Annotated in this window: 52 protein-coding genes and 1 CRISPR repeat array (1 of these 53 running past the window's edge); of the genes, 12 read left to right on the forward strand and 40 right to left on the reverse strand. The window is 53.6% G+C overall.

Features of this window, described 5'->3' with window-relative positions; all coding sequences use genetic code 11:
* The first annotated feature begins 35 nt into the window (after positions 1–35).
* Positions 36–337: direct repeats of the CRISPR family, unit length 33 nt; unit sequence ATTTCAATCCACGCACTCCACACGGAGTGCGAC.
* 239 nt (positions 338–576) lie between these two features.
* Positions 577–990, reverse strand: coding sequence for a hypothetical protein (locus GC101_RS11700; protein ID WP_171717413.1), 414 nt, complete (start codon positions 988–990; stop codon positions 577–579).
* 79 nt (positions 991–1,069) lie between these two features.
* Complete coding sequence (locus GC101_RS11705; RefSeq protein WP_171717414.1) at positions 1,070–3,049, reverse strand: GTP-binding protein; 1,980 nt, start codon at positions 3,047–3,049, stop codon at positions 1,070–1,072.
* Positions 3,050–3,341: 292 nt separating this feature from the next.
* Between GC101_RS11705 and GC101_RS11710 the strand changes: the two genes are divergently transcribed.
* A complete protein-coding gene (locus GC101_RS11710; RefSeq protein ID WP_171717415.1) occupies positions 3,342–4,316 on the forward strand; it encodes an S-layer homology domain-containing protein in 975 nt (324 codons plus the stop codon).
* A gap of 159 nt (positions 4,317–4,475) precedes the next feature.
* Here the strand turns inward: GC101_RS11710 and GC101_RS11715 are convergent, their stop codons facing one another.
* The 15 genes from GC101_RS11715 to GC101_RS11780 all read right to left on the reverse strand — a co-directional run bounded on the left by GC101_RS11715 (position 4,476) and on the right by GC101_RS11780 (position 19,291).
* Positions 4,476–5,240, reverse strand: a complete 765-nt coding sequence (locus GC101_RS11715) for a hypothetical protein (protein WP_171717416.1) — start codon at positions 5,238–5,240, stop codon at positions 4,476–4,478.
* 105 nt (positions 5,241–5,345) lie between these two features.
* On the reverse strand, positions 5,346–5,558 hold the full coding sequence (locus GC101_RS11720) for a GNAT family N-acetyltransferase (RefSeq protein WP_336101715.1): 213 nt from the start codon (positions 5,556–5,558) through the stop codon (positions 5,346–5,348).
* A gap of 22 nt (positions 5,559–5,580) precedes the next feature.
* Positions 5,581–5,724 (reverse strand): hypothetical protein, encoded by a 144-nt coding sequence (locus tag GC101_RS36100; protein ID WP_246354301.1) that lies wholly within the window; start codon positions 5,722–5,724, stop codon positions 5,581–5,583.
* Between the two features lie 66 nt (positions 5,725–5,790).
* The gene (locus GC101_RS11725; protein ID WP_246354302.1) at positions 5,791–6,705 is read right to left on the reverse strand and encodes a GNAT family N-acetyltransferase; all 915 of its coding nucleotides are present in this window, start codon (positions 6,703–6,705) and stop codon (positions 5,791–5,793) included.
* 597 nt (positions 6,706–7,302) lie between these two features.
* Positions 7,303–7,560, reverse strand: a complete 258-nt coding sequence (locus tag GC101_RS11730; RefSeq protein ID WP_171717417.1) for a hypothetical protein — start codon at positions 7,558–7,560, stop codon at positions 7,303–7,305.
* 41 nt (positions 7,561–7,601) lie between these two features.
* The gene (locus GC101_RS11735; protein WP_216626578.1) at positions 7,602–9,764 is read right to left on the reverse strand and encodes a Tex family protein; all 2,163 of its coding nucleotides are present in this window, start codon (positions 9,762–9,764) and stop codon (positions 7,602–7,604) included.
* A gap of 694 nt (positions 9,765–10,458) precedes the next feature.
* Positions 10,459–11,670 carry an MFS transporter gene (locus GC101_RS11740; RefSeq protein WP_171717419.1) on the reverse strand — a complete coding sequence of 404 codons (1,212 nt, stop codon included), beginning with the start codon at positions 11,668–11,670 and terminating at the stop codon, positions 10,459–10,461.
* Positions 11,671–11,992: 322 nt separating this feature from the next.
* Complete coding sequence (locus GC101_RS11745; protein WP_343049672.1) at positions 11,993–12,634, reverse strand: TetR/AcrR family transcriptional regulator; 642 nt, start codon at positions 12,632–12,634, stop codon at positions 11,993–11,995.
* A 206-nt stretch (positions 12,635–12,840) separates the two neighbouring features.
* The gene (locus GC101_RS11750; RefSeq protein ID WP_019913013.1) at positions 12,841–13,191 is read right to left on the reverse strand and encodes a type II toxin-antitoxin system PemK/MazF family toxin; all 351 of its coding nucleotides are present in this window, start codon (positions 13,189–13,191) and stop codon (positions 12,841–12,843) included.
* Between the two features lie 3 nt (positions 13,192–13,194).
* On the reverse strand, positions 13,195–13,476 hold the full coding sequence (locus GC101_RS11755; RefSeq protein ID WP_039307597.1) for a CopG family ribbon-helix-helix protein: 282 nt from the start codon (positions 13,474–13,476) through the stop codon (positions 13,195–13,197).
* A gap of 212 nt (positions 13,477–13,688) precedes the next feature.
* Positions 13,689–14,870: an alanine racemase gene (gene alr / locus GC101_RS11760; protein WP_171717421.1), complete on the reverse strand. Its 1,182-nt coding sequence runs from the start codon at positions 14,868–14,870 to the stop codon at positions 13,689–13,691.
* 182 nt (positions 14,871–15,052) lie between these two features.
* Complete coding sequence (locus GC101_RS11765; protein WP_171717422.1) at positions 15,053–16,135, reverse strand: LolA family protein; 1,083 nt, start codon at positions 16,133–16,135, stop codon at positions 15,053–15,055.
* 299 nt (positions 16,136–16,434) lie between these two features.
* The gene (locus GC101_RS11770; protein ID WP_171717423.1) at positions 16,435–17,334 is read right to left on the reverse strand and encodes a DUF4367 domain-containing protein; all 900 of its coding nucleotides are present in this window, start codon (positions 17,332–17,334) and stop codon (positions 16,435–16,437) included.
* A complete protein-coding gene (locus tag GC101_RS11775; RefSeq protein WP_171717424.1) occupies positions 17,331–17,894 on the reverse strand; it encodes a sigma-70 family RNA polymerase sigma factor in 564 nt (187 codons plus the stop codon). The genes GC101_RS11770 and GC101_RS11775 overlap by 4 nt, the downstream gene beginning before the upstream one ends.
* A 194-nt stretch (positions 17,895–18,088) precedes the next feature.
* A complete protein-coding gene (locus GC101_RS11780) occupies positions 18,089–19,291 on the reverse strand; it encodes an MFS transporter (protein WP_216626574.1) in 1,203 nt (400 codons plus the stop codon).
* Between the two features lie 183 nt (positions 19,292–19,474).
* Between GC101_RS11780 and GC101_RS11785 the strand changes: the two genes are divergently transcribed.
* Positions 19,475–20,050: a TetR/AcrR family transcriptional regulator gene (locus GC101_RS11785; protein WP_171717425.1), complete on the forward strand. Its 576-nt coding sequence runs from the start codon at positions 19,475–19,477 to the stop codon at positions 20,048–20,050.
* A gap of 7 nt (positions 20,051–20,057) precedes the next feature.
* Here the strand turns inward: GC101_RS11785 and GC101_RS11790 are convergent, their stop codons facing one another.
* Together GC101_RS11790 and GC101_RS11795 are read right to left on the reverse strand one after the other, a co-directional pair.
* The gene (locus GC101_RS11790; RefSeq protein WP_039307562.1) at positions 20,058–20,240 is read right to left on the reverse strand and encodes an aspartyl-phosphate phosphatase Spo0E family protein; all 183 of its coding nucleotides are present in this window, start codon (positions 20,238–20,240) and stop codon (positions 20,058–20,060) included.
* A 264-nt stretch (positions 20,241–20,504) separates the two neighbouring features.
* Positions 20,505–21,410 carry an EamA family transporter gene (locus GC101_RS11795; RefSeq protein ID WP_171717426.1) on the reverse strand — a complete coding sequence of 302 codons (906 nt, stop codon included), beginning with the start codon at positions 21,408–21,410 and terminating at the stop codon, positions 20,505–20,507.
* Between the two features lie 203 nt (positions 21,411–21,613).
* Here GC101_RS11795 and GC101_RS11800 point away from each other — a divergent pair, with 203 nt between their 5' ends.
* The gene (locus GC101_RS11800) at positions 21,614–22,738 is read left to right on the forward strand and encodes a stalk domain-containing protein (protein WP_171717427.1); all 1,125 of its coding nucleotides are present in this window, start codon (positions 21,614–21,616) and stop codon (positions 22,736–22,738) included.
* Between the two features lie 25 nt (positions 22,739–22,763).
* On the forward strand, positions 22,764–23,543 hold the full coding sequence (locus GC101_RS11805) for a TatD family hydrolase (RefSeq protein WP_171717428.1): 780 nt from the start codon (positions 22,764–22,766) through the stop codon (positions 23,541–23,543).
* 345 nt (positions 23,544–23,888) lie between these two features.
* Here GC101_RS11805 and GC101_RS11810 read toward each other — a convergent pair whose 3' ends face one another.
* The 4 genes from GC101_RS11810 to GC101_RS11825 form a co-directional block, all read right to left on the reverse strand.
* Positions 23,889–24,461 (reverse strand): histidine phosphatase family protein, encoded by a 573-nt coding sequence (locus tag GC101_RS11810; RefSeq protein WP_171717429.1) that lies wholly within the window; start codon positions 24,459–24,461, stop codon positions 23,889–23,891.
* An 81-nt stretch (positions 24,462–24,542) separates the two neighbouring features.
* Positions 24,543–25,832 carry an MFS transporter gene (locus tag GC101_RS11815; RefSeq protein WP_171717430.1) on the reverse strand — a complete coding sequence of 430 codons (1,290 nt, stop codon included), beginning with the start codon at positions 25,830–25,832 and terminating at the stop codon, positions 24,543–24,545.
* Between the two features lie 86 nt (positions 25,833–25,918).
* Complete coding sequence (locus GC101_RS36530; protein ID WP_171717431.1) at positions 25,919–27,073, reverse strand: winged helix-turn-helix domain-containing protein; 1,155 nt, start codon at positions 27,071–27,073, stop codon at positions 25,919–25,921.
* A 241-nt stretch (positions 27,074–27,314) separates the two neighbouring features.
* Positions 27,315–28,055: a YjgB family protein gene (locus GC101_RS11825; RefSeq protein WP_171717432.1), complete on the reverse strand. Its 741-nt coding sequence runs from the start codon at positions 28,053–28,055 to the stop codon at positions 27,315–27,317.
* 265 nt (positions 28,056–28,320) lie between these two features.
* On the opposite strand from GC101_RS11825, the gene GC101_RS11830 reads away from it, so the two are divergent.
* The 3 genes from GC101_RS11830 to GC101_RS11840 are packed head-to-tail and all read left to right on the forward strand — an operon-like array spanning position 28,321 to position 31,671.
* A complete protein-coding gene (locus tag GC101_RS11830; RefSeq protein WP_246354303.1) occupies positions 28,321–28,995 on the forward strand; it encodes an RNA polymerase sigma factor in 675 nt (224 codons plus the stop codon).
* Positions 28,992–29,336: a hypothetical protein gene (locus GC101_RS11835; protein WP_171717433.1), complete on the forward strand. Its 345-nt coding sequence runs from the start codon at positions 28,992–28,994 to the stop codon at positions 29,334–29,336. Before GC101_RS11830 ends, GC101_RS11835 begins: the two co-directional genes overlap by 4 nt.
* Entirely contained in the window at positions 29,326–31,671 is a 2,346-nt protein-coding gene (locus GC101_RS11840) for a carboxypeptidase-like regulatory domain-containing protein (RefSeq protein ID WP_171717434.1), read from the forward strand. Before GC101_RS11835 ends, GC101_RS11840 begins: the two co-directional genes overlap by 11 nt.
* A gap of 93 nt (positions 31,672–31,764) precedes the next feature.
* Here GC101_RS11840 and GC101_RS11845 read toward each other — a convergent pair whose 3' ends face one another.
* Both GC101_RS11845 and GC101_RS11850 read right to left on the reverse strand, forming a co-directional pair.
* On the reverse strand, positions 31,765–32,316 hold the full coding sequence (locus GC101_RS11845; RefSeq protein ID WP_171717435.1) for an RDD family protein: 552 nt from the start codon (positions 32,314–32,316) through the stop codon (positions 31,765–31,767).
* A 25-nt stretch (positions 32,317–32,341) separates the two neighbouring features.
* Complete coding sequence (locus GC101_RS11850) at positions 32,342–32,809, reverse strand: hypothetical protein (protein ID WP_171717436.1); 468 nt, start codon at positions 32,807–32,809, stop codon at positions 32,342–32,344.
* A gap of 138 nt (positions 32,810–32,947) precedes the next feature.
* Here GC101_RS11850 and GC101_RS11855 point away from each other — a divergent pair, with 138 nt between their 5' ends.
* Positions 32,948–33,859, forward strand: coding sequence for a copper amine oxidase N-terminal domain-containing protein (locus tag GC101_RS11855; RefSeq protein WP_171717437.1), 912 nt, complete (start codon positions 32,948–32,950; stop codon positions 33,857–33,859).
* Here GC101_RS11855 and GC101_RS11860 read toward each other — a convergent pair whose 3' ends face one another.
* The gene (locus tag GC101_RS11860) at positions 33,860–34,168 is read right to left on the reverse strand and encodes a hypothetical protein (RefSeq protein ID WP_171717438.1); all 309 of its coding nucleotides are present in this window, start codon (positions 34,166–34,168) and stop codon (positions 33,860–33,862) included.
* Positions 34,161–34,523: a hypothetical protein gene (locus GC101_RS35750; RefSeq protein WP_216626575.1), complete on the reverse strand. Its 363-nt coding sequence runs from the start codon at positions 34,521–34,523 to the stop codon at positions 34,161–34,163. The genes GC101_RS11860 and GC101_RS35750 overlap by 8 nt, the downstream gene beginning before the upstream one ends.
* Positions 34,524–34,972: 449 nt before the next feature.
* Between GC101_RS35750 and GC101_RS11870 the strand changes: the two genes are divergently transcribed.
* On the forward strand, positions 34,973–35,953 hold the full coding sequence (locus GC101_RS11870) for a BadF/BadG/BcrA/BcrD ATPase family protein (RefSeq protein WP_171717439.1): 981 nt from the start codon (positions 34,973–34,975) through the stop codon (positions 35,951–35,953).
* A gap of 64 nt (positions 35,954–36,017) precedes the next feature.
* Here the strand turns inward: GC101_RS11870 and GC101_RS11875 are convergent, their stop codons facing one another.
* On the reverse strand, positions 36,018–36,926 hold the full coding sequence (locus tag GC101_RS11875) for a L,D-transpeptidase family protein (RefSeq protein WP_171717440.1): 909 nt from the start codon (positions 36,924–36,926) through the stop codon (positions 36,018–36,020).
* Positions 36,927–37,182: 256 nt separating this feature from the next.
* Here GC101_RS11875 and GC101_RS36740 point away from each other — a divergent pair, with 256 nt between their 5' ends.
* Positions 37,183–37,734, forward strand: coding sequence for a hypothetical protein (locus GC101_RS36740; protein WP_216626576.1), 552 nt, complete (start codon positions 37,183–37,185; stop codon positions 37,732–37,734).
* Positions 37,735–37,852: 118 nt separating this feature from the next.
* Here GC101_RS36740 and GC101_RS11885 read toward each other — a convergent pair whose 3' ends face one another.
* The 3 genes from GC101_RS11885 to GC101_RS11895 form a co-directional block, all read right to left on the reverse strand.
* The gene (locus tag GC101_RS11885) at positions 37,853–38,860 is read right to left on the reverse strand and encodes a diacylglycerol kinase catalytic domain-containing protein (RefSeq protein ID WP_171717441.1); all 1,008 of its coding nucleotides are present in this window, start codon (positions 38,858–38,860) and stop codon (positions 37,853–37,855) included.
* Complete coding sequence (locus GC101_RS11890) at positions 38,857–39,912, reverse strand: SPFH domain-containing protein (protein ID WP_171717442.1); 1,056 nt, start codon at positions 39,910–39,912, stop codon at positions 38,857–38,859. The genes GC101_RS11885 and GC101_RS11890 overlap by 4 nt, the downstream gene beginning before the upstream one ends.
* 173 nt (positions 39,913–40,085) lie before the next feature.
* The gene (locus GC101_RS11895) at positions 40,086–43,445 is read right to left on the reverse strand and encodes an Ig-like domain-containing protein (protein ID WP_171717443.1); all 3,360 of its coding nucleotides are present in this window, start codon (positions 43,443–43,445) and stop codon (positions 40,086–40,088) included.
* A 442-nt stretch (positions 43,446–43,887) separates the two neighbouring features.
* Here GC101_RS11895 and GC101_RS11900 point away from each other — a divergent pair, with 442 nt between their 5' ends.
* Complete coding sequence (locus GC101_RS11900) at positions 43,888–44,895, forward strand: ABC transporter substrate-binding protein (protein ID WP_171717444.1); 1,008 nt, start codon at positions 43,888–43,890, stop codon at positions 44,893–44,895.
* Positions 44,896–45,041: 146 nt separating this feature from the next.
* Positions 45,042–46,754, forward strand: a complete 1,713-nt coding sequence (locus GC101_RS11905) for an ABC transporter substrate-binding protein (RefSeq protein ID WP_246354304.1) — start codon at positions 45,042–45,044, stop codon at positions 46,752–46,754.
* 743 nt (positions 46,755–47,497) lie between these two features.
* Here the strand turns inward: GC101_RS11905 and GC101_RS11910 are convergent.
* The 9 genes from GC101_RS11910 to GC101_RS11950 form a co-directional block, all read right to left on the reverse strand.
* On the reverse strand, positions 47,498–49,003 hold the full coding sequence (locus GC101_RS11910) for an alpha-L-fucosidase (protein ID WP_171717445.1): 1,506 nt from the start codon (positions 49,001–49,003) through the stop codon (positions 47,498–47,500).
* Between the two features lie 14 nt (positions 49,004–49,017).
* Positions 49,018–49,710, reverse strand: a complete 693-nt coding sequence (locus tag GC101_RS11915) for a copper homeostasis protein CutC (RefSeq protein ID WP_171717446.1) — start codon at positions 49,708–49,710, stop codon at positions 49,018–49,020.
* Between the two features lie 8 nt (positions 49,711–49,718).
* Positions 49,719–50,618 (reverse strand): ROK family protein, encoded by a 900-nt coding sequence (locus GC101_RS11920; protein ID WP_171717447.1) that lies wholly within the window; start codon positions 50,616–50,618, stop codon positions 49,719–49,721.
* A complete protein-coding gene (locus GC101_RS11925) occupies positions 50,615–51,331 on the reverse strand; it encodes an N-acetylmannosamine-6-phosphate 2-epimerase (RefSeq protein WP_171717448.1) in 717 nt (238 codons plus the stop codon). The genes GC101_RS11920 and GC101_RS11925 overlap by 4 nt, the downstream gene beginning before the upstream one ends.
* A gap of 101 nt (positions 51,332–51,432) precedes the next feature.
* A complete protein-coding gene (locus GC101_RS11930; protein ID WP_039309671.1) occupies positions 51,433–52,251 on the reverse strand; it encodes a carbohydrate ABC transporter permease in 819 nt (272 codons plus the stop codon).
* Positions 52,248–53,129: a carbohydrate ABC transporter permease gene (locus GC101_RS11935; RefSeq protein ID WP_171717449.1), complete on the reverse strand. Its 882-nt coding sequence runs from the start codon at positions 53,127–53,129 to the stop codon at positions 52,248–52,250. Before GC101_RS11935 ends, GC101_RS11930 begins: the two co-directional genes overlap by 4 nt.
* A gap of 353 nt (positions 53,130–53,482) precedes the next feature.
* Positions 53,483–54,778, reverse strand: coding sequence for an ABC transporter substrate-binding protein (locus tag GC101_RS11940; protein WP_171717450.1), 1,296 nt, complete (start codon positions 54,776–54,778; stop codon positions 53,483–53,485).
* Between the two features lie 182 nt (positions 54,779–54,960).
* Positions 54,961–56,157 carry a response regulator gene (locus tag GC101_RS11945; RefSeq protein WP_171717451.1) on the reverse strand — a complete coding sequence of 399 codons (1,197 nt, stop codon included), beginning with the start codon at positions 56,155–56,157 and terminating at the stop codon, positions 54,961–54,963.
* A gap of 3 nt (positions 56,158–56,160) precedes the next feature.
* On the reverse strand, positions 56,161–57,671 hold the 3' portion of the coding sequence (locus GC101_RS11950) for a cache domain-containing sensor histidine kinase (RefSeq protein ID WP_246354305.1). 340 nt of this gene lie beyond the right edge of the window; only the last 1,511 of its 1,851 coding nucleotides appear in the window; the start codon falls outside the window, past its right edge — the gene reads right to left on this strand; its stop codon occupies positions 56,161–56,163.

Genomic DNA, 57,671 nt, shown 5'->3' on the forward strand with positions numbered 1-57,671 from the left:
CAGTTCTGCTACTGCGGCCTGAACATCCTTTACCTATTTCAATCCACGCACTCCACACGGAGTGCGACCATCCGCACAGCCTAGTGCACAACCTACAACAGATCCATTTCAATCCACGCACTCCACACGGAGTGCGACAAGCCCGCCACGACAGCCGTGACGGATGTAGAGATTTCAATCCACGCACTCCACACGGAGTGCGACCAAAATGGGACCGGGAGGAAAAAATATTATGTTATTTCAATCCACGCACTCCACACGGAGTGCGACAAGCCGTAACTCGCGTAGGCGGTAAAGCTGTATTATTTCAATCCACGCACTCCACACGGAGTGCGACAGCGGAAACCAGCACATTCCATGCTGTTCCTGCATCAATTCACTGCACTTTCCCCGAAACGATACTACAATAAGTATCGATCAGCCGTTGACTTTTCTTAAACAATCGCTAACTTAGAAGGTTTCGTCAAATTCTGAGGTGCGAAGGACCCGGGGATTTCATGGGAGCTTGCCATTCGCACTGATCATCTTCTACCTGTTGATCCAGGATTATATTCTGCAAAAGTAATTAATTCCCTCCTAAGTATGAAAAACCGTCATCAGAAGAATCAGCAAACCGCTTATCAGCCCGAACAGTTCGAGTGCAAACATTCGGGAACGTTTTTTCCGGAAAAATATAATAGAGGGATGGGCCAGACCAGCCGCCATATACAGGAGAGACAGCAGCAGGCCAAAGCTGAGCAGTGAAAATATAGGGTTATCCGCCTGGGGCACACCGAGGAAAATGACCAGCAGAATGAGCGCAGTCAGCAAGTAGAGGAACCAGCGGGTAAACTGGATAGCTAGTCCGGATTGTACCGGGAGAGTGTTATCTGGGGCTTGCTGTTCACGGGCATGCTTCTCCAGTGCCCGCCGAAACTCCTCGGGATTTTCGTTGCGCATTCGCTGCAGTTGGTTTGCATTGTCGATTCGCTGCTTCAGGCTTCTGAACATGCGGTTCTCTCCTCTCCATTGCTGCCTCTCGTTATACTATGCTACTGATTCTCACGCTCTGCCTATTTCTTTCCCCATCCTACCCCTGCAGCGCCTTCCGCACGCTCAGAATATACTTCGCCTGATCCAGCGGGTTCACGCCCCGGCGGGTACGCTCGGCAGTGACGTCCGGCGGACACGGTTCATAGCCGGCAAAAAAGGAAGTAAACGTGCTCCGCCCCTTCGTGTAGGAGCTTAAGGTCACAGGATAATCGAGCGAGGTTGCCAGCGGCAGCCTGCCTTCGATGATCATCCGCTCGCCCTGCAGCACGGGCGGCTCGAAGGTGCCGCGCATCTGCACGAGGTCGTTCATCACGCGGCCGCCGTTCTCCTCCGGCACGACGATGCGCACCTGCAGGATCGGCTCCAGCAGGCTGGTGCCGGTATGGGCCAGCCCATCCATGATGGCCATAGGCGTAGCCACGGCAAAATCCAGCGGATGGGTATGCCACACATGGTGGTTCCCCTCCACCAGTGTGATCTTGAGGTCGGTGACCTCCCACCCGCGCAGACCCTGCTGCAGCGCCTCCGGCACGCGGCGGGCCGTCTCGTTCTGGTATTGCGGCAGCAGATCGGAGCTGCGCACCAATGATTCATAGACGAGGCCGCTGCCCGGCGGGCCCGGCTCAATCTGGAACCTCAGAATCGCCCAGCACGGCTTCGGCATCAGGTACGCAACGTAGCCTTCACCTGCGCGGCTTGGCGTTTCCCGGTAGATCACCGACGGCTGGCCGAAGGTAACCTTCAGCCCGAATCGCTCCTGCAATACACTATCCAGAATCTCCAGCTGGATCGGCCCCATCACCTTGATATGCAGCTCCCGCTCCTCCTGCAGCCACTGGGTATCCAGCAGCGGGTCCTCGTCGGCCAGCTCCTGAAATGCGGCAATCACCTTATGGTCGTCGGCATCCGCTCCCCAGAAGACACGAACGGTCAGCAGCGGGACGGCAAGCTTCGCCTCCTGCGGAATGGCCTCCGGCCGGCCCAGCACATCGCCGATCCGCACGCCGGACAGCCCATAGACTACGGCGATGTCCCCCGCTTCCAGCGCCCCCACATCCTCGGTGCGTCCGCCTTCGACCTTGCGGATCTGCGTCACCTTGACCTGAACCTCCTGCGTATAATTCATCACCGTATCCCGGTTACGGATAGTTCCTTGATAGAGGCGCACGAAGGCCATGCGGCCCATGCTTTTGTCACGCTGGATGTTGTACACGATACCGGACACCGGCTGCTCCGCATCTCCGCCCGCGCGGGGGAAATACTCGGTCATGGCATCGAGCAGCGCCGTGACACCGAGACCTTTGGCCGCTACGCCATACACCAGCGGATACATTCTTCCTGCGGCCGTCCGAACGGCCAGCTCTCTTTTCCACTGCGCCAGATCTGCCGTACCGCCCGCCATATACAGCTCCAGCAGCTCCTCGTCCCGCTCCGCGAGCGCTTCCAGCAGTTCTGTCCGCGCCGCCGCGTCTGCGCCTTCACTCCATAAATCCGCCGCCCCTATGTATTCCCGTTCCCTATATAAGGGCTGCTGCACAGGCACAATATCCCCGGACAGATAGGTCCGAGCCTGAGTTAGCACAGCGGCTGGATCCGCGCCGATCCGGTCCATTTTATTCACTAAGATGAGCGTCGGAATTCCCAGCTTGCGCAGCGCATTCCAGATCATCTCACTCTGTGCCTGCACGCCCTCCACTGCTGACAGGATCAATACCGCACAATCCATCACCCGCAAGCTGCGCTCCACCTCGGACAGGAAATCCACATGCCCCGGGGTATCGACCAGGTTCATCTGCACTCCCCGCCACGAGAATGATGCCAGAGCCGCCCGCACAGAAATCCCCCGCTGCCGCTCCACCTCCATGGAATCCGTCAACGCTGTTCCGCTGTCCACACTGCCAAGTGCGCGAATCCGTCCGCTCTCATACAAAATATGCTCCGTCGTAGTCGTCTTCCCCGCATCTACATGGGCAAAAATCCCCACGTTGATCCGTTCAACCCTCTGCCGCTGAATCATCTATGTTCTCCTGTCATAAGCCGAATGTATGGATGCCTGATAGTGTTTGAATCCGTTTACTGATTCTACTTCAAGTGTACAGCCAAATGCCGTTAATGTTCAATCGGTAAGCACTTTCCCGGATGACGGCCCCGCGGTCTGCTGATACTAACAACAACGCGCCTTCTGCAATTAGGTTACTTGGTGACAGACGCACTTCACTCAGCTCAACAACAATTTTTTCAGCTTATACAGATCTGCCTGCAACATTTCAGCCCCTTTAGCCATCTAAGAGTATAAGAGGTGAGGCACAATGAAGAATAAATCATCATTCCAGAAGCGCGCTACAAAAATCACTCTAGCGTGCAGCATTCTGGCGGCAACAGTATCGTTCGGAGCATCGGCTTCTGCCTTTTCGGATCTGAAGGGCAATGCGGCCGAATCCAAAATCAATGCACTCCATCAAAATGGCATCATTAACGGAATTACCAGTGATATGTTCGCACCGAAATCCAAGCTGACTTACGCCCAAGGCCTGCAGTTCATCGTCAGCGGACTCAAGCTGTCTCCGCAGAATACAACCGGCAGCAAAGCCAGCGATTACTTCGACAAGGTAAAAGATAACGCATGGTATGCCTCCGCATTCGTGGCTGCCAAGCAGAGCGGATTGTCTCTGGACAAGTCCATCGACCCCAATGCGGCAATGACGCGGATCCAGTTCGCTCATTTGCTGACCCAGGCGCTGCAGAGTAAAGGGAACTTCCCGGTTACGCTGATGTATGCGAATATCACGGATGGCGGCAAGCTGTCTACAGCGGAGATGAACAGTCTGCAGATTCTGGTCAATACCCGCCTGATCACGCTGGAGAAGAACAATACCTTCCGTCCGAATGAACCGGTTACCCGTGCGGAAGCCGCTGTCCTGATCTATGACGCAGCCAAATTCGCCAAAGAGGTAATCACTCCGGATGACAGCGCCACTGCTCCGGTTAATGACTATGAAGCAGCGGTTACGCTGGAAAAAGCGGCAACTGGCGTAAACAAAGCCACTGTCACTGTTGAGAATCTGCCTACCTCGGGTTACAACCTGTCGATTGAGCGGATCGAATTCGGCGCTAACCAAACAGCAGTGGTCTATTTCAAAGTGACTGCTCCACCTGCGGGCTCCATGAATCTGCAGGTCATCTCTACCGCCTCCGCCGTGACTTACCTGCCTGAAGGGTATACAGCGGTAGCCAAATCCGTGACTGGTTCGGCTTCTGCTGCCGCTTCTTCCGCAGGGATGTAAGTCAGAAATACAGCGGGTACTGCTTGATACCATGACACATGACACATGGCAGTAACCTATAAACGCATATACCTCAAAAGAAGCCGCATCACCGTTGGATAACCAAGGGGATGCGGCTTTTGGCGATTATACTAATAATTGGCGCTTTCAGTCCTTACGTTAAGGTGTCCACTGATCATGAATGATCCCTACAAGGATATGATCCTGACCATTCTTCTCGAACACCAGCCGCAGGCTGCGCCAATCCATGCCCTCTGCGGAAGGATCGATCCCCTTGATATAATAATCAACGTAATCATGAGTTTCCTTAGGATACACCTCGTTGATATTATTCACGGTTGTACCTTGCCCCTGGCTTTGATTCACAGTAACTTCAGCCTTCCCTGCAAAATCCTCATCGTACACATACTGCTTATAATAATCCGCAAAGGTTAACTCCATCGACTCGCCTGAACCTGCGGACTCTCCCCAATTACGCTTCAGCGGGTCCTTCATCGCGCCGGTCAGCTCATCCTGGCTTAACACAATATCTCTTTCCGTTTGAACATAGGCGTAAGGGGAGAAGCGTACCCCTCGGTCCCGGTGTACCCACGCGGCGAGCGTCTCCATATTCCCGCTCTTCAGCGCTCGCATTACTGTAGTTGCCGCTTCCAGCGCTGTAGGCGGTGTGCCTTCCTCCGGCGGTCCGGGGTCTTCCGCTACCGGAGGTGGTTCCGTAGCTTCAGGACTTGGTGCTGCCGTTGCCGCCGGTGCCGGAGAAGCAGATGGTGATGATACTGCCGCAGTAGTCGCCGGGGCAGATGTCTGAGTCTGCTCCGGTGTGGATGTGGTCCCCGGCGCCGCTTCCGGCGCTGAACTGCAGGCTGCAAGCATTAACATTCCGGCCGTCAACGCGGCGAATCCAATTGATCTTGCCTTATACATGATATCCCTCCTCATGCTGCCATTCTTACCCTTGTAGACGCTGCCCGGCAAGATATAGTTGCAAGGCGCCTGTCACTTGGGGAGGTAAGCGGTGGGAGGGGCTAGTTAACAGATTTGCAGCAGACGAACGATTTCACCGTCGATTACTTCTTCACTGGCTTTTAGAAACCCTAAAGCTTCATACATTCTTCCCGCAATTAGATTGTCTGGCCGGTGCCCAATCATGATTCTTGTACAACTGGAATTACTCATGAACTGAATCAATGTTTCCATTGCAGCCTTGCCATACCCTTTGCCTTGATGCTTGTGATCAATCATTAGGGCAGGAATCCAATAGTTATCATCCTTGTCCATCAACATATTTAGATTCGGCAATCCAATACACCACAAGTGCAGGAAAAATATTAAACTGTTCCGGCTTAACCGTAAGCTGGGTGCATTCATACCAATTATTAATACACACTGGCTTTAATTCAACTGCCATACGAACTTCCTCCCAACTTTCACTGCGCGGATATCACTGTGTAGAGGAATTCATCCTAAGTGATTATTAATCCAGCTCTGTATACAATCTGATCTCCTGCCGTCCCGTTTGGAAACCCACGGATGCGTACAGGGACAGTGCCGATTCATTGGTGGTCATGGCGATAAGCTGCGCCTGCTCCAGCCCGTGCTCCTTCAGATACGCCAGGGCGCGGACCAGCAGGGCCTTGGCGATCCCGCGTCTTCTCCATGGCTCACGGACAAACACGTCCTCGATAATGCCGTTCTTATCCTCCTGCCAGACCATCAGACTGCCGGCCACCTTGCCTTCATCCAGTACAACAGCCGATGTCCAAAGCGGATGCTCCTGATACTCCAGCAGACGCTCCAGCCCCAGCGGGACATCCGGCCAGATCTCCGCCTCCAGTTCCAGATAAGCTTCTCTCTGCTCCGGTGAATCCAACTGAACCCACGCTGATTCAAGACCTGCCGCAAGCTCAACCGCAGGTATAGGTTCGTTCAAGTCACGGTGGAGCGTATATAACCGGCTATGCGGCAGGTAACCCAGATGCTGTGCGAAATAAGTGTTGCAGTTCTCTTCTGCGGCATAATTCCCCGTACACAGAACCGTTCCGTATTCCCGGGACAGTGTCCCCTTCAGTTCATGCGCCCGTTCCAGCAGAAGGGAGTAGACACTGTCCAGCAGTCCGGTATCCTGTTCACGCCCGGGCAGTGTTTTCAGATTCACAAAAATCTTATGTTTGCTTCCAGGCAGACGTCCCGGAGGAACCACATTGAAGATCTGCAGCTGGCCTTTGGCCACCATTTTGTCCCCTTCAAAGGCACAGATTACATTCTCCCAATTGCTCTCCTCCCCTACCCACCAAAAAAGCACATCCTCCTGTGCAGACACCCGCGCATACATTTCCCCAAGCGCCGCCATATCGTTCTGTCCGAAATTCCTGATCACTCTATTGCTCAATACCGGTCCGCCACCTTCTGTTTTTGTTCATCATAACACTGTGTGGAAGAGGGATTAAGATCATTAACAATTATAACTATTCTCTACCGCAGCTTGGCCCGGAACGTTACATCTGATATTTGGGATTGCCAAAAAACGGCTGCGCCGTCCTGGTCAAGGAAGCGCAGCCGTCCGGCTGGTCATATGGGTTGTTCTTGGGTTGGTTCTGATTTGGGTCTTATTTCTGTCTTGATTGGTTATTAGCCCTGGTGTTTCGTATTCGTTTCTTCTGCTGCGGTATTCGCTGGCTGATCATTATTAACAGGTTAGTTTGCTGGAGCTCCATAGTGACTATCCAAGATCCAGTTGCCCGGGTGCTCAACTCCACTGTACATGTTGGCCTTCTTCCTTGCGGACTCCAGAGACGTTATTTTGCGAAAATAGCCTGTTTTGCCTCCTTTGCGGACTCAGAAGGCGTTATTTGATCTTTCGGGCATGTCAGCAGGCCTCGAGCCATGAAATAGAGGCCTTTGAGTCCGCAACTACGATCAAAACGCTGATTTCAGCAAAATAGGGTCATCTGAGTCCGCAACAGTTCGTGCAATAGAGCTCAGACAGTCAGTTTCCGCGTGTTCGGGAAGCCCGGCCCAATGGGCCCGGCTTCCCTTGTGCCGCGAGTCTGTGCCGGCCCCGGCATCTGCCGCTTGGCCCTATTTCACGCTGCAGGCCACCTATTTCGCTGATCTGACTTCTCGCATAGCCAGCCTCGTATACCGCCTGCCCTTGCTTCAACCTGCCAGCGATACCGCCGCCCTGCTTCACGCTGCCGCCCAGCTTGCAGCGCCGGTCTGACTTCTCGCATGGCCAGCCTCGCATACCGCCTGCCCTTGCTTCAACTTGCCAGCGATACCGCCGCCCTACTTCACGCTGCCAGCCACCTCACGCGGTTGGCGCATGGTCAGGCTGACGCGGCCCTTCTTCAGGTCGACGCCCATCACCCAGACGGTGACATTGTCTCCCACGGAGACCACGTCCATCGGGTGCTTCACGAAGCTGCCGCTCAGCTGGGAGATATGGACCAGCCCGTCGTTCTTGATGCCGATATCGACGAAGGCGCCGAAATCGATCACGTTGCGGACGGTTCCCTGCATCTCCATGCCGGGAACCAGGTCCTCGATCTTCAGCACATCCGTGCGGAAGATCGGCAGCGGCAGCTCCTCGCGCGGATCGCGGCCCGGGCGCTGCAGGCTCTCCAGGATGTCGCGCAGTGTAGGCACGCCGACATCCAGCTTCACAGCCAGCTCGGCGGCATCCTGCACCTCCAGCTGCTGCGCTACTTCCTTGCTGCCGAGCTTCTCCACATCGAGGCCCAGCTCGCGGAACAGCCGGTCGACCACCGGATAGGATTCCGGGTGGATCGGCGTGCGGTCCAGCGTGTTATCCCCTCCGGGGATACGCAGGAAGCCGATGCACTGCTCGTAGGATTTCGCGCCCAGGCGCGGCACCTTCTGCAGTGCCTTGCGCGTGGCGAACTTGCCGTTCTCCTCGCGGAACTTCACAATATTCTTGGCGATCGTCGTATTGACTCCCGCCACATAGGACAGCAGCGAGGCCGAAGCGGTATTCACGTCGACACCGACGTGGTTAACCGCCGACTCCACGACGCCCTTGAGGCTCTCTTCCAGATGCTTCTGCGACACATCATGCTGGTACTGCCCGACACCGATCGCCTTCGGGTCGATCTTCACCAGCTCCGCGAGCGGGTCCTGCACGCGGCGGGCGATGGAGGCGGCGCTGCGCTCCGCCACATCCAGATCCGGGAACTCCTCCTGCGCCAGCTTGGAGGCCGAATACACGCTGGCCCCTGCCTCGTTAACGATCAGGTAGGCCAGCTCAGGATTCCCGACCTCGGCAATAACCTCGGCCGTGAACTGCTCCGTCTCCCGCGAGCCGGTGCCGTTGCCGATTACGATGAGCTGGATGCCATATTTGGCAATCAGCTCTTTGAACTTGGCCGCCGCCTCTTTCTTCTTGTTGTTCGGCGGCGTCGGATACGTGACCGCTACCTCCAGCAGCTTGCCGGTATCGTCCACAACGGCCAGCTTGCAGCCGGTGCGGTAAGCCGGGTCTACGCCCAGCACATGGCGGCCCTTCACCGGCGGCTGCAGCAGCAGGCTGCGCAGATTTCCGGAGAAGATGGAAATCGCCTGCGCCTCCCCTTTTTCTGTCATCTCCCCGCGCACCTCGCGCTCGACGGAAGGTACGATCAGCCGTTTGTAGGCATCCTCGGTCACGGCTTCGAGCAGCTCTTTGACCGGGGACGGACCCTTCACCAGCTTACGGATAATGAAAGCGTGAATCTTATCGGCAATAATCTCAATGCCGACCTTCAGCACATTCTCCCGCTCCCCGCGGTTGATGGCCAGAATACGGTGCGGCGGCATTTTGTGCACAGGCTCACGGTAGGAATAGTAATTCTCATATACGCTCTCCTGCTCCGCATCCTTCGCTTCGGAGACCAGAATTCCCTGGCTTGCTGTATACTGGCGCACCCAGGAACGGATGGCCGGATCATCGGCAATATTCTCGGCAATGATATCCATTGCCCCTTGGACAGCAAGCTCCGCACTGTCTACACCTTTATCCGCATCTATATATTTGGCCGCTTCTTCATAAGGATTACCCTGGCGGCGCTGCTCCATGATCCAATCGGCAAGCGGCTCCAGCCCCTTCTCCTTGGCAACACTGGCCCGTGTCTTGCGCTTCTGCTTGAACGGACGGTACAAGTCCTCCACTTCCTGCAGCTTCACAGCCTTCATGATCTGCGCCTGCAGCTCCGGGGTCAGCTTGCCCTGCTCCTCAATGCTGCGGATGACATCCTTCTTCCGCTCGCCGAGGTTGCGCAGATATCCAAGCCGTTCTTCGATATCGCGCAGCGCGTTCTCATCCAGCTCTCCGGTCATTTCCTTGCGGTACCGGGCAATAAACGGAATCGTGTTGCCTTCATCCAGCAGCCCCACCGTAGTCCGCACCTGCTTCAGGCTGATGCCCAGTTCCTTCGCAATTGCTGCAGTAATCAGTTCCTGCTCCTGGCGGGCAGCCGCATCTTCCGCCGCTTTACCCGCCCCATTAGTATCAACGCTCAAGTATATCCCTCTTTCTATACGCAGTCTGAGTTCATAACTCTCTACTAAAATACTATCACAGTTTGCCGCAGGACCAAAGTTTGGCACGGTAAAGTACCCCCGCAACGCAAGCTACCAAACCGGTGATAACTCAGCAGATTTGCGGGGACCCCAAAGCATATTCCGCCCGGAAGGCGAAATATACAGCTTACCAAGGTTAATTGGACCCTACCTTGCATACCTTTACCTTTCCCGTTTAAGGTTCCCTCAGGCACCCACCCGCTCTGCAGCAATAGCTGGATAAACGTATCTTATTTTAGCTGTTTTGGAGCATTCGAGTGTTTTAGTTGGATAAACGTCATTTAATTCCATGCACTTCCTCAACTTTGGCTAATATGCCTTATATTAAGTGCTGTTTTTCCAACTGCTGTTTCAGAGGGGCTTCTCCACTTATGAGCAAGTGGAACAAATCCAACTCCCTGTCCCGCTACAGCATCCCCCTGGCTAATGAGGAGGTTCCCGGTGTCTTTACCCGCCCCAGCGGAGTTATACAAAAAACGGCTACACCGTCCCTCCCGGGACAGTATAGCCGTTACATAACCTATAACGCTTGGACATGGTTGTATAAGTATCCAACCTTCCCCTCCCGTTACCGCATCACCGGACTCCGCCGGCTCCGTTTCCGCCGCCCGTAACTCAGCGACATGAGGAAGCAGAGCACCATGACGAGCGCAGCCGCCGCATAAGGGAAATTCACATCCATGTCGAACAGGATTCCGGCAACAATCGGGCCGGCAATATTGCCAAGACTGGTGTAGGCAGAGTTCATCCCCATGACAAACCCCTGCTGCGATTCATCCGCCATCTTGGAGAGCTGTGTGCCGACGGCGGGACGGAGAATATCCATCGCCAAGAATACGATGAAGGTCACTGCAACAATAGCTGCGAACCCGTGAACGAACAGCGTGAGGAAGATAGACAGTCCGGCAATGAGCAGACAGATGGAGATCACTCTATTTTCGCCGAAACGGTTCAAAATCCAGCTAAACACCGTAACCTGAACCAACGCACCCGCAATGGAACCGAACGTCAGGACAAACGCAATATCCTTGGGGGTGAACCCGAACTTATGATCCACAAACAGCCCGAACACTGTATCATAATTAGCCAGCCCGAAGGAGAGCACGAATATGATCACCAGACCGAAGAAATAAGGCTCGCGGTAAGAGCGCAGCATCTGCATTCCCAGATTCTCCTTGTTACCCTCATCAGACTTCGCTACATCACGCTTCTCCGCAGACAGTGATTCCGGCAGAACGGCAAAAGTAATGAGTGCGACAACGGCAGCCGCTCCGGCAGCGACGAAAAAAGGGACCCGGATGCCGAGCTCAGCCAAATATCCGCCAATTCCCGGCCCGATGATGAATCCCGTAGTAATGGCCGCATTGATCAAGCCCATACCTTTGGCGCGTTCTTCAGAAGAGGTCGTATCCGCAACATAAGCCATAACCGCCGGCATAATCATCGCCGCACCCGCACCGCCGAGCATTCTGGATACGAAGAGCAGCCAGGGCACATTAGCCAGACCAAAGAGCAGCTCCGACAAGGCAAAGACAATCAGTCCGGCGATAATGATTTTTTTGCGGCCCATCCGGTCCGACCAGTTCCCGGCAAACGGTGATACCAGCAGCTGCGTCAGGGCAAAAGCGGCCACCAGCAGTCCGACAACACTCCCGCCAATGCCCAGCTCATTCATGTAGGTCGGCATAATAGGGACAACTAGACCAATCCCCGTGAACGCCAAAAATATATTCAACATCAGGAGCAGCATCGCGCCCCGGTTTCTTAGTAATAATGACATTGTAAATCCCTCCGTAATTCCCGGGCAAATCTTCAGGCTCCAGGTGTGCTTCATTTCATGTAATAACAGTCTCTCCCATTAACGGGCGAAGAACTCATAACGGCGCGGGTACAGCTGCTTGCATAACGCCGTGGACAAGACCGACCATCCGGTCTATTTAAAAAATAGTAATTCATACGCTTCGCACCGCAAAAAATTATCCCTATCTTTCACGCAGAAACAGCCTGAAAGCGATATGTAATATCGCTGCTTCGAAAGCAATAAGCTCCTATGAATGAAGCTTAGCCGTTTCTGCTTGTGGATTAAAAATCCCGTTTACCGTTCAGCTCTCCCGGGTACGCAGTCCTTGAAGCAGCAGCTGAATGGCCCCGCGGTAATATTCCCTGATATCCTCTGGCCCCTTCGCGAGTGCTGTAATCTCGCTGACCCTGCCGATCCCTTCCAGCATGCCGCTGACGATGGTCACATAGTTGTCCAGATTGCCTGGAATCAGATATCCGGAATCCATACCCTCCTGAAGCAGGTCACGGCAGGCCTGTGAAGCAGATTCGTAGATCTGCGAGAGCCGCTGGCGCATATCTTCGGTAAGCGTACGGGATCTGGCGTATTCCTCCAGTGCATGAATCAGCGGATTCTGGAAGTCATTCGCGTAATGATCTCCCAGCGCGAACAGCCTGGCTTCCGTCCCGGTGATCTTGCTCCGCAGCTCCTCCCACTCACAGAGCCACTTCTGGGTATCATCCTCCACCACATACAGGAACAGTTCATCCTTGCTGGGAAAATGATGATACAGGCTGCCCTTGCTGACCTTGGCAGCTAAGCAGACTTCATTCATACTTACCGCACCATAACCCTTATGTGCGAACAAATGTGAAGCATTCTGCAGAATACGGTTCTTGGTTTCTTCTCCATCCGAGCGTCCTTTGATATGTATCCCCCCTATAGACCGACTGACCGGTCTAATTGTAACATAAGGTCAAGCCCTTGCACAACACCCGGTGGGACTGCCAAATAATCCATCCACACTGCAGGGCATTATCTTCAATCATTACTCCGCTACTTTCCGTCGACCCCGAACGTATTCATTCTTATCCTTGTAAAAAAGGCATGCCGGATACAATCTCCGGCATGCCTTTTAGTACAATTATTGATGTCATAGCCCTATAAGGTTCAGAAGTCAATCAGACCCAGGCTGATTTGCAGCGAATCATCCACCAGCTTCATGGTCTCATCGTCCAGGTGGGTGATCTTATCGGTTAAGCGTTGTTTGTCAATGGTCCGAACCTGCTCCAGCAATATAACGGAATCCCGGTCAAAGCCATGGGCAGCCGCATCAATCTCCACATGCGTCGGCAGTTTGGCCTTCTGGATCTGGGCAGTGATAGCTGCCACAATTACAGTCGGGCTGAAGCGATTGCCAATGTCGTTCTGAATGACCAGTACCGGCCTAACTCCGCCTTGCTCTGAACCCACGACCGGTGAAAGGTCGGCAAAAAAAACGTCGCCGCGTTTAACAATCAATATTTACACCCCGCTTACTAAGCGGCCAAGAGTACTGTCTGCATCTTCCTCTGCGAGAAAGGCCTCGCTTGCCATGGTCAAATTAATCTTAGCCATTTCCATGTATCCCCGCTGCATCGACTCCCGGATGGTACGTTTCCTCCGTTCAGTCAAGTACAGCTTCATGGCCTGCCTGATCAATTCACTACGGTTAGAGTTCTCCAATTGAACGATCCCATCCACTTCCTGCAAGAGATGATCGGGCAAGCTGATCATGATTCTTTTGGTGTTCTGCAAATTGGCCACCTTCTCTTCCACCCCCACAAACCTTCTGCCCTTGTGTTCCAGTGTTACAATATACAAGGAATTTTATACAAGGAATATATGCCGCCAGTATATCAAGTATGCTGCATCCCATTATAAACTAGAAATGGCGGTTCGTATAGACTATAAGTCACACGCTCTATACGGGTTAGTCCTTATTTTCAATTCCTGCACAAGGTCCCCTGGTCCGGGCTTCAAGTCTGCAGCAAGGGATTCACGAGGTTGGGTAACATACCTTCGCGTACATATACGCGGGGCACCCGGTGAGCCAGCATACAGATGACTTCGTAGTGAATCGTCCCAAGATGGAGCGCCAGTTCGTCTGCCGTGATCGACAAGGCTCCCTGGCGGCCGATGAGTACAACCTCTTCGCCAGCTTTGATTTGTTCCGCTTCTTCAGCGAAAGATTTGAGTGATACCATACACTGGTCCATGCAGATTGTTCCGACGACAGGAACGCGGCGTCCGCGTATTAGCACCTCCGCTTTGCCCGTTAGCATGCGGGAATATCCGTCAGCGTATCCCACGGGAAGCGTAGCGATAACCTCATCGCTGTCCGTGAAATACCGGGTGCCGTAGCTGATGCCTGAGTCAGGCGGCAGGGTCTTGATATAGACAGCCTGCGTCTTCAGCGTCATTACCGGGTGTAAAGCCACCAGCTCGCGGTTCACCTCACTTGAAGGATAGAATCCGTACAAGCTTATGCCTACACGCACCATGTTGCTGGATAAGAGAGGTGTATCAATGGCCGTAGCGCTATTGCCCGTATGTATGATCGGGATCTTAATATCCATGTCCCGAAGCGTTTCCGCCACGCTCATGAAACGTCGGTGCTGCATCAGTGTATAGCTTTTGTTCTGTTCGTCTGCCTTAGCAAAATGAGTAAACATGCCCTCCAGCTCCGCCTGCGCTACTGAATGCACTTCAGCAATGAAAGCAGGTGCATCGGCCGGCAATAATCCCAGCCTGCCCATCCCGCTGTCAATCTTGATGTGCACCTTCAGCCGGTGCTCCTTCTCTACAGGAAGCGCTCTAACAGCTTCCAGTACTTCCGGTGTGAACAGTGTTACGGTAACGTTATTCTTCCAGGCAACGGCTATTCCTTCAGGGGAGGTGTAGCCCAGCACCAGAATAGGAATTAGTATTCCCGCCTGACGCAGCTCCAATGCCTCATCCAAAAAGGCGACACTAACATAATCCGCTCCAAGTCGTTCCAGCTCCCGGGTCACTTCCACGGCACCGTGTCCGTACGCATTTCCTTTGACGCATCCCATGAATTTGGTCTCCGGCAGCAGTGCCGCCCGGAAAGCCTCATAATTGGCACGCAAATCATCCAGATTGATCTCGGCTACTGTCGGTCGATAGCTTGCTTGCACTTCAGGTTCACCTTCTTACATTGTAGTAAAACATCTACGCTGAAATCGCATAGAACTTGGGGTCTTACTGCAATGGTAATGCTTAGAGAAGGCCTCTGTCAATGTGAGCAGAACCAGCAAAAAAACGGATACTGCGTGTAGAGGAATATTTCCCACGTTGCGCAGTATCCGCCTACTGATATTTATTTACCCGATTGTTCCTCCATAGAAGCGGCAATTTGCATCATTTCCGTAACTGGCAGATTATCGCTCGTGATCCGGTACTCGACACCCTCATTCATCCAGGTCAATGTCTGCTGCTCGTCTCCGCTGAGAAGTGCCCAAGTGAACCCGAGATCGATTACACTGCCTGGAGCCAGCGATACCGCACGGTCCAGCGGACGGGCTTCCATAATGGTGTACTGGTAGATGCCGTCATAACGGATAAGCACCGCATGATCCTTGCTGCCTTCAATTTTGTTCGTATCCTTCAGCTTCACGCCTGCCGGAACATAATCCGGCTCGATGATTCCGAAGTCACCTAGTTCTGCCGCAACCGGCTGGCCGGCCTGTTCCCCGTCTTCCGCCACTACCGGATTACCGTTCTCATCCACCTCAGCTACAGTGCTCTCCGAAGGTGAGCCCGTGGCCATATTCTTTTGCATATCAAAAGAATCTGCGGCGAATTCCGGATCAAACTTGAAGCTGTCGAAGGTCACGTTAACGACAACCTTGGCTTCGGAATCCGATACCTGAACCTGCTTTGGTTCATAGGTTTTTTTGGCGAGCCAGATCTTCTGGCGGACCAGCGCGCTGCTCTGATAATTCGCGGCTACCTCAAACACATAATTGTCCCCGTCCTCTACGAACTGGCGGTTGTTGTCAGAGACAATTCCCTTGAGCAGCGTCTGGTACAGATATACCTGTCCCTGGCTGTCCGGCCAGTCGCTCTGGAACCGGAAGCTTTTGCCGAGGCTTGGTGTCAGAACGAATACGCCCTCATCATTGCGCAATACAATCTGCTTCACATCCTTCTGGACATTAGACAGGCTGATCCGGTAGTAGGACGGATTCTTGTACCACACTTCCACTTTGTATTCCTGCGGCTGCTCCCCGGTGTACAAGGTCATCGTGCCTGAGCCTTGATAAGCTCCCTGCTTACTCTCCAGCTTGTCAGACACACTATTCAAATCCTTGACCACAGAGGCGGCATCCTTCTTCCCGCACCCCGTCAATACTAAGGCCACGCTCATAATGATCGCGAGTACCCATGTTATCCGGCGCATGACATCATCCCCTTAACCTGTTTTGAATGCATTGATTAGTACATGTCTATGAAGGACTTGGCCTCAATATGCAGACGGGCATGACAAGCAGGCGGAGAAGTATTCATCCGGCCCCGAATCCGCTCCGGCCTCCCGGGAATCTTACAATCTATGTATGGTTCCTCTTATTACTTCTTATATAAGAGAAACGCTATTTCAAAAAGCACCAGACCGCGTTCCCCGCTACGCTCCGGGGTTGCAGTCTGGTGCTCTGATTCATCCTGTTCCTGGTACCTGTTCCCTTCTCCGCTCCTGCCTGCTTACCAGTTGATGGACTCTGCGATCTTCATTACCTCAGCCCGGTCAAGGCCGCGGGTGCTGAGGCCGTACAGTACTCCGTTTGCTTCCCAGTCCAGACCTCTGCCACTGACTAGAACCGCATCGGTTCCCTTGATCTTCACCTGCTCTACCGTACCCTCTGTCGACATTGCAAAGGCGTTGTCCTCATTGGCCAGGCGCAGCTGCATCCAGATCCGCTTCCCCTTCTCCTTGCTGGAGAAGAATAATTCAACAACCTGTCCGTTCACGCCTTCCTCGCCCTTGAAGAATTCTCCATGGTCGAAGGCGAAGCCCTCAGGCAGATATTCCGGCAGCTTTACTTTGAAGAGGGCGTATTTGTCCAGCTCCGCAGGCTCCTTGACAGCAAATTTATGCGCTGCCCCCTCCCTCTCCCGCTGCTCCTGCTCGCTCAGTGTAATCAGTTGATCCCCGTCAAAATCCACTATGGCCTCACCAGCTGCATTGAAGATGGCTTCCGGCATGGGGCCGAAGGAATTGACCGGATTGCCTTCCTGATCAAATATTTTGCCCTTCCAGGCATCCGGGAACACCGGCGGAACGCTCGCATCCATCTGACTTACCTCAATGTGTCCCAGATTTACCGACATTAGCACCCTCTCCAGCATCTCCTCCGCGAAAGAAGGTCTGACGAAGGAAATACTTACTATCCCTGCCACCAGAAGGGAAGCCACGATCATGGCCGGACGTCTAAACCGTTGTTTAATATTCATCTTTAATTCCTCCTGTTCCTGTAATGAGCGGCTTCTCACTTGGCGGAGAATGGCTGCCTTATCGGAGTCCCGGGAAAAGTCCTGCTGTGCCAGAAATTGTTCCAGCTCCAGCAGCTCAAGCGAATCCGCTGTCTCCTGCTTGTTCTTCATAGCCCTTCCACACTCCCTATTTCAGATTTCAGTTTCCGCATACTGCGATAGAGAATGACCCCAACGTTGCTCTCCGTCATTCCTGTGACCAGCGCAATTTCCGTATTCTTCAGATCTGCCCCGAATTTCAGCGCGATGATATTCCGCTCCTTCTCACTGAGCGTATCCAGCGCCAGCTTGAGCCTGTCACTTCGCTCGCCTTCGAGAATCAGGTCTTCAGGCTCTTTTTTGCCGGATACCAGCTCCCGGATTGCATCCAATGAGAAGAACCGGTGCCTGGCGCGGCTTCTGTAATAGTCATTCACTACATTCCTGGCAATGGCGAACAGCCATACCTCCAGCGGAGCTCTCTCCGGAGAGTAGCCGGGCAGCTTGGACAATGTCTTCTCGAAGACCTGGCTGGCCAGGTCTTCGGCGGTATAACGGCAATTCACCCGGTAGGCAATATAATTGAATATCCGTTTATAGTAGGTTTCAAAAACCGCTGTGAACTCCAGCTCGGTTTCCGTCTTTTCTTGAACTCTTCCATGAATCAAAGGCAGCAATGCGCGCTCTTGCATCCCTAGAGGCCCTCCCTTCCAGGCTGAATTTACTTGGCCAAGTAATTTACATGAGCTAGTACGCTCTTCATCCCGGTTCCATTACATCACGCGGCAAAATAAAAAAGACAGAGGATCGAAGCTCCCCTGCCTACTTTAGTTATATTCGAAATATCCGGCTATGCGGATTATTGCTGAACACTATGCTCCCGGTCTTAAACCAGATTCTTCTTCTCGGTCAAAAAGTACACCAGAGCCAGCACCGGCAGGGCCAGCCCGATCAGTGTAGCCAGACTCCAGCCGCCGTAAGCATAAGCCCAGCCGCCCAGCGAGGAGCCTACTGCTCCGCCTACGAAGAATATCGCCATGAACAATCCGTTCAGCCGTCCTCTTGTTTCATTGCCGAGCGAATAAATCGCCCGCTGCCCCAGCACCAGGTTGCCGGATACACTCATGTCCAGCAGAATGGCCGTTAGAACCAGCAGGCCGAGTGTTAGATTCGAATCATCCCGGAGCAGATAAGCCAAGATAAAGGATACGGCGGCAAGTGAGATGGCAAGACCGGTCAGCAGTCTGGTCCAGCCCCGGTCTGCCAGTCTGCCCGCAATAGGGGCTGCCACTGCTCCGCCCACACCGGCCAGTGCAAACAGGGCAATTCCTTGCTGGGACAGGTGATAGTAGCTGGACAAGTACAGAGGAACTGTCGTCCAGAACAGACTGAAGGCGCCGAATAAGCTGGCCTGATAAATCGCCCGGCGCCGTAGAACCGGCGTTTGCATCCACAGTGTACCCAGAGAGCGGATTAATTGGCCGTAATTCAACGTAGGTTCTGGCTTGCGTGCCGGAAGTATGCGGGACAGAAGCAGGGTCAGGAGCGCAATCACAACTGCTGAGACCACAAATATAGACTTCCAGCCCCATAGTCCGGCCATGAAGCTTGCTACCGGCCGGGCAAACATAATACCCAGCAGCAGTCCGCTCATCACATTGCCTACCACACGGCCGCGTTCTTCCTCTGCTGCCAGATAAGAAGCATAAGGTACCAATATCTGCGCAGCTACCGAGCCCAGCCCGATGAACATGGAGGCTGCAAGAAACAGCGGAGCATTCGGTGCTAGTGCCGCAGCTGCCAGTGCAGCTACGACCAGAATTAGTGACGTTACAGCGAGCCGCCGGTTCTCGATAATATCACTGAGCGGTACAATGAACAGCAGCCCGACAACATAACCGATTTGTGTCAGCGTCACAATCAGCCCCGTGGCTCCGGGAGACAGATGAATGGCTTGCCCGATCGGTCCGACCAGCGTCTGTGCATAATAGAGATTCGCCACAATCAGTCCGCAGGATACTGCGAGCAGAAATGTGATCCAACCGGGAACGGCTTTGTGATTCATAGCGGATACTGCTTGTTGTTTCATTAGTAACTCCACCTTTCAATTTGTAATACTGAACGTACAGTTTAGTAATTCCTATGACCAAATAATATACTAAACGTTCAGTATTGTAAATAGGCATTTTTATGTTATACTCCAGTTACAGATCGATCTTAAGTTTGGATGTTTCAGGTTATCTATGTAGTAATCTATTAGGAGGAACGAGCCATGGATAAGAAGAGAGGCCGGCCGCGCAATACGGAGGCGAAGAATGCCATTCTGAACGCTTCATATGATTTATTGCTGGAGATGGGATTCGGTGCAGTGACGGTGGAGAAAATCGCGGAACAGGCTCAGGTCAGCAAAGCGACCATCTATAAATGGTGGCCGAATAAAGCTGCGGTAGTGATGGATGGATATCTTTTTGCCGCCACCGCCAGACTGCCTATACCGGACAGCGGCTCTGTGAAGGAGGATTTGCTGATTCACGCGGGAAATCTGGCCATGTTCCTGTCCAGCCGGGAAGGCAAAGTCATTACTGAACTGATCGGTGAAGGGCAATTTGACGCAGGACTGGCTGAGGCTTACCGCAGCAGATATTTCGGTCCGCGCCGCCAGGAGGCCTGGCAATTGCTTGAACGGGGAGTAGTCAGAGGAGAATTGAAGCAAGAGCTCGACATCGGGAGCAGCATCGACTTGATTTATGGGCCTATTTTTTACCGGTTATTGCTGACGGGGGATGCACTGAACGAGGAATCTGTCCGGAACTTAGTCTTGCTGGCGCTTGAGGGGATTCAGGCCTGACTGCTGTTTAACGCTTAGGATCGCGGTTTTTATCGATGGCATCCGCTTTATGATATTCATTAATGAGGTCGTCCAATTTTTTGGACTGTCTGATTACACTGGGATGCAGGCGGCCGTGCTGCTCTTCCATCTGGTTCAGCCGGGTCCGTTCTGCTTCGATATGCTTTTGTATAGCTTCCAAATGATCCATTATCTTCCCTCCTGCAAATATTTTATAAGGATATGGCGAATTGCAGGGTACTCCGTACAATGCAGTATGGCAAGTGGAAACGGCTTTGCCGTCCTTTTGTAAGGACGGTACCGTTTCAGCGAGAAATAGAAGGATAAGTTATCATGTGAAACATATAAATTCTTATATTTATAAAAAAACCACCGGATATACGGGAATCTTCCCCATCCGGTGGTTTTTGATTTTGTGCATGGTTATTGGAAGGATTCAGGGATTTCGTTCGATTTATTTCGCGGTCTCTTTAGTCCGTGATTTCAAAGAAACCATTACAGTCATAAGTACAACCATTCCCGCTCCCAGTGCCTGGTATAGATTGAAGGGGACGGACAGCCAGATTACGGAGGAGACAATTGCTGAGACCGGTTCTGTACAGGACAGCAGGCTGGCTTCATGCGGAGCAATGTGGCGGAGACTGCCGATGTATAGATAGAAGGCGGCTAATGTTCCTAGCAGAATAACGAATAGTATAGCCAGAATGATAGACAGCGACCAATCAGCAGACGGTACGGACCAGACCGGATGAATCAGACTCATCCCTGCTCCTCCCACAATCATCCCCCAGCCCATCAGCAGTGAAGTGCTGTACAGCTTCAGCAGCGGACCGGAATAGAGCGTATAGAACGTCAAGGACACTGCGGATAGAATCCCCCAGACCAAACCTCTCAGGGGAACGGTCAGCTCCGAGGAATCGCCGCCGGTCAGCAGTAAATACGTTCCTCCCAGCGCGAGCAGCGCACCGGTGATATCCAGCGGAGCCAGCTTGGTTTTTCTCCGGATAACAGTGTACAGGAGGATAAACAACGGGGCTAAATACTGCAGCAGTGTGGCGATTGCAGCATTGCCTGACTCAATGGAAGCGAAGTACGTGTACTGTACCCCAAGCATACCCAGCAGCCCAAAGAGCAGCATTTGTAGAACGAATCTCCGGTCCAGCCACAGCTTCCATACCTGCGAGCCCTCCTTGCGGAGTGTAAACATCAGGAACAGGGCTCCCGATACCAGCAGTCTCAGGGTCACCAGCCAGGCCGCAGGCAGCATGGCCTGCTGGAACAAATGCTGGGCGACCGTCCCCGATATTCCCCATAATAACGCTCCGCCGGAGGCCATAATGATTCCTTTGGTCCGTAACATTGTCTCCACCCCTCCTGCGTATATGTATAGATATTTGTTGTTAATTATACGGAATTACCGGCTGTCTCTTCTGGTAGATAGATCATACTAAACTTGAACCGTAACAGGCTTGTCTTATCTTTGTTAACAGAACGTGACCCGCTAGCGGAGTTTTTCATTTATAATAAAATGGATTGGAATTTCCAGACTCCGGAGGTTATCTTATGAAAAAATTAATTGCCGCTTCCGCTATCGCCCTGCTCCTCGCAGGCCATGCGGCGGCTTCATCCATAAATATTGCCCATTCTGCTGCAGCTCCGCTATCCCTTAAGGTAGACGGACAAGCCGTTCTTCCCCAAGTTCCGCCATTTCATTCCAATGGGATATTATATGTACCGGCTCTTGCCCTGATAGAGTTTTACCCTGTCCAGCTGCAATGGAATAATGTCCTCAAGCAGCTTACTCTCACGACTGGCTGGGATAATAAAGTCCTTACCCCCGGCAGCTCCTCTATCCAGGTCCGCTATACACAAACAGATGGAAGTTATAAAGATAGCCTGGAGGCTCCTGTTATTCTTAAGGCCGGACATGTATATATTCCGGCAGATAGTCTGAATTCGCTTACGGGTGCTACCACAGAGCTGGAAGCGGGAGGAACCCGGGTCGCGATTACGCCGGGCAGTCTCAGCACAACGGTCAGGGTTCCCGCTGACCCCCTCGTTGTGGCCGGGGATAATGCCAAGGTCAAGCTGTATGCCGCGCTGAAGGACGGCAACACCTACAAAGGATTCATCCTGGAAGTGAACGGCAAGAAGCACAGCTTCGACTGGACCGTAGACAGAGATTTCTCGAATCCGCCCCAGCTCTTCTATGCTGATGTAGATTCTGACGGGAAGCCTGAAGTAACGGTTGTGTTCACAGTGGGTACCGGAACTTCGCTGGTAGTGCAGGAAGTACATGTGGTCAAGCCTGAACAATGGAAGGAGCTCTCCGTGCCTGCAGCGGACCAAGCGGCTTCTGCTGTATTATCCTCCAGCATTTCAATAGATCAGAACGATGTGCTGCTGAAGCTTGAGCTCAAAGGAGCAACTCCGTCCAAAGTAACAATGAGAATTCCGGACCGGGCAGAGGATGGATTGAAATATTTCGGCAAGACTGCCGGAATTGGTGCGGTTACTTACTACTCGGTGAAAGACGGCAAGCTATTAGCAGATACCAGCCTAATGGTAGGCATGACCGAGAGCATGGGGACGCTGAAGCTGGAATACAAGGCAGGGACAGCGGGGATGGAGCTTGGCTCAATCACTTTTGAACCGCATGATACCACTCAGCAATTTGTAGAGAAGTAACCTGCGGAGGAAGGAGCAATTACGCATGATTGATGCCCATATTCATCTGGACCAATATGAAGAGACTTTGTTATCCTCTTTGCTGCAGAGCCTGCCGGAGCAGGACATTGAGTCGCTGATTGCGGTCTCGATGAACCTCTCCTCCAGTCTGCGTACTCAGGAGATAGCAGCCCGTTATCCCGGGCTGGTGAGACCCGCCTACGGCTTCCATCCCGAGCAGCCGCTGCCGCCGGAAGAGGAACTGGCCGCGCTGCTGGACTGGATCACGCTCCATGCCCCGGATATGGCAGCTATAGGTGAAATCGGGCTTCCCTACTATTCCCGGGCTGAAGCTATAGCGCGCGGGGAAGCATGGGATATGGAACCTTATATCCGGCTTCTGGACAGACTCCTTGGCCTGGCTGCACGATTAGCCAAACCTGTGGTGCTGCATGCCGTCTACGAAGATGCCTGGACCGTATGTGATTTGCTTGAGCAGCATCACATTACCCGGGCCCATTTCCATTGGTTCAAGGGCCCGGGAGATACTGTGGACCGTATGATCAGCCGGGGCTATTATATCTCATTCACTCCCGATATTCTCTATGAACAGGAGATTCAGGATCTCGCACGCCGCTACCCGCCGGAGCTGGTCATGGCGGAGACCGATGGTCCGTGGCCTTTTGAAGGCCCATTCACCGGACGTACCACCCATCCGGCAATGGTGCATGACGTTGCCGCTGCCTGGGGAGCGCTGCATGGTTATACCGCGAGCGAAGCGAAGGCTATTTTAACAGCGAATACGGTGCGGTTCTACGGACTGTAGCTTAGCCATCACCGTACCCCAGTGAATGATGGACTCCGCCGTGCCGCGGCGACTGCTAGTTAATCCTGCACAAAGTACAACATTTCCAGCATCAAATGGGCCGCAATCTCAAATTGTTGTACAAACTGCAGCATTTCTCCTCCTCCAGGCGGTTTGGCGGGACAATTCTTGCATTTCATACAACAATCCTCCGGATTACCCGGGTATTTATGGACCGAAGCTGCAATTTGTACAACATTTTTGCTTATGCAAGCGAACTTAAGATGCTCTCTCCTCCCTCGCGCCAAAGAACGCACCCAGCCCATCCGCGGCTTGGTACGTTCTTCCGGCCATTCTCCATGCTCATCACTTAACTATAAGACGCTCCACCCCGGTCAGCTGGCCTTCCGAGAAGGCCATGACATAAATATCTGGCTTGGTGGTCTTCAGCAGGAAGTCCAGATCATATTCCGGGGCAAAATAGCCCATCATTAGCGCCATTACGAGCCCGTGGGTACCGATGGCAACTCTTTCTCCTTCATGTGCCTGCAGGATTTCCTGCAACGCTTCTACCGCCCTTGCCTGGCATTCGCGGTTCGATTCCCCGCCCGGCAGGGCATAGTCCGGATCGGCATACATCGCCTGAAGTGAAGCAAGCAGATCCTCGTCCGGCAGTTGCCGGTTGCCCTCCATCCAGACCTTCTCTCTTAGATCCTCCTCGAGGGTAATTTCCTGCCCAAGTACCTTTGCCAAATCGGCAATCGTATGTATGGCCCGGAGATATGGGCTGCTGTACAGCGCATCAATGCCTTCATGACGCAGGCATGCTGTTACTCTTCGGGCATCCTCTTCCCCTGCAGGAGATAGGCCGCGCGTCCATTCGTCCACCCCGGTCCGGAGTGAATCCCCGTGTCTCACCATGTAAATATAAGTCGTCATTGGTTCCTCCTGAATATGTAATGTGGCAGTGCAGAAAAAGCCCCGAAGGGCTTGATCTTAAACTTACTGTCTGCCTTTAAGCTACCCCTGTTCTACTGCAGCTGCTGGCTGTGCACCTTCCAGCTTGAGCTTGGCCACAGGCCAGAGCAGCCGTCCGAAGAGCAGACCCGCCAGACCCAGAAGGAGCTGCAGAAGGCCGGTGTTGATAAAAATACGGGCAGGGCCTGCATACTGGACAAGCATGCCGCCTAATAAAGGTGCAACAATAAGTACCGTGCTGAGTACGGTGTTCTGGATGCCGAAGATCCGGCCGGTCATATGCGGCGGGGTTTCTTTTTGCAGACAATAATTGAACGTAACCATGAATACCCCGTTTCCGATTCCCAGTACAAATCCGATCAGCAGAACCCATACTATCGAATCGCCCGGCTGAAGCCATCCAAGTGCAGCAATGGAACCGCCGATCAGTACATATCCCGAGCCGAGCCTCCAGCTATATCCCGTTTCGGGATTCAGCTTGTTCAGCAGAAGGATGATCAGCACAGCTCCAACTCCGGTAGCGGCTACCATCCAGCCGAGCAGGGATTCCCGCTCCGGTGCAAATACCCGGAACAGGCTGGTGAACTGGAAGTCGACCACCTGAATCACCAGTGCCCCGGCCAGCCCGAACAGCATAGTACTCAGCAGGATCCGGCTGCGCAGCATGAAGCTCCAGCCTTCCCGCCACATCTTATGCAGCGGAATCTTGTCTTCCGGCGCCTCTGGCTGTTTGCTGTCCTCTTCATCTGTACGGATGTTCTTCACGGACAGCAGCAGCAGATAAGAGCAACCGCGCAGCAAGGCATTGATCAGTATGCACCATTGCGGCGTAAGGAAAGCGAGCGCCAGACCTCCGAGCAGCGGGCCGGCAATTTTGGAGCCCTGGTTAACCAGCCCATTGAGCGACGAGGCTTGCAGCAGCTGATCCTCTCTGACCAGGCTGCGGGTCAAAGACTGCTGGGCAGGCATATTCAGCGTGGATAGCGCTGAACGCAGCGCCAGCACAGGCAGTAGCCAGAACATGCTCGGGGCGAATAGCACCAGTACAGTCAGCAGCGCAGTAAGCAGATCACAGACACGCATCAGCTTCAGCTTGTTCAGCCGGTCGGCGGCTACTCCGGCAATTGAGCCAAACAGAATGCTCGGCAGCGCCAGCGCTACCGGAATAAGCGCCAGCATCAGCGGCCCGGCCTGCCAGCGGTAGCCGACCAGCACCTGAATAGCCAGTGCATCGAACCAGTCGCCGAAGCTTGCCGTGGCGAATGCGCTGTATACCCGCATGTACGTTTTGTTATGCAGCAGGCTGGTTCCCTGCTTGGTTATAAGCTCCATCTGACATTCCTCCAGGTTACATGTAATATCATTGAATGTGTGCTGCATTCATGATCCTAGTGTAACGGAGAATTGTCAGAGAATTATCAGGGGGATTCGAGCAGCGGCAGCAGCAGATTTTCGAGAGCCAGTTCCAGCCTTAGCAGACCAAAAGCTTCAAGCTCTGCTGTAAACAGGCTCTCATACTTGCGTCCCAAGGGGCTCCCGGCCAGATACATCCGGCAGAAATGGTAGATCCGGTACACCGAATAGAACCGCAATGGCACGAAGCCGGACATATCGAGCACCTGCAACCCCTCATGTATCAGTTTCTCTCCCTCTGCCCACTGTGCACGCCGAAGCGCCCACAGTCCCTTTACTACTTTGTAACCGCCGATTTCCCGCAGAAAAGGCTTGTCCCTAAGGGTCCGGCTGACGGTTTCGTCCATACGCTCCAGCTGCTCATCCCCGGTTCCCGCCACCAGATGAATGAACAGCTCCGTAATCTGCGTCGCCGGAACAAAGTTCTCAAAATCCGGTTCGGCTATTACCTGATAGGAACGTTTCAGGCGTTCCAGCGCTTTTTCCGGCTGGCCTGCCAAGGTGTACAAATCCAGCATAGTTAGAATCTCCAGTTCCAGCTGCTCAGGCGGATTTAGCAGGTTCTTCTCAATCAGACGCTCGGCGTATTCCATCTTCACCTTGGGGTCACCTATGAAGAAGTAGAACAGGTTGAGGTAAAAAAGCCGGTCCTTCAGCGGAACCTCGTCCGTGTAGATCAGCCACTCCAAATCTCCCTGGACGAAATGAACGACCATCGAATAATGCGGGTCCAGCTCGTAGCCGAGAATATCCTGCTGGCGCGCGAGGGTCAGCATCGATTTGCCCTGACCGTAGATATGAAATTTCATGAATACCTCTGACATTGTATTCCGCAGTTCCGGATCATTCGTTGCCGGATTCATCGCTACGCCTTCCGGAGAGCCCTGCACAGCCAGACTATATCCGAATCCGCGGATAGTCTTAATGTCGATCCCGCCCAAGTCGCGCAGCTTCTTGCGCAGCCGGTAGATATGATCGTCGACGGTCCGCTCCACCGGATACTCCATCGGCCATACTTTATCGAGAAGCTGCTCGCGGCTGAAGGTCCGTCCCCTGTTGCGGTACAGAAACTGCAGAAGCGCAAACTCCTTGGGCAGCAGCTCTATGGTTAATCCGCCGGCAGATACTTTATATTCGCTTCCGTTCAACTCCAGATGCATAGCTGTGCCTCTTTTCTTCTACAGATCAACCCATAAACTGATTATATCAGCAAGAAGTTCTGCGCACGATAGCAGTAGCTGCATTCATGGAGGGCCTGCTCCCGGCGGTTGCCAGTTACTTGTATCCGATGATCAAAAAAAGAAAAGTCCCTCCACAGTTGCCGCTGCGAAGGGACTCTTCTTAAATTGCTCTATCTATGTGACTGCAGCTGCCGCAATCCGGCGACTTACAGATGCTGTTCTAACCAGCCATATTGTTGATCGAATCCTGTTCGGAGAATACTGAGATATGATCGACGGTACCCGTTGAATCCGGAATGATGAACTTGAGCTGATACTGCTTGCCCGCCTGGTATATATAAATGTCATCGCTGCCGTTCACGGAGGTTGCGTCCGGCTTGCCGAGGACTTCTTCAATCTGCTTCAGCGTCAGCTTCTGCAGGTCCGCGGCGCTTGAACGCACATCGAAGATTTGGCTGCCCTTGTTAAAGCCGAATACCACGTGCTTGCCGGCATACGTGGAATAAATGCCTTTGCCTGCCGATTCTTTGGTGTCCGGCTCTCCCCATGCTGCTTCCACATCGTCAATGAGTCCGCTGTGTGCAGCATATTCCACGCCGGGCACCTTGCCCTGCTTGGCTAGCTGCAGCAGCTCTTTCAGCTGCTTGCTCAGCTCCTGCGGCGTGGCGGCCGCAGAGTTCCCGGCCGCAGTTCCAGGCTCAGCAGCCGCTGGTGAAGCGGCCGCAGCAGAGCCGCCTGCGTCAGGCGCAGCTGTTGCTGCAGCGCCGCCAGCTTCAGCCGGCTCCGTGCCCGCCGCCGGGGCGGGACTCCCTTCCGGCTGTGCAGACGCCGGAAGCTCCGAGGCTTGCGCAGCCGCTCCGCCGGTATCCGCCGCATCCGGCTTACCGGAATTACAAGCCGTTAGACTGAGCATACCGCCGAGTAGAATTATGCCTGCTATAGTTTTGAATGTTGTAATCATGATGCCATCTCCTTCGTTATAGGGAACATCCTCTAAAATCTAAACTGTTAACCTATGACGCAGGGACCCCGGTAAAGGTTGCACGATGCTCCTTCTCAGGCTGCTCCTTCTATAGAACATTTTCGGCATGGAGCAGCTGGGACTGATGCTGCCGCGTGAAGTTGCAGCGCTGCTCTCACCGCAGAACGCCCCCTAAGCTGCATTACCGGATCTGTTGCATTTAGTACAATAGAACTCCCTAAAAATTACCCGGAATTTGATTCTCTTGCACTTTCTGCAATTCAGAAGCACATTCGCTGCTCAAGCCCTTCAATTCAGGAATTATTTCCCTGCGGCACGCAACCTTCCTCCCGCAGCACGCATCTTACTAATAAAGGGAGGGGAGCTTCATCTGGATATTGTAGAGAGAATCAAAGCCAGGGATGAGTCCGCTCTCCGCCAGCTGATGGAGCAATATGGGGATATGCTGCTCCGGACCGCCTGGCTGCTGCTGCGGGACCGGCAATCTGCCGAGGAAGCCGTGCAGGATACCTTCATTCAGGCCTATGCCAAAATCGGGCAGCTGAAGGACCCTCAGCGTCTGAGACCCTGGCTGATCACCATTGTGGTTAACCGCTGCCGGATGAGACAGCGGACATGGGGCTGGCGAAATATTTTTCCTGCGCCGGAGGGCGGGGCCTGGGTACAGAATGAAGCAGGCGCCTCCGCAGGCGCAGAAGAGCTGTTTATAGCAGAATGGCATAATCTGCAGCTAAGTGAAGCTGTAAGAAGTCTGGATTACATCTACCGCGAATGCCTGACGCTGTACTATTATCATGAGATGAGTATCCGCGAGATCAGCGGGCAGTTGAGATTACCGGACAATACGGTGAAATCCCGGTTATCCCGGGGACGGATACTGCTGAAGCAGATTCTGGAGAAGGAGGGGCATGTTCTATGAGCAGTGAACAAGAACACATCAAACGCCGTCTGGATGAAGAGTTGAGCAGCCTCTCCTTCAGCGGACAGGAACGGGTTCTGCAGCAGACTCACCCTAACGCACCGCTGGCCCGCCTGCGGGCACTATGGAATAAGGAGCTGGAAATTCCACTCAAGCCACTGGGTGCGCTATCTGCACTGTTAATCGCAGGAGCGCTGATCCTCTGCTACCCGCAGAGCGGGGCCCCGGAACATGAAGCCCGGACACTGCCGGCACAGGGCCAGCGGGAACTGATTGAAGCCGGCGGCAATACGTATTGGAAAGACATTTATGAACAGGCGGTGAGACGCCATGAAAATTAGAATCAAGGTCAAACAGCTGGTGCTGTTCGTGCTGCTTCCGCTTGCGCTATTGATACTATTACCGGGTGTTCTGCAGCAGGCAGCAGCGCCATCCGTTCAGCCTGCAACCTCCGCCACAGCGGATACCGGGGCTCTGGCACGCGAAATGCTACTGAGTCAGCTGGATACCAGCAGCGGGAGCAAGCGTATGACGCTTATCCGCACTAAAATAATTGAACCAGGCAATTGGATACAGCCCTATGATTTCAATGTGTATATCGGCTCCTCTTCTAGCCAGTGGAGCCAGAACAATAACGAAGAGACACCACTGCCGCTGCTACCCGCAGATAAGCTCCGGTTCCTGAGAGAATATGTTCTCGAAGGCCCTATAGACGGCTATTTGCTTACTGCCGCTAAACAGCTTGTCTATGAATACGATGCCCTGGGTGCCGGAGGTGACGGGGACAAGGTCCTTACGGAGGCTATTGCAAGAATGAGCAGCAAATCCACTTTGGCCAGAGAGCTGCTCCTGCTTCAGGCACAGCGGGCACTGAGTGCAGGCAATTGGGCGGCTGCAAAAGTGCTGCTGATGCAGGCTGACTCCCCGGGGCATTATGGCGAAGAAGAATTAGATGCCCGTTCAGCCTGGCTGGGCGCGCGGCTGCTCTTTGCAGAAGGTAAGTGCAGCGAAGCGCAGGAGCTGGTAAACAACAGTCTGAAGAGTTACAAGGAGTCACGTGACGAGAAATATCATGAAGTGAACGAAGGGAATGACTTAAGCCCCCAGGGCTCCACAGAGCAACCTTCATCGGCACCAAATTCCCTTGAAGCTGCTTCAGAGAATATGGGGGTGCCCACTTCCGAAATGCAGCGGCAGCTGCTTGCACTGCAGACCGCACTTACAGCTGCTGCAGATTCAGGAAACTTTGCTCCTGCCACCGTGTCAGGGACACTAACCTACAGCGACGGCACTCCGGTCTCCCGGGCAGGCATCTTCCTGCGGACGGAGAGCGAAGTTAGTCATAGTGTGTTATATGGCTCGGAGCCATATGAGATCGTCACAGATGCACAGGGCCGTTATTCCTTCTCAGGCGTCATTCCCGGCTATTATCAGATATTTCTGGGCCTGAGCTTTGAGCAGATCGACGGCTGGACTTGGCCTGTGCAGACTGATGACTGGATCGAGATCAAACCAAATGACCGTTTGACTAATAATATTATCCTTCAGCCTCTGCTGGAGCTGAAATCACCGGTAAATTCGCAGATCCTTACAGGAGATTCTGTAGAATTCGAGTGGGAAACTGTCCGGAATGCCACCTCATACACTCTCAGCGGCACAGTCTCAGCGGAAGGCAGCAGCTTCAGTTATGTAATCCGCCAGCATATCACGGGTAATAAGATTTCCATCCCTGTAACAGAGCTGTATAGCAGCGGCGGCTTCTCCACCAGCAGCAGCGGAGAAGGCTGGGAATCGGTTGAGCCTTCGTCTCTGCTCGGCTTCGCCGATCCAAGCGGCCGCTTCTCGTGGAGCATCGAAGCCTATGATGAATCCGGACAGGTGATTACCCGCAGCAATGGCTACCGGCTGAACGAGGACAACGTCGGCAATCTGCCTTTCTTCTATTTACAGTCGCGCAGTCTTACCGCTGCCGATCAGCTGGTTAAAGCGCAGAAGCTTGAGCAGGCACTGGAAGCGTACCGCCACGATTATGCCGGAGATCCCCAGGATGATCATGCGCTCAAAATGCTGGTTCATCTCATGACAGCCAAGGCTTCCTATACAAAAGACGAATCCTTAGAAGCAGCAACGATACCTCTGCTAGTGAAGCTTGTAGAGCTGTGTCCGACTGCAGACTATGTCTTCAACCTGGCGCATTACTACTATGAGCAGTCTGACTGGAAAAGCTACAATCATTATTATTCCTGGTTTCTTGAGCTGCGTGAGCAGAAACCGCACAGCTATGATCTGGGTATTAACGCTACCGCGCTGATGTACCAGGGGGAATTGGACGAAGCCCGCAGGCAATTCGTCGCCTCGCTGGAGGAGGATGGCAGCCACCGCTTCATCGGCAGCTATCTGGCGGCAGAGCTGGCGGCGGGACAGCCGCTGGATGACGTACTAAAGCTTGCTCAGCGTTATCCCCAGCATAGTCCCGGCTCCGCCACTGTTAACTGGGCGAAGCTGATAACCCAGATGGAGGCAGAGCGTACAGGACAGCTGGAGCTCTTTGACCGGCAGCTGAAACAGATGCTGGAGCTATATACAGCAAGGTCCGGCAAACTCAGGGAATGGACTGGAGAAAGCGGGGATTCCGCGCTCAAGACGTTCATGAAGGCTGTTCTGGAGGTGGACTAATCCACCTCTGGAGCAGGGCAAAGGGGATAGAACAGGAGCGGCAGCGCCGCCTGGTCTATCCCCTTTGCAGTTGGCTTATTCTATTCTTTTGGCTCAAACAAGATGGTCCAGTGCATTCTTCTTAACCACATAGGTTCCGGCCATCATATCATGCAGCGCCCGGTTGCGCCGGGTGAATGCAACGAATAGGCAATCGGCGACCACGACCCAGCCAAAGAACACATTCAAATTCGTGGCGAGCGGGCTCCAGTTGGCCAGACTGCTGGAAACCGCAGATAATTCCTCAGTGTTCAGACTCACAATAACCGCAAGAAATCCGTTGACGATGAAGAAGAGATATCTAATCAAAGCCTGCTTCAGCGCCGGATATCTGCCATCCTCATTAATAATTCTTACCCCCAGAAGCAGTCTGCCCGGAGTGCCTCCATATTTGACAACCATGAACACATTGAAGCCTATCAGCAGCACAAACTGAATAAAAAGTGGAAAAGCCGATTCCGCCGACTCTGCGGCAGAGACGCACAACCTGTTCAAAAAATACGTAGGAAGGGCCAGAATCAGAAAATCAATGAAGCTGATCAGTACTCTTTTCCAAAAACCTACATAGTCATCCAAATCGAGCTGTTCCTCTATCCGCTGTTCCATACTGTTCCCCCTCAGTGTATAATAATCAATCCATAATATCCTTCCCGGTCTGTATGGCCTCCTCTAGCGTATTAGCCGGACCCGAGATATATCCCTCTCCGGCTGCAAGCCCGTAGCGCTCATCAAGACGGGTCAGCATAATCCAGAACTTATCCAGCTTCTGAGACGCTATAATAGAGCCAATCGAACGCCGTGACCGGTCTGCATCCAGGACCGTCAGAATTCCCAAGTAGTATCCGCCGCCATCCTTAAGCTTCACATCATAATGAAGACCTCTATCCAGTGTAAGCTCGCCGGTAAACTCACTGCTTCCGGGCACACCTCTCCATACTTCACCCCTCAGCCCGATTACGCTATGCTTCACGACTTCATTATTGGAGTAAATCACACTAGGGTACTCCCGCTCCACATGCTGCGGACGAAACCATTCATAGCCCAGGAATGCCACGATCAGTACTGTTATTACTGACACTATCCATGATTTCCGGGTCAAAGCTCTACCCCCTTTTCTATCAACTTCCATGAACTGCTAGAGTACAACTGGCATATATGCAACTTTCAAATAGATCCGGCGTCTATAACTGTATAATTTTAGTAAATCAACGATATTCCCGAAGGAGGACTACTCAAGATGAAGGTCATCAAATTTATCTGCCTGCCGGTGCTGCTGTTGATATTGCTGTCCGGCACTGCCCTGGCGGCCCCTGCCTCAGTTCCAACCATTTCAGTAGAAATAAACAACTCCACGATAAGCACAGACATGCCCCCTTATCTCACACAAGGCACAACCATGGTCCCGCTAAATGTAGTGAAGCATATCCCGGGGATTACTGTCGCTTGGAATAATGACACCAAGACAGTTACAATTGGCCGCAGCGGGGAAACAATCACACTGGTTGCGGGTCAAAAAAACGCCCTGATTGGAAGCAAACCAACCGCCCTGCCTGTCGCCTCGGTTTTGCTTAAAGGCAGAGTCATGGTGCCGATCCGCTTCATAGCAGAAGCCGCAGATGCGCATGTAGCCTGGAATGCTGCCACCCGGATTGTGTATGTCGCCAAAGCAGATGAGGCGCTGATCACTCAACTCCAATCTGCGAATCTGGGGGAAGCACGTACAGCAGCACTTCATTTCCCCCGCGTCAGCACGCTTAAGCAAATCCCTATCATTAATGAGTCACAGAATCAGGACTATTATTTCCCGGAAGGCACAGCGGGCCGTTTCTTCATTCAAGGCGGGCCTGGTTTTTCGTATTATGAAGTTACAGGTAATTATGCGGAAGAGATCTGGTCTGCCAAAATAGACTATAGTGCCCCATCCTCTGCCGGACTCTTCTTTGTACCGTACAAAATTGTGGATCAGGCCGGAAAAATGCCCACCTATAAGGGTAGCCTCGCATTCTATCATCTGATGCTTCCGGTTATGGAGGCAACCTATGGATTCATTGATGCTACGGGTGCCTCCAGGACGGTCGGGCAACAAAATATGAAGCTGAATGAATTCTTTGAAATACCAGGGGAAGCATCATCCTCTGTACAAAACTAATTACATCCAGATCGGTACCGCAAACGGAACAAGAATCAGCAGCAGCGCGGCTGTACTCAGACTCCGGGTCCACACCGGCTTCAGCTTCTGATTCTTCTCCGATTTGTACCAGCCCTTGAACTGCCAATAATTCCGGTACATCACTAAGAATATGAGAAAATTACCGATTACTGCAGTATACAAATACCCGGTCCATCCATATAACATTTTGAAGATCCACTGCTCCACACCCCCGAGTACACCTAGTGTCAGAACCAGCAGAACCACTAAACGCAGCATCTCTGCTATAAAAGTTGCGAATTTACTCATTTTGTCCTCCGGTTTCATGATTTATAGCGCCCGCCTCCAGGAGACTGGCATCTCCGATGTATCTGCTTACATGCTGCAGAATCTCGCTGCTATTGCGCACTATTATCCTTTTAGCCTTGTACGCTTCGGTTAATTCCATAATGGCGGGAACACTCTCCCTCATGAATCCCGGGTTCCATTCGAACAGCATCACGGACAAATTCTTGAAAGTCTGCTTATAGTTTCCCTGCTCCAGACCCAGCCTTGTCTTGACGAACCTCCGGATTACCCGCCCATTCTGCACATACAAATTAGGTTTAATCAGAAAAATCAAATCCGCTTCCCCGAAGCTCTCTGTTCCCCATTTGTGATGCACGCCTTCTATAATCCACGATTCCGCAGCAACTGTTTCAGCTAACCGGGTATCCCTGACCTCTGGTGAATTGCGGGTGTTGTCCGTACTCCGGTCCCAGACAAAATTGTCAGTTTCATAACAGGGGATACCGTAGATTCGTGTTAATTCCCTGGCTGTATATGATTTCCCGCTGCCGCATCCGCCTATAATTCGTATTCTAATCCCAATTACCTCCTATGGAATGCCAGACTGATTACCGGTCCGCATCACAACCCGGAAGAATGCCCCTCATCCAGTTCCCTTCTATAACTTCTATATTTACCCTGTTAATCCTGCTTCAGCAACCGCAAGCTGACGGTAAATCGGCTGCCGTGAAGGAGTATTATCCCCTCGCAGTATCTGCCTGTGTTATATCCAACGCTGGAGTGATTATAGTATTCTGTAGAAAAGAACGTGAAGAGGTGTCCGGAATGCAGCGAACAGATGTTGTAATTGGAATCGATGGAGGAGGAACTCATACGCGGGTTATAGCCGCCGACATAGAGGGGAATATACTTGCCTATTGCAGAAAAGGGAGCGCTTCCGCGTATAGGGATTCCGCAGCTCAGCATAACGTGAGGTCAGCGATTATAGAAGCGCTGGAAAGCGGCGGCATCGAACCGGGCAGGGTCATCGGCATGGCTGCCGGGGTTGCCGGATATGACTCGCCGGAGGATTTGAACTGGATATTGCCGCTCACCGGGGTTCCGGAGCTGACTTGTCCGAGGTGGCACGTCAATGACGCGCTTATCGCCCATTACGGAGCACTGCTTGCGCAGCCCGGCATTATTGTCATCTCGGGAACTGGCTCCATCATTATTGCCATTAATGAAGACGGACGTTATTTACGCAATTATGATTTCCATCATTATGCCGCAAGTGCCGCCCGGCTCCTCTCATATGATACCGTCTTTGAAGTGCTGGCCGGTCACACAAATTCAAGCGATGAGTTGCTTGTCGACCGGATGCTTGCGCACTGGAACGTTGCTGCAGTCTCTGAACTATATATGCTTGCAAGTGAAGGGTTTGACGATGACCGGAAAGCCCGGGACAGACGTTTTGGAGAATTTGCTCCTATAGTTACGGAAGAAGCGGAGCGCGGAAGCTCCGCCGCCGCCCGGGTCTGCGGCAGGGCTGCAGAGCAGATTAAGACAGGCATCGGGCTGCTGGCTTCTTCTTTTGCGCAGCAGACCGTCCCGGTAGCCTTCATCGGCAGTGTGGCAAACAGCAGGTATTTTCAATCGGAATTACGCAGTTTACGGAAGAGCGGGGCCAACAAACAGTATAAGGTAGTAACGCCACAGCTCCCGCCCGAAGCAGGAGCTATCCTGTATGCATTGGAGCAATTAGGCCGGCCGGTCACGGAAAATATAATCAGCCGGCTGCAGCATAGCAGCAAGCTGCCTCAGTGAGCATATACGCAGCGCGTGATTGCTACGGATAGACCTTCATCTGGCAGCTTCTAGTTTAGGCGCATCACAGCTTCACAGTCGCCTCTTTGGCGTTCCATATGACGGGAAGGCCAAAGAGCGGCGTCAAGCTGCCTAAGGGAATATACAATCGCCCGTTTACAGTCCGCGAGGCCAGCATGGCCACCGTTTTGCCGTTCACCTTCGCTGTTTCGCTAAGCGGTTTATGGACCGCGGTGTGCCCACCTATAGTAATGATAAGCGCTCCGGTTCCCGCCTCCTGCTTCAGGGTTCCGCCCAGCAGGGCAACCGATTCGCGGAGCGGAACGAATACCCGTGAATTCTCCAGCAGGAAAGAATCCTTAACCTCCAGCTTTTCTCCATTGATGACAAAGACGCCCGCAATCATTGTCGGCCCGGTGGAATAGCCGCTCTTCACTGCGATGCTTGCCATATCAAGTCCTGAAGTAGTAATGATCACAGGAGTGTTATTGGCTACCCTTGGATACAGCCAGTGGATATCATCATTATGCATCCGGATGCATCCGGCGCTGACATATTTACCGATGGAGGCTTCATTATTGTTGCCATGAATGGCATAAGTCGTGCCGTAGGTATCGTTCACTTCCAGCCCCAGCCAGCGGTCGCCCAGCGGATTGGCCGGATCGCCTCCGGGAATCTTTTCTTTGTAATAGGGTCTGTTCTTGATTTTGACCACAATTTTGAAGCTGCCTTCAGGCGTCAGACTCTTGTTCTTGCCGGTGGCGACCGGAAAAACCTTCTCCAGCTTACCGGCGCTGAAATAGGCCAGCTTATTCGTCTTTTTGTTCACAATAATCAGATCTGAGGATGATGATGACGCTGCTGCGGCTGATCCTGTGAAGCATGCTGTGAACAGCACTGCGAACACAAGCATAAGCTTGATGCTCCTTGGAACATAAGTTGTAGTCAGGCTGATACGCTCACGCAGATTCATGGTTGCCCCACCTCCAGGTTATGGGTGATACTGGAAACTCTTTTCTACATAGACGTCAGTCTGCCGCATTAGTTGCACAGCAGCTTGTACCTATTCTTATCAACTCGTCCCTGAGGATTTGAAGCAGAGTTTGCACAATTGTAACCGTTCAAGCGGTGCTTCGTGTGCGGTTCCATGAGGATGAATATTAAGTGCCTCCGCCAGAGATAATAAGCCCGCATGACCATTACAGCACCCGCCAAGGAGGCCATTTACTTTGAATTCAAACCATTCCAGCCAGATCAGCCAAAGCGAGCAAATCATCCAGCAGCTGATGACACAGACCCAGCAGGGCACGCAGAATTATCAGCAGCTTCTGCAGCAGGAGCAGGAGCATGCCGCCAAATTGCAGGAGCTTAGCCAGCACAGCAATAAGGCCATTCAGATGATTCAGCAGGCATTGCAGGGCCATCAGACCGCAATGCAGCAGCTGCAGCAGGTCTCGCAGTTAATCAGACAGCTGGAGCAGACCCCGCAGACTGCCGGCTACAATACAGGTGGTATTCAAAGATTCAATACCGAACAACAGGGCTATAATACAGGAATCCCAAGCTTTAGCCCCGGTAACACTGGCAATCATAGCTATAGCACAGGCTCTGGAGCGTATAATTCTTCCTTCAGCCCGTCCTTCACTTCCAATAGCCAGCCGGTAAATTCACTGCATAGCCCAATTAATTCTTCATTTAATCCTCAGCCGCTGCATACACCCATGCAGACAAACCATTCCTACGGTTCTCCGATGAATCAGGGACGCAGCTTCCAGCAGTAATATATGCCCGGAATAGCTGCTCAAGACAAAGGGGTTCTCTCAGGCCGCACCAGCGGCACTGCGGGGAACCCCTTCTTTGTATCTGCACTTCGCGCCTGGGCATTCATACATATGCATGTTAGACTACCAGCCGTCCTCTCTTCTCCGCGAGGCCAATCGTTGCCTCTACGCCGGAGTTGAATTCCAGGTAGTCGCTCTCGACTCCATCACTGAAGATTACCCCGTCCTCCGGCATCTGCGAAGTAATTCGCAGCGGCATACGGCTGTTGATCCTGCCGAAGACCAGATCGGCTGAAGTCGTCCGGCTGGGAAAAGGCTCCCGTACCGTAAAGTAGAGCTCCGGATGATCCCAGGCCAGCTTGAGCGCCGCGCCGTTTTCCTGCGGTCTGCCCCCATGGACAGACGCATGTGCTTCCAAGCCCACCGTTACCGTCACCTGTTCCTCTGCCTGCCATTGCGCCGCCTGGCTGACAATTCCCGCTGCTCCGGCGAGAACGCTTTTGAGCCAGCCGGTGGAGCCCATGCCGGTGGAGACAATAATCCCGCTGGAGGACTGCTGCTCCAGCGTGCCGTTCAGTTCAAGCTGATAACGGGCCGAGACGTGGGTCCGGCGGCCGATGAACAGATCGTTGACACCGTACAGGCTCTGGCCGTCGTTCAGCTCTGCCCTGGCAAGGGTAACCTCGCGTACCTGCCGCTGGCTGCGGAGCACCTCCGGCACCAGCTGCCGCAGGTCCTTAACCGTGAAGGGCAGCAGCACACCATCCCAGCGCTGCGGGTCGGGATTTACACCGATCAGCGGCTGCTCCCGCAGGTATTTCAGCGTATTGGCAACCAGACCGTCCTGCCCCAGCACAACTACTGTATCCCGCTCTCCAAATATAAAGTTAGGCACATGCTGCCGGTCCAGAAGCTGCAGCCGGCCTGCCGCGCTCAGCTCGGTTACAGCAGCCTCTACCGCCTTGCGGTAAGTGAAGTCCTCGCTCAAATAATCGCTGAAATCGGCCCCCAGCCGTTCAATATAGAACTGGGCCTGCTGGATCGTATTGTAGCGGACCACCAGTTCTTCCAGGCGCGTCTTGCGTTTGATCAGAATAATCTTGTTCTCGGATACCGGGCTGCTCATCGTCCGTTGCCTCCTCTTGCCGCGCCCGCCCCGTTACCCGGCGACCCGGCCATAATTCCCTGCAAAAGATCCGGGGTAATATTGAGCTGCCCGATCTTCCCGGCATTCTCAGCCAGCTCCTGGAACGCGATGGCAATCAGCTTATCCGGATTCATGCCTACATTCGTCAGTGCCTGAAGTACACCAGGTGCTACGCCCTGGAGCGAATTCATCACCACCGACAGCTCGTAGGCCTTGGCATCCGCTTCCGCCCTCTGATTCGCCACTGTCAGTTCAATCAGCTCCTGCTTCTTCTCCTCCAGCGCAGTATCGAAGCTGAGCTGCTCTTCCTTCATCTCATTCTGCTTCTGCTTCACCGAGCGTTCGGCATCGAGCTGGGTTTCGCGGATCTGCCGCTTCTTCGTCTCCACGGCGATCTCCGTATTCAGCTCATTCTCCTTCACCCGCCGCTCCTGCTGAATCGAGGCATTGCGCCGTTCATAGAGCGCATCGTCGGCGCTGCGGAGAATCTCTTCGCGGGCCTGCGCTTCCAGCGCGCGCAGCGTTTCCTTATTCGGCACGATTGCCAGAATGGACAGCCCCATCAGCTCGATGCCCAGCTTCTCTATCTCCGCGCTCTGTCCGATTTCGAGCGTAATTGTCTTAGCCAGACGTTCACTCGACTGAATGGCTTCCTTCAGCGGCAGCTGCCCGAGCTGCTTCTTGGTCAGCACCTTCGCGATATTGATCACCCGCTGGGCCAGCTTGTGCGGATCATCCGAGAGGTAGGTATTCTTCCGCAGATTATACGTATAGTTAAGAATCTGTGTAGTCTTGCCGTAATCCACGATCCGGTAGGTCAGCTGCCCCTGCACGGTCACCGTCTGATAATCAGCCGTAATTTCCTCGAACATGAACGGTACATCAATCGAAGAGACCGGCACCACTACAACCGAGGTCGTAGGCGCGTAATAATGGAAAGAAATTCCTACACCTTCCTGCACTACCTTACCGTTCTTCACCTTAAGGACATATTCACTGGGCTGGAACTTTACGAAGCGGAATCCGAACATGGTCATTACCTCCTGCTGTTTATTTAGTGGTTGATATTAACTTAATGTTATTATTAAATTGTTATTAACAATATCTTAGCAGACTTTAATGATATTATCAATATGTTAATAACAAAAATCCGCAAAAAAATACCTCACTCTCCAAAATGGAAAATGAGGCAGGTGTAAGTAAGTTACTTTACAGTGACCTTTATTTTGACGGTTTTGCCGCCGTATTTCACGGATATGCTCGCAGTGCCTTTGCTGTTGGCCTTAATCAGCCCGTTTTTGCCGGTAGCTACAAGCTCCTTGGTGGAAGTCCAGACTGCTGTCTTGGATACATCCGATTCACTGCCGTCCTCAAAAGTAGCCGTTGCCGTCAGCTGCACAGACTGTCCTGCACTCAGCGTAAGATTCATCTGGCTGACCTCGAGATATTTCAGCACATCAACGGTTACGGGGACTTTGACGGTTTTGCCGCCGTATTTGGCCGTCACATAGGATTTGCCGTAAGCCACTGCCTTGACCGAGCCTCCGGTAACTGTGACGATCTTATAGCTTCCGCTTTTCCACTCCGCCTTGTCCGTCACATCCTTCGTTTTGCCATCGCTGTAAGTGATGCTTACTGCGATTTTGGCCGTATCCCCGGATTTCATCGCCAGGTTGGTCACCGATGCTTCGATGACAGTGATCTGATCCACTTCAATGTTGACCGTCACTTTCTGACCTCCATAGGAGGCGGTGATCGCCGTTTTGCCCTTCAGCACTCCGGTTACAAGACCTTTCTTGACCGTAGCGATTGTAGTCTTGGCCGAGCTCCAGTCCGCATCCGCCGTTACATCACTCTCTACCCCGGCGGAATCGGTGGCAGTCAGTGTAATCTGCTCCTTGTCTCCGGCAGACATCGTAATCAGGCTCACATTGGCAGCCAGCTCATCCACAAGGCCCACATTCACGGTAATGGCCGCCTTCTCCGTACCTATTTTGGCGGTAATCACCGCTGTGCCTACAGAGAGGCCGGTAATCAGACCGTCCTTAACCTCGGCAATCTTCTCATCGCTGGAGCTCCACTCCACATCACTGGTGATCGTCTTGTCGCTGCCATCACTGTAACTGCCGGTAGCCTCGGCCTGATAAGTCTCGTCTTCCTTCAGTTCAATGGTCTTGGCCTGCAGCGCCAGTTTGTCCGGTGTGCCTGCCGTGATTTTGACCGTTGCCGTCTTGCCGCCGTAAGAGGCCGTAATTACAGCACTGCCTGTAGCATAGGCGGTAATGGTTCCTTTGCTAACATCAGCTACATCCGCATTATCTGTAGTCCACACTGCATCCTCTGTGACATCCTGTGAAGTTCCGTCTTCATAACTGGCCATAGCCGTTACCGCTTTGCTCTGGTCCTTGCCGAGGTTTAGCTTGCTGACCGTAAGATTCAGGCGCGCAGCTGTTTCGACACTCACAGCAATGGTGAGGGTTTTGCCGCCATAAACGGCGGTAATTGTAGTTTTGCCGGACTTGTAGCCTGTAACCAGACCTTTGGTCACGATAGCGATATTCTCGTCAGCAGTGGTCCAGACTGCGCTGTCTGTCACCGTGCTTGGGGTGCCGCTTGCATCCAGGGCGGTCAGCACAAGCTGATGAGTTCCGTTCAGGCGCAGGTTCAGGCTGTCGTTATCGACGCTGAGCTTATTGCTTTTACCTACAGCAGCTGTTGCAGTTACTGTCTTCCCGCCATAGGCTGCTGTTATCGTCACGTTGCCCTCTGCGTAGGTTGTAATACTTCCTTTATCCACATAAGCCACAGCTTCATCACTGGAGCTCCAGGTTGCCTTGCTGGTTACATCTGTTACCGTACCGTCCGCAAAAGTCGCCTTGAGCACAAGCACCTTAGCAGCATCCACCGCAAGATTCAGACTGGTTTCACTTAAGGCCAGATGTCTTGCTGTTCCCACATCAACGGTAACCGTGGCCGCCGCTCCATTATAAGTTCCTGTAAGGGTCGCCGTACCTACGGAATAACCGGTGATCAGGCCTTTGCTGACCAGAGCGATGCTCTTATCGCTTGTGGTCCATACCGCACTGCTTGTAATATCCGATGAGGACCCGTCGCCTGCTACGGCAGTCAGCACAAGCTGCTTCGTACCGCTAATCTGCAGGAATACATTATCATCGCTGGCTACCAGTTTGCTTACGGCTCCGACTTCGACCTGGGTCGAGGTTTCAAGTGTGCCGTAGACGGCAGAGATTGTTGCGGTTCCAGCCAATTTATAAGTAGTGAGGGATCCTTTTTTGACAAAAGCCACAAGCTCATCGCTCGAACTCCATGCCGCCTTAGAAGTGACATCCTCGGTGCTGCCATCGGCATAGGTCGCCGTCAGGGTAAGCGCATGGGTGGAGCTTGTTTTCAGGCTAAGCTGTTCTTCGCTCAGATCCAGATACCGGGCCACCGCAACATCCACATCCACCTGTACAGACTTGTCGCCATAGGTCGCTGTAATCGTCGCCGTTCCGGCTGTGTAGCCGTAAATCTTGCCTTTGTATACATAAGCGATACTGGAATCGCTCGAACTCCAGACCGCAGTGCCGGTCACATCTTTGGTCGTCCCATCCGGGTAGACTGCGGTGAGTTTAAGCTGCTGAGCTTCTTCCGTCTTCAGAAAAACACTCTGATCATCCACAACCAGCTTACTGGTCTGGTCAACCGTTACCTCTACTGTGGTAGTCTTGGTGCCGTATTTGGCGGTGATAACCGCCGTTCCCTGCTTGTAGCCGGTAATGACGCCTTTAAGGACATCAGCAACCGATTCATCACTGGAGGACCAGGCGGCCAGGGACGTTACATTCTCCTGCGTGCCATCCTGGAAAGTAGCTGTAAGCTTTACAGCCGAGCTGTCTTTCAGCAAAAGCGCAAGCTCCGGCTGATCCGCTTCAATCCGCTTGGCCACCTCTACATTCACTGTGACGGTGATGGTTTTTTTGCCATATACGCCTGTGATTGTGGCTGTCCCGGAGGAGATCCCTTTGACTGCACCGTTCACTACGGTTGCTACCGCAGCATCGCTCGTGCTCCAGACTGCCTTGTTTGCCACCGTGGCGTCCGTTGTATTATCCGAATACGTTGCGGTCAGAATAATGCTGTCCGACTCGGCTTTGCGGAGATCCAGGCTCTGGACATTCTGCGTCAGCGCTTTAACCTTCTTGGTTACAGTAACCGTTGCGGCCTGGGAGAACTTCGTGCCGTCACTATATGTAAATACCGCAACAATCGTAGCTGTCCCTTCCGCCTTGGCCGTCACAATCCCGTTATATACGGTGGCTACCGCCGGCTTATCGCTGGACCAGTCACTGTTAACCGTCACGTCGCCTGACGTGCTGTCGGAATAGACCGCAGTAGCTGTTAGAGCCGAAGTCTCTTCCATCGCGAGCGTAAGTTCACTTACATTCAGCACAATTTTGGAGACCGTTACGGTGGAGGCTGCCAGCGCCAATCCCCCGTTAGTCAATACCAGAAGCAGCGGCAATGCCATCAGCAAAAACCGGAAATAGCTGTTTTTCTTCAATCTGTTATCCTCCTTGTTGAATTATGATTTGAATCTCTTATCGACATATCCCGGCTTTTAATTCAGGTACTAAAGACTTAATTTTTTTCTTATAACAACGGTAATAAATCGCTTATTCATCTATGTATTTACACAATCCGCGGAAAAAGAACAGCTCTAAATACACCCTGCTCAAGCGGTAGGCTGAATGCATCATAACAACCCAAACTGAATGTAGTCTGAATAGCCTCATTCTTTTTTTAATAACCTGAAAATTCACAGCGGATTTCCGGCTTTGCACAAACTCTAATCACCTTTGCACAAACTCGATTCTTCTTTTGCACAAACTAAATTCCAGCTTTGGGTTTTGTCCATTGAGTAACGGATGGTTATCATCTATGATCATTTAAACGAGAATGATTATCATTATTGGTAATCGATATAATTGGGAGGCCTACTTACAATGAACAAGGCAAGACAACCTTTCGCTATCCTGTGCATCATCTTCCTGATGAGCACCTTACTGCTCGCCTGCAGCAGCACCAAGAATGACGAAGGCAACGCTGCAGCTAACACAGCTGCCGGCAATACCGCTGCAACCGCTGCTCCAACCGCAGAAGCTACTGCAGAACCGGCAGCCACAACACGCTCTTACACCGATTACAAAGGCCATACGGTTGAGATTCCTGTGAACCCGCAGCGGATCATCTACTCCGGGGAAACTTATGGCGATCTGATTGCGCTGGGCGTACAGGCCATCGGCTATCCGCTCTCCATGGCTGATGGCCAGGTATTCAAGGACAAGCTGACCGGGGTAGAAGATGTCGGCTTCCCGATCAACCTGGAGAAGACGCTTGAGCTTCAGCCGGATCTGATCATCTATGCCGGAATTGAAGAGGCTGATTTCGATGCTTTGTCCAAAATCGCTCCAACCATTATCTTCGATACCTTCGCCCCGCTGAAGGAACGGATGCAGGAAATCGGCGGTATCCTGGGCAAAACAACAGAAGCAGAAGCCTGGCTGGCCCAGTACCAGACGCAGGAAGACGCCATGTGGGCCCAGCTTAAAGCATCAGGCATGAAGGAAGGCGAAACCGCCGCAGTCTTCACTTACTATCCGGGCGACAGACTGTTTGTAATGGCTACAACCGGCCTGTCACAGGTACTGTATGGAGAGAACGGATTCAAGCCTACTCCGGCGATCCAAAAGGTGCTTGACGCCGACATGGGCTTCCAGGAGATCTCGATGGAGGTTATCCAGGAATACGCAGGGGACCGTATTTTCCTTCTGACGCCGGTAGCTGACGAAGCCAAGGCATCGACCGACAAGCTGCTGGAAAGTGCAGTCTGGAAAAGCCTGCCGGCCGTTAAGAACGGCTATGTCTACACGCAGGACATTATGAAAACCTCCAGTGATGCCACCACCAGAGAATGGCTGCTGGGAGAAATCCCCACAATGCTGAATAAGTAACGATTACGCATGCAGACAGGACGAATATTAAAAGCAGCTTATCAACTAATGTTGATAAGCTGCTTTATTTTATATACAATGAGGTTTATTGATAATCGTTCTCAATATACATATAAATTCAACTGCCCTGAAAGGAGTGCTGAGCCTTGAGACAGAATGCCCTGAACCCTGGACTCCCCCCTGAACCCGCACTTGCAGCGGCTCCGGCCCTGCCGGCAGTTCCGCTCCGCTCCCTGCTGTTTCAGCTGAAGGGCATTGAGCTGGTAATCCAGAGTGCTGACACTGTGTCCGCTGTGCAGACTGCCGGTCAGCATACACTTCTGATCTTTACCGGAGGCCGCGGTGAACTCTGTATCGGGGAGCAGCCGGCCCTTTCAGTACATGTAGACAAGTGTTGTCTGCTGTCCCCCGGAACTTCCTACAGTACGGATAACGCGGAAATGACACTATACTATTATTTGATATCCTTTGCCGCTATCACGGCTGGAGATTCTCCTGCTTCCTATACAGCTGAATTGCTGCCCGGCCGGAAAGAACTAATCGTCCACCCCTTCACCCGGGTGATACGGCTCGCAGAGGAACTGCTTGCGAACCAGGGCAGCGGGGACGAACTCCAGTATTTCAGACAGCAGCTGCAGTTCCAGGAGCTGCTGCTCCTGCTATTTGAACATAATTACTCCACCCGCCAGCTGCCCAGTCCCGCGCAATCCGTGGAGAGTACAATTCAATTCCTGCAGGATCATTATATGGAGAGCATCACGGTGAAGCAGCTTGCGGAGCTGGCACAGGTCTCTCCCTGGCAATACACCCCTATCTTCCAGAAGCTGACCGGCAAGCGGCCGCTCGATTATCTGACCGATCTGCGCATCGGGCACTCCAAGAACTATCTGCTGGAATCCGCCGAGCCGCTGCGCGAAATCGCCCGGCTGGTGGGCTTCTCCGATGAATATTACTTCAGCCGCCGCTTCCGGCAGAAGACGGGAGTCACGCCCGGGCAGTATGCCCAGGCCCAGCAGCGAAAAGTTACCGTCAAGGATTGGACGGGGCATGAAGTGGAAATTCCGGAGCGTCCGAAGCGGATTGTCTACCACGGAGAGACACTTGGGGATTTGCTGGCGCTGGGAGTCAAGCCGGCCGGAGGCGATGAGGCCTTCGCCCGGAACAGCGTCTATAAGCACCGCGTCAAGAATCTGGCCAATGTCGGCTTCCCGCTGGACCCGCAGCTGACCCGGCTGATCAGCCCCGACCTGATTATTATCGCGAATTCGGACGAGCGCGCCTATACGCGCGTCTCCGGTATCGCCCCGACCCTCACCTTCGATTCATTCGCGCCGCTCGAGCATCGGCTGCGGATACTTGGCGGGTGGCTCGGCAGGCAGCGCGAAGCAGAAGCCTGGCTGGAGGCCTACCACGCCAAAAACGCTGCCATGTGGCAGCGTCTGTACGCAGAGGGGCTCCAGCCGGGAGAAACCGCCTCCGCGCTGGTCTACGACCATGGCAACCGCCTGTTCGCTATGGCGATGACCGGACTGTCCACGGCCCTGTATGCTCCCGGCGGCCTGCAGCCGACGGCAGAGATTAAGGGCCTGCTGGACCAGGGGCTTGGCTTCGGCGAGGTGGACCCGGCGAAGCTGCACAGCTACGCGGGGGACCGCGTCTTCATGCTCATCCCGGAGCGCGAGGACTCACGGGAAGCCATGGAGCAGCTGCTGCGGACGCCGCTGTGGAACAGCCTGCCCGCCGTACAGGAGGGCCGCGTCTATATGCTGGACGGCGCCAAATGGAATTCCGGCGATGCCCTGACCCGCGAGCGGCTGCTGACCCTGCTGCCCAGGCTGCTGGGGGGAGCGGGCGGGTAGGCGGGTTCGGGAATTCAGAGTGACTGGAACCTGGTACAATATCAGAACTAAAGAAGTGAGTCCATTTAACAATGCAGCAACTGCTGTATTCCGTTCCAAATGGAAATTAAGTGATAGTTGTATAATGTGCAATTAAAAACAGCGAAAAGAGAGGCTTGCCTCATATAAGTGCAATCTGTACAACTAAAATTACCCAAATGAGTGAAAACAATCTACAAATAGCTATTTAATTGCACGAAATACAACTAAACGGATAATTGGGTGTATATCAGACGATTTAGTTGTACAAAGTGCACTTATGCATATCGCTTACCGCACACACCTAGGCATATACCGTAATCGGATCATCTCAGGCCATTAGCAAGCGATTTACCAAAATGGTTTTCACTAAATAAATCTGACGCTACACCAGGAGCTGCCCTAGATCGCCTGAATTCGTACCTCGGCAGAGTTCGTACAATAGATTTCTTCCTTTCAGCCACAATCGGGGACGATCCCTAAATTCTGTTGCAGTAAATACATTAGAATGCCTTTGCAGACCCTTAAAACCCCGATTCTGTTGTACAAAATACGATCAGCCGGCTGTGAGGTTAGTCCGGAGTGGCTTGGAGTTGGTTTGTAGCTTGTTTAGAGCTGGTTTCGGACATACCGGAGCCCCGGAGCTTGGCCGGAATATGAAGCTTGCCGGATTCACCCGGAGCAGTCCCTTAACTCCACCGCCCGCCCCTTTACAGCTCAAATATTTATTTCGCCGCTTCAGGTGTAGAATACCTGATCTTCAGCACCAGAATACCCCGGTCATGCATGTCAGAGGGCAGTTCTACAATCAGGCCTTCACCGGCCCGGCTCCACTGCAGCTCTCCGTTCCAGCCCAGCAGCTCCACCTGCAGAATCTCTCCGGCGAGCTGCTTGGAGCGGTTGCCCAAGGTCCCGATCACTGTCGTTCCGCCCTCGGGCCAGCCCATAACAGAGGCATAGAGCAGCTCCCCGCCTCTGGCGGTGAAGCGGATATCCTGCGGGGTGAACGGGCTGCGCTTCGTATCGTTAAATGTTCCGCTGACGATCTGGGTCGGGCCTTCGCCATATACCTTCCAGGGCCGCGTTCCATAGATTGCTTCCCCGTTTACCGCCAGCCAGTCCCCTACCTCCAGCAGCAGCTGCTGCTCTTCTTCGGGAATAGTCCCATCCGCACGCGGCCCGACATTCAGCAGCATGACGCCGTTTTTGCTGACTATATCGACCAGGTCGCCGAGTATAACTCCCGGGGTCTTATATTTGTGGTCGGCAATATGGCACCAGGCGGTTTCACCTACCGAGGTGCAGGTCTGCCAGACCTCCGGATTAATATCGGCCAGCTGGCCCCGCTCCATATCATAGACGGCGGTTCCTTCGGCAAAAGCATCAAATTTATAGTTGATGACTGCCCCCTGGCCCCATTCCGCAGCCTTGTTGTAATAGTAGGCGGCGAGCTTTTGCAGATAAGGCTTGAAGACCGGCTGCTCGATCCACCAGTCGAAATAGACCAGCTGCGGTCCGTAACGGTCGATCAGGTCGCAGATGCGGACCAGCCAGTCGTCCAGAAATTCCTCATTCGGCGGCAGAATCGGCAGCGGATACGCCGGATCGCCGTAGCAAGGCTGCGCCGGACCGTACAATTCCGCGTATTTCGGGTCCTGCACATCTGAAGGCAGCTCGCGGCCTCCGTTGTAGTACCACCAATTCTCCGCACGGTGGCTGGAGACGCCGAAGGTCATATAATGCCGCCGCACGGCTGAGCCAAGCTCGCCGATAATGTCTCTGCGCGGACCCATCCTGGCAGCGGTCCACTCCGAATAAGGGCAGTCATACATGGCGAAGCCGTCATGATGCTCGGCAACCGGCACTACGAACGCGGCACCGGCGCGTTTGAACAGGGCAGCCCACTCCTCGGCATCGAATTTCTCCGCCGTGAACTGGGGAATGAAATCCTTATAGCCGAATGTATCCGGCGGGCCGTAGGTCTTCAGATGATGCTCATACACCTCAGTGCCTTCCCTGTACATATTGCGCGCATACCACTCTGTCCCGAAGGCGGGTACAGAATACACCCCCCAATGAATGAAAATCCCAAACTTCGCATCCTCGTACCAGCGGGGAACGGAGTACTCCTCCAGAGACTTCCAATCTGCTCTAAACGGGCCGTTCTCTACAGTATCCTTGATCTCCAGCTTCTTCTGTCTGCGCAGCTCATGCAGCGATGGTTTTGACAAGGAACTCACCTCTTCTATGGTTTGAGAATCTTGCGGACGGCTTCCAGCCGCCCGGGGTCAACCGGCCTCAGCGGATCGCCGTCCTCCCGGACAGCGGAACCGAAATGCACCCGGCGGACAGCCGTCCGGGAGATGAAATCCTTCAGGCCTGCAGCATTCAAGCCGCTGCCTGCAAGGATGGAGAGCGAAGAACCGGCGGACAGCCGTTCCAATACGGCAATCCTCGCCATACCCTCAGCGGAAGTAGCCTTATCGCTGCCGCCGGAGGTCAATATATCCGTAATCTGCGGATACCGCTTCAAGACTTCAAGCGCCTCAAGCTGATCCCGCACCTCATCAAAAGCCCGGTGATACGTTACCTCCATCCCGGCCGCAGCATCAAGCAGCCGGACCAGCAATTCTTCATCCACGGTCCCGTCACTGCGGAGCATGCCCGTGACCAGGGACAGTCCGCCCACTCCGGCAATATGCCGGATATCGCGCAGCATCGTTTCCGCGTCGGATGGGTCATACCGGAAGGAGCGCGCATGCGGCCGCAGCATTACTCTTACGGGAATACTGACTGCCTCCCGCACCGCTTCAATCAGCCCAAGGCTGGGCGTTAAACCGCCTTCACGGATTCCGGTAATCAGCTCGATCCGGTCCGCTCCATAACGTTCAGCGGTAACTGCATCACTTACTGTCGTGGCTATAACCTCTAACAGCATAGTTCACTCTACTTCCCTTCCTTGTTCATAATCATCCGTGCCGCGCCGATCATTCCGGCATCATTGCCAAGCTCGGCAGGAAGCACCTTAATGGACAGCGGTGACACGGCGGCAAGCCCGCTCATCCAGGCATCCCACCATAAGGCATGGGATTCCGCGACTCCGCCGCCAAGAATAATCGCCTCCGGGTCCATGAAAGACTGGATATTATGCACGGCCAGGCTCAGGTCGTGCATATATCTCTTCATGGGTGCAGCCGCTGCGGCGCTGCCTGCGGCGAATTCCGCCAGCAGTCTGCGGCCGTCCCAGCCCTCCGCGGCTTCTGCGCCCAGCCGGCTAAGCGCCCTGCCGGACAGATAATGCTCGGCGCAGCCCCGCTGCCCGCAGCTGCAGGGAATTCCTCCGGGATGGAGCACCATGTGCCCGATCTCCCCGGCCCCGCCCTGTCTGCCTGAGATAGCCTCAGCATTATGAATAACAGCTCCGCCGACACCTGTACCCAGCGTCAGCATTACATAATGCTCCAGCCCCGCAGCCGCCCCGCGCCAGCCTTCGCCAAGAGCGGCTGCATTGGCATCGTTGCCAACCGACACAGGCAGCGCGAACTCCTCCTCCACAGCTTCCGCCAGGCGCATGCCGGTCCAGCCCGGCAGATTCTCCGTCGCATAGAGGACTACGCCTTCAGCCGGATCTACCCGCCCGGCAGTGCCTATGCCAATGCCGCCGAGCCCGTATCCGCAGCACACAAGCTCTGCAATAATCTTTTTCAGCGCAGCGAGAATCCCTGCTGCCCCCTCGTTCACAGGCGTAGCGGTACTGCGGCGGGCAACAATCTCCCCTTGCCCGTCCACCACTGCCGCCTTAATGAAGGTTCCGCCGATATCGGCCCCGATATAATAGCGGCTCATCCTTCGGCCTCCGTTGTTGCGCCGCCCGCCTTCTCTTTCATCGCCTTCACATAACGGGCGGCTATCCACTGCGGGCGGGTTATCGCCGAGCCTACGACGACGAAGTCCGCACCCAGCTCCAGCGCCGCAGCCGCCTGCGCCGGCTCGGATATCCCGCCTTCGGCGACTACCGGCACCTTCAGGACAGCGGACAGCCGCTCCAGCAAATCCAGATTCGGCAGCGGAGTTCCCAGCGTCTCTGCGGTATAACCGCATAGCGTAGTCGAGATGTAATCCGCGCCCCATCCGGCCGCCTGCACCCCTTCTTCGAAGGTCGCAATATCGGCCATCACCGGTATCCCCGCAGCCTTCAGCGCGGCAAGGGTCGCCTCCAGCGTGCGCCCGTCCGGCCGGAGCCGCCTGGTACCATCGATGGCCACAATATCGGCCCCGGCCGCATGTACTGCGAGTGCATCCTCAAGCGTCGGCGTAATGTAGACCTCACTGCCTTCATGCTGTATTTTGACCAGTCCGATCAACGGTAAGCCAGCGGCATCCTTAATCGCCCGGATATCCGCCAGCCCTCCGGCACGGATACCGGCCGCCCCCGCTTCCTTCGCCGCCATCGCCATCGCCACCATATGATGGCTTCCGAACAGCGGCTCGTCCTCCAGCGCCTGGCAGGATACGACCAGACCCTGATAGGGAATGAGACTCCCTGAGCGTTTTTCCATACCTCGCACACCCTCCCTGCATATCATTTTCGTGTATTACACGGCTGCCCTCTTAACATTCTCTCATTCTTGCACCTTAGTCTACCAGCCTCTCAAGCCTCTTAACCCTTAACTGCCCCGCCCACCAAGCCTTTAATAATGAAGCGCTGGACGAACAGGTAGAGAATGATGATCGGCAGGGCCACAAGTGCAGCTCCGGCGAACATCTGCGGCCAGTTGGTGTTGTATTGGCTTTTGAAGGCCATGAGGCCTACGGGCAGCGTGCGCATATCCGGCGAGGACAGGTAGACCAGCGGATTGAAAAAGTCATTCCACGAGTTGATCGCCACCACGATAATACAGGTCGCCGTAATCGGCAGCGTCAGCGGAAAAATAATCTTCAGAAAGGTCCGCCAAGGCCCGCAGCCGTCCACCAGCGCAGCCTCCTCAATTTCAGTCGGCACGGTCTTGAAGAAATTCACATAGAGGAAGATCGGCAGGGCTAGCCCGGAAGCAATCTGGATCAGTGACAGCCCGACATGCGTGTTGAGCAGATGAATCTCCCGCAGCACCAGAAACGCCGGAATCGTGCCGGAGAAGGCCGGAAGGATCAGCCCCATCAGGAAGAAGGTCGACATCGCGTCCGATTTATATCTTTTGCCATGATGCAGACCGTAAGCAGCCAGCACCGAGACGCCGATGGCGGCAGCGGTTGTCATCACCAGCACCAGTATGCTGTTCCCGAAATACGGCAGCAGGTTGCCGGTGCGGAACGCTTCGGTATAATTGCTCCACTGCGGATCTTTGGGCAGGCTAAGCGGATTGATCGTTGACGGTGTCTGCAGCGAAACCGAGATCATGACCGCCATCGGAACGAGTACAATAATGAGCGCGATAATCAGCACGGTGTAGATTGAGGTTTTCTGTAATGTAGTCGTCAATTCGCCACCTCCAGACGGCTGAGCAGCTTCATCTGCACAAAGGTTACAACCAGAATCATCACGGACAGGATCATCGCCATCGCGGTGCCGTAGCCCATTTGCGAGGTTTTGAAGGCATATTGATAGATCATAATCCCGAAGGTCTGCGTAGAGTTGGCCGGTCCGCCTTGCGTCATGATGAAGACATGCTCGAACATTTTCATACAGCCGATCACCGACAGTACCGTATTCACAATGACCGAAGGAATCAGCAGCGGCAGCGTAACTTTCCAGAATTTATTCCACGGCCCCGCGCCGTCAATGCTTGAAGCTTCATATATTTCACCCGAAACGGATTGTAGTCCAGCCAAGTAGATCATCATTGAGTAGCCTGTGTACTGCCAGACCATGACGAGTGCAATCGCGTAGATTGCCAGGGAAGGATTACCGAGCCAGTCCAGCTGCGCCAGACCATTCAGCCCGATTGCGGCAAAAAACTTCGGCAGAAATCCGACCATCGGCGCATACATGTAGCTCCATACATAACCGATTACAACGGTGTTCAGGATAACCGGGAAAAAGATAATCGCCCGCATCCATACAATGCCCTTTAGCTTCTGGTCGAGCAGTACGGCCAGCAGAATTGATGCGCTATGCTGCAGCACGATGACTACAACGGAGAGAATCGCCATATTCTTCAGCGCCGTCAGGAGCAGCGGATCACGGAAGGCTTCGCGGAAGTTCTCCAGCCCGACCCAGTCGGCCTTGAACGAGAAGCCGTTCCAGTCGGTGAAGCCATAGTACAAGCCGCTGAAGATCGGTCCGGCAAAAAACAGCAGGTAGATCAGGAGCGCCGGCGCGATAAACAGCAGGTAATTGCGAAAATTCATGAATTTCATCTTCTGCCTCCATCCCTCACCCCAAATTTGGGTAAAAAAAAAGAAACCTAAGCGAAAGACAGGGTTGTCCTTGATCTGAGCTTTCGCTTATTCTCTTGTGTTGTGTGTGTTCTATAAAGATTAAACATTAAGAACGTTCCAATTAGATGTAGGCCGTAACTGCGGTGAACATTTGGACTTCCGGCCGCTGTTGTCCCCAGATTTCTTGATTTGCAACCGCTGGCCGCGGTGGAAATCCGGGGACAAAGGCGGACGCTAACGCTCCTACAGTTCCAAATTTCCCCTCCGTTACTTTCATCTTGTATTGTCTCTTTCTCAGTTCAATCTTTATAGTTTTGTTTGTCTTATATGTTCTATATATCTTTATCTTGAGCCGTTTGCATTTGTTCCAACAGCTTGGTGGTGTCCACGTTCTGCTTCAGCAGAATCTGCTGGAAGATCGGGAACATTACCGGCTCGATGGACGAGGTCATACTCGGGAAAATCTGGGCTTCGCTGGCATCAATCAGCGGCTGGAGAGAAGCGGCCAGCGGGCTGTAGGTTTCGGATGTGCCGCCTTTTACCGTTACCGCCTGCTTCGTTTCATCGGACCAGATCTTCGCCATTTCCGGCTCGGCCACGAATTCCATGAACAGTTTGATTTCTTCCTGATGCTTGCTCCAGGATACGCCAACCAGCAGGTTGTCGGACACCAGATTCGTTACGAGCGGCTGATCGCCGCGGTTGACGGGAATCGGGAAGGCACTAAGCTCAAAGGCGGAGAAGTCTGCATCAAAGTTCTCGCTGTAGCCCCATTCGCCCATCGGCCACATGGCGGCCTTGCCTTCCTTGAATACCTGCGCCACCTGGTCATAGCTGAGGCCGACCGAGTTCTCCAGCAGATACCCTTTATCCGCCAGTTCCTTCATGCCGTCGAAGTAACCTGTGAACTCAGGATCGGTCCACTTTTTGTCCCCGCTGGCCAGCTGCGGGAATACGTCCGCATTGTCATGCTGATACAGTCCGAACTGTGAAGTGGTGATGAACTGGGTCGCCCAGCCGTCCTTGCTTCCGATGACCATCGGTGCGGTGCCGCTGGCTTTGATGGTCTCGCTCACCGCCATCAGCTCTTCCCAATTGGTCGGAATCTCAAGCCCCAGCTGGTCGAACAGCGTTTTATTATAGAACATTACGATCGGCTGGCTGTTATAGGGAACGCCGTAGGTTTTGCCGTCCACTGTGCCCAGCTTCACCGCAGCTTCAAGATAATTATCCAGCCAAGGGCTGCCGGAGATGTCCATCAGGACATTCTCTTTGGAGAATTCGGCCACCTGGTTCGGGAACAGCCATAACATGTCCATATCGGACTTGGAGACAATCCGCGTACGGATGATTTCCCGGAATTGATCATACACTTTGTCGTGCTCTATCGTGATGTAGGGATATTTCTCCTGGAATTTATCAACCACCGTCTGGCTGATCGGGTTCCATGTGGTCAGCTTCAGCACCACCGGCTCTTTCTCAGCATCCCCTTCTGCAGCAGAACCGCTTGTAGCAGCCGCTCCGGAATTACCGTTTGATGCCGCATTATTACTGCCGCAGCCTGCAAGAATGACCAACAACCCAAGACATAATACCGACAACCACCAGAACCCGCCTTTTCTTCTCATGTGTTAGCCTCCCTGACATTATGTTTGTTTCATGAGTTAATCGTACTCTGTTTGTGTCAGGTTAACTACCAGGTTGATCTGCTGCTTTATAGCTATTAATTGCTTATCTTGGCCGCTCTGCCGGATGTCCGATCCTCCAACTAGACGAGAATTGCTGTTTACGTCAAATATTTGCTCTTTACTCACTGATTGCGGAATTCCAGCGGTGTCAGACCCGTGTCATCTTTGAACAGCTTGCTGAAATAATGCGGGTTGGCATACCCCAGCTCCTCGGCCACCTCGTACACCTTCCGGTTGCTCTCGCGCAGCAGCTTGCGGGCCAGGAGCATTTTTTTGGCGGTCATATATTCATTGAAATGCTGTCCGGTCTCCTTAAGAAACTGGCGGCTCAGATGGCTGACGCTGACATGAATCGCCTCTGCGGTCCGCACCAGCGTCACATCCTCCAGCAAATGCTCATCGATATAAGCCGTTGCCAGCCGGATAATTCCGCTCAGCTTCCCGCCGCTCACCGGCTCACGCTCCGCCGCACTTCTATAGGCCTCCGGCAGCTCCTCCGCTGTCCGGTGAAGTCCGCTGCAGGTATACGCCATTCGGATGCCCAGCATTTTGTACAACCCTTGTTCCAGCTGATCCAGATAACCCTGCATCGCACCGGCTCCCGCTTCGTCAATGGACGCCTTCTGCGGCAGCAGCCAGACCAGCTCCTTGTTCTCCCGGCTGAGCAATATCCCGCCCCATTCCCGGGAAGTATATTCCTCCAGATAATACCGGAACGACATAAAGCGGGCCAGCGCCGCCTGCGGTTCAATCCCTTCGTTCTCGGCCATGCGCAGAATAGCCAGCCGGTATCCCTCTCCATACAGGGTCTCCAGTCCATACTGCTGCCACTGCTCCAGCCAATTCTCCAGGGGGGCCTGTGTCTCAAACATCGACTGCAGGAATTGATCCCGGTCCTTATCGCTGTATCCCGGCACCTGCGGCACTGCCGCCTGATGAAGCTGCTCCAGGGTCCCCGCTGCTTTGAGCAGCGCTGCTGCAATCTCCTCGGCTGCCATCGTCGGCTTATGCAAATAATCAACGACTCCGATGCGGACAGCTTCTTTTACATAAGGAAAGTCCTCAAAGCTGCTGAAGAAGATAATCTGCACACTGGGGTACTGTTCCTTGATTCTGCGCGCCAGCTCCAGGCCATCCATACCAGGCATGCGGATATCCGTCATCACAATGTGAATCTCCTCCCGGGCCAGCACCTTAAGCGCCTCATGCCCGTTCGCAGCTTCGGCTTTCCAGGCAATGGCAAGCTCATCCCAATTCAGCATATAGCGCAGCCCCAGCCGCACAATGGTCTCATCCTCCACTACAAGCAAATTCCACATGCTTCATTCCTCCATTCGCGGCCGGGACGTATCTCCGTCCTCCGGTTGATAAGGCAAATATAATTCTGCCCGGGTTCCCTGGCCCGGACCACTCTTCAGCGTCAAGGTATACGGCGGTCCGAACCTAAGCCGGATACGGTCACGGACGTTGGCTACACCGATGCTTGAACCCGCGTTGCCGTCCCCATCAGGGGCTGGGCCCTGCTCTCTCTCGCCGTTGAGCACCTCCAGTGTATCCTGCGGTATACCGTGCCCGCTGTCCGTGATGGTGATCAGCAGCTCATCCCCGCCGTTCCCTGTTATCCGGGCCCCCACCTCAATCAGCAGCGGGCCTTCGATATCGAAGGAGCCGTGAAAGATCGCATTCTCCATCAGCGGCTGCAGAATCATCGGCGGGACCATCGCCTGCCCCGTATTCTCTTCAATCTGCCACTCCACCTTGAAGCGGTTCGTGTAGCGCAGCTCCATCAGCCGCACATAATGATGCAGCAGCTCCAGCTCCGCAGACAGCGGCACCAGCTCGCTGTCCAGCTTCATATTGGCATGCAGCAGCTTGTTCAGTGACTGCAGCAGCCGGGCGATGCCTTCCGACTGCTGCAGCACGGCCAGCATGCGGATGGAATTAATCGTGTTATACAGGAAGTGGGGAGCGATTCTCGCTCTAAGCGCATACAGCTCGGCCTCCCGCTTCTGCCGCTCCTTCTCTTCAATCGACTGGACCAGCACATCGAGCCGCCGCACCATCGTGACATAGCTGAGATGCAATTGGCCGATTTCGCCCTGGACCGGCGGAGCCGCCGGAGTGATGAACAGTCCCCGCTCTACGTCGCGCATGGAAGAGATCAGGCTGCGGATCGGCCTCGACAGATTCCGGGCCAGCAAAAGCGACAAGACGGCGGCGGCCACACTGAAGATCAGCACCAGCACCACGGTAAAGTTGCGGATCACATTCGCGTCGCCGAGCAGTTCTTCCCGGTCAATCATGAGATAACTTGTCCAGCCCAAATACTCGCTGTGCGCATATACACCGGTCGCCGCTGCCAGCCCGCCGCCCAGATCGGGCAGATTGATCAGGCCGCGGCTTGTCCCGCTGTGCGAGGACTGCTCTGCCGCAGCGCGGAGGAACCGCTCGTTGTCTCCGGTTTGTGTGGAATAGATCAGCTCCCCCTTCTCATCGGCCACAATCACATGCATGCTCTCCAGCTGGAAGGAACGGACAATCTTGTCCATGAAGTCAGGACGGATATCCACGGCTACTACTCCGGCCGGAGTGAAATCATCATTAAGCAGCACGCGGGAAGCAGTAATCGTGGGGAACGGAGCACTATTGAACTGCCGCTCCAGCCGCAGCCCGGAGATGAATACGCCTCCGCTCCGTTTGAGGGTCTCCTTATACCATTCCTCGTCTACCGGACTTACGGCTTCATTAATGGAGGAGCGGTCGCTAACCCTGTAGCCGTAGATATTGCCTTTGGTGCTGTAGAATACCAGACCTTGAATCGTGGAGAAAATCG

The organism is Paenibacillus phytohabitans (assembly GCF_013141775.1).
In the GTDB taxonomy this organism is placed as follows: Bacteria; Bacillota; Bacilli; order Paenibacillales; family Paenibacillaceae; genus Paenibacillus_AQ; species Paenibacillus_AQ phytohabitans.

Bases quoted from the DNA above. Each gene is read 5' to 3' on its own strand.
- GC101_RS11825 (WP_171717432.1), bottom strand. From the start codon at position 28,055: ATGATTACAACATTCAAAACTATAGCAGGCATAATTCTACTCGGCGGT.
- GC101_RS11785 (WP_171717425.1), top strand. From the start codon at position 19,475: ATGGATAAGAAGAGAGGCCGGCCGCGCAATACGGAGGCGAAGAATGCC.
- GC101_RS11700 (WP_171717413.1), bottom strand. From the start codon at position 990: ATGTTCAGAAGCCTGAAGCAGCGAATCGACAATGCAAACCAACTGCAG.
- GC101_RS11925 (WP_171717448.1), bottom strand. From the start codon at position 51,331: ATGGAAAAACGCTCAGGGAGTCTCATTCCCTATCAGGGTCTGGTCGTA.
- GC101_RS11790 (WP_039307562.1), bottom strand. From the start codon at position 20,240: ATGGATCATTTGGAAGCTATACAAAAGCATATCGAAGCAGAACGGACC.
- GC101_RS11935 (WP_171717449.1), bottom strand. From the start codon at position 53,129: ATGAAATTCATGAATTTTCGCAATTACCTGCTGTTTATCGCGCCGGCG.
- GC101_RS11860 (WP_171717438.1), bottom strand. From the start codon at position 34,168: ATGAGTAAATTCGCAACTTTTATAGCAGAGATGCTGCGTTTAGTGGTT.
- GC101_RS11945 (WP_171717451.1), bottom strand. From the start codon at position 56,157: ATGTGGAATTTGCTTGTAGTGGAGGATGAGACCATTGTGCGGCTGGGG.
- GC101_RS11915 (WP_171717446.1), bottom strand. From the start codon at position 49,710: ATGCTGTTAGAGGTTATAGCCACGACAGTAAGTGATGCAGTTACCGCT.
- GC101_RS11805 (WP_171717428.1), top strand. From the start codon at position 22,764: ATGATTGATGCCCATATTCATCTGGACCAATATGAAGAGACTTTGTTA.
- GC101_RS11855 (WP_171717437.1), top strand. From the start codon at position 32,948: ATGAAGGTCATCAAATTTATCTGCCTGCCGGTGCTGCTGTTGATATTG.
- GC101_RS11900 (WP_171717444.1), top strand. From the start codon at position 43,888: ATGAACAAGGCAAGACAACCTTTCGCTATCCTGTGCATCATCTTCCTG.
- GC101_RS11770 (WP_171717423.1), bottom strand. From the start codon at position 17,334: ATGAAGAACAAGCAGGAGACAGCGGATTCGCTTGAGCTGCTGGAGCTG.
- GC101_RS11815 (WP_171717430.1), bottom strand. From the start codon at position 25,832: ATGGAGCTTATAACCAAGCAGGGAACCAGCCTGCTGCATAACAAAACG.
- GC101_RS11795 (WP_171717426.1), bottom strand. From the start codon at position 21,410: ATGTTACGGACCAAAGGAATCATTATGGCCTCCGGCGGAGCGTTATTA.
- GC101_RS11875 (WP_171717440.1), bottom strand. From the start codon at position 36,926: ATGAATCTGCGTGAGCGTATCAGCCTGACTACAACTTATGTTCCAAGG.
- GC101_RS11740 (WP_171717419.1), bottom strand. From the start codon at position 11,670: ATGTCATTATTACTAAGAAACCGGGGCGCGATGCTGCTCCTGATGTTG.
- GC101_RS11715 (WP_171717416.1), bottom strand. From the start codon at position 5,240: ATGTATAAGGCAAGATCAATTGGATTCGCCGCGTTGACGGCCGGAATG.
- GC101_RS11845 (WP_171717435.1), bottom strand. From the start codon at position 32,316: ATGGAACAGCGGATAGAGGAACAGCTCGATTTGGATGACTATGTAGGT.
- GC101_RS11840 (WP_171717434.1), top strand. From the start codon at position 29,326: ATGAAAATTAGAATCAAGGTCAAACAGCTGGTGCTGTTCGTGCTGCTT.
- GC101_RS11940 (WP_171717450.1), bottom strand. From the start codon at position 54,778: ATGAGAAGAAAAGGCGGGTTCTGGTGGTTGTCGGTATTATGTCTTGGG.
- GC101_RS11885 (WP_171717441.1), bottom strand. From the start codon at position 38,860: ATGAGCAGCCCGGTATCCGAGAACAAGATTATTCTGATCAAACGCAAG.
- GC101_RS11870 (WP_171717439.1), top strand. From the start codon at position 34,973: ATGCAGCGAACAGATGTTGTAATTGGAATCGATGGAGGAGGAACTCAT.
- GC101_RS11775 (WP_171717424.1), bottom strand. From the start codon at position 17,894: ATGCAAGAGCGCGCATTGCTGCCTTTGATTCATGGAAGAGTTCAAGAA.
- GC101_RS11800 (WP_171717427.1), top strand. From the start codon at position 21,614: ATGAAAAAATTAATTGCCGCTTCCGCTATCGCCCTGCTCCTCGCAGGC.
- GC101_RS11765 (WP_171717422.1), bottom strand. From the start codon at position 16,135: ATGCGCCGGATAACATGGGTACTCGCGATCATTATGAGCGTGGCCTTA.
- GC101_RS11835 (WP_171717433.1), top strand. From the start codon at position 28,992: ATGAGCAGTGAACAAGAACACATCAAACGCCGTCTGGATGAAGAGTTG.
- GC101_RS11780 (WP_216626574.1), bottom strand. From the start codon at position 19,291: ATGAAACAACAAGCAGTATCCGCTATGAATCACAAAGCCGTTCCCGGT.
- GC101_RS36530 (WP_171717431.1), bottom strand. From the start codon at position 27,073: ATGCATCTGGAGTTGAACGGAAGCGAATATAAAGTATCTGCCGGCGGA.
- GC101_RS11890 (WP_171717442.1), bottom strand. From the start codon at position 39,912: ATGTTCGGATTCCGCTTCGTAAAGTTCCAGCCCAGTGAATATGTCCTT.
- GC101_RS11720 (WP_336101715.1), bottom strand. From the start codon at position 5,558: ATGATTGATCACAAGCATCAAGGCAAAGGGTATGGCAAGGCTGCAATG.
- GC101_RS11810 (WP_171717429.1), bottom strand. From the start codon at position 24,461: ATGACGACTTATATTTACATGGTGAGACACGGGGATTCACTCCGGACC.
- GC101_RS11705 (WP_171717414.1), bottom strand. From the start codon at position 3,049: ATGATTCAGCGGCAGAGGGTTGAACGGATCAACGTGGGGATTTTTGCC.
- GC101_RS36100 (WP_246354301.1), bottom strand. From the start codon at position 5,724: ATGGCAGTTGAATTAAAGCCAGTGTGTATTAATAATTGGTATGAATGC.
- GC101_RS11730 (WP_171717417.1), bottom strand. From the start codon at position 7,560: ATGCGAGGCTGGCCATGCGAGAAGTCAGACCGGCGCTGCAAGCTGGGC.
- GC101_RS11710 (WP_171717415.1), top strand. From the start codon at position 3,342: ATGAAGAATAAATCATCATTCCAGAAGCGCGCTACAAAAATCACTCTA.
- GC101_RS11920 (WP_171717447.1), bottom strand. From the start codon at position 50,618: ATGAGCCGCTATTATATCGGGGCCGATATCGGCGGAACCTTCATTAAG.